Here is a 55,790-nt window from a genome sequence, read left to right on the forward strand (position 1 = left end):
GCGCGGCGCGCGGGGTGGCCACGGCGCGCTGGTTTGCAGCGAGTGTAGAAAGCGACGGAACCGTTTTCAAGCATAAAAAACGCCCGCCATCGTCCGACGGCGGGCGTTTTGCGGTTTTCGCCACATTGCGGCATCGCACGATGCCGCCGCGGACATCAACCCATCTTCGAGAATGCGCTGCACCAGCCCTTCGCTGACACCTGCTTGCCGGGGAATGCGCCGCACGGGCCGGAAGCCGAGCCCTTCTTGCCCTGGTACAGCATGCAGGCCGCGCAATCCTGGCCCGCTGCGTATTTCGGATACTTCGTCTTGTCGACCTTCGTGGCATCGGCCTTGTAGCCGAGCGCCACTGCGGTCGGATCCGTTTCCGACAGCATCGGCGCATCGGCCAGTGCTTCGCGCGACAGCGCCAGCGCGGACACGACGCCAACGCTCGAAATCAGGAAACTCCGACGGGATGTTTTCATGGGGGACTCGCTCCAACGTTATCGGTTTGAAAGCTGTTCTGGCGACAGCCGTTCAACAGAATAACCGCCAAGCGAATAAATGTGCGCGCCGAAATGCCGGAGATAAGGGATTTCACACGGGGATTTCACGCATCCGGCCCGCGCGGGTGCGGGCCGGATCCGTCATGCATGCGACGTCATGTCGCCCACGCGCTGCGCGAGCGCGAGCGACGCGGTGAGCCCTGGCGACTCGATGCCGAACAGGTTCACGAGCCCGCGCACGCCGTGCTGCGCGGCGCCCTGCACGATGAAGTCGGCCGGCGGCTCGCCGGGCCCCACGAGCTTCGGGCGGATTCCCGCGTAAGCCGGCTGCAGCGCGTCGTCGGGCAATTCCGGCCAGTATGCGCGGATCGATGCGTAGAACGCCTGCGCGCGCGCCGGATCGACTTCGTAGCGCAGCGCATCGACCCATTCGACGTCCGGGCCGAAGCGTGCCTGCCCGGCCATGTCGAGCGTCAGGTGCACGCCGAGCCCCGCCCGGTCGGGCATCGGGTACACGAGGTGCGAGAACGGCGCGCGCCCGGACAGGCTGAAGTAGTTGCCGCGCGCGAGATACAGCGGCGGCACCCAGCGCGGGTCGAGGCCGCGGATACGGCGCGCGAGCGCCTGCGCGCCGAGGCCCGCGCTGTTGATCACGCACGTCGCCTCGATTTCGGTCGGCGCGTCGCCGCCGGTGCGCACGACGAAGCAGCCGCCGCGCAACACCTCGATCGACTCGACCGGGGATTTCAGCGCGCACACGGCGCCGTTGCGCTCCGCGTCGCCGAGCAGCGCAAGCATCAGCTGGTGGCTGTCGACGATGCCGGTGGCCGGCGAGAACAGCGCCTCCACGCATTCGAGCGCGGGCTCGAGCGTCTGCGCCTCGGTACGCGTGAGCGGCATCAGGTCGAACACACCGTTTTCCGCCGCGCGCGTGGCGATCGCCTTCAGTTGCTTCACCTGCGCGGCGCTCGTCGCGACCAGCAGCTTGCCCACGCGCCGGTGCGGCACGTGATGCGTATCGCAGAACTGGTACAGCAGGTCGCGGCCGTGCACGCACGACATCGCCTTCAGCGAGCCGCGCGGGTAGTAGAGCCCCGCGTGGATCACCTCACTGTTGCGCGAACTCGTGCCCGTGCCGATCGCATCGGCCGCCTCGAGCACGATCGTCTCGCGCCCGCGCGCAGCCAGTTCCCGCGCAATCGCCAGACCGACGACGCCGGCGCCTATCACCACACAATCCATCTGCTCCATAGCGTTTCGCGTCGCTCACGCGTCGAGGGGAGGGAAATGAATTGTACGTCCCGGTTCGCCCGCTTGCCGAATGCATCTGCATCCGCGCGTGCGCGCGCGTCGCGATGCCCGTCGCGACGCGCGCGCCGCCGGCTCAGAAGCCGATCGGCCGGCGCTTCGCCGCGCCCTCGTCGGCGCGGATGTCGCCGGGCGCGATCACGTCGCGGCCATCGAGCCGCGCGGCGCCGAATGCATGCAGCAGTGCGCGACGCATCGTGCGCGGCGGCGTCGCGGCCAGCACGTCGAGCGCGTCGTCGTCGAGCGCGTCGGGGAAGCGCCGCCCCCACGCGTGCGACGTGCGGATCTCGTCGTAAATGGTCTGCGCGATCCGACGCGCGCCGGCCGCGTCCGGCGGCGCGATCTCGTACACGTTCATCCGGTTCAGCAGCGGCTCCGGAATCGCCTGCGCGTCGTTCGCAGTCGCGACCCAGATCACGTTGCCCGCATCGATCGGCACTTCGGCGAATTCGTCGACGAACGCGCGCGCAGTGTCGTGCTCGAGCAACGCATACAGCGCGCCGAGCGGATCGTATTGCGCATCGCTGCCGGCCTTGTCGATCTCGTCGACCGCGATCACCGGGTTCGCATAGCTGCCGTTGACGAGCGCTTCGAACACCTTGCCCGGCTTCGCGTTCTTCCATTGCGACGACGCGCCCGACAGGATCCAGCCGGCCGTCAGCGAACTCATCGGAACGTAGTGATACGCGGTGCCGAGCAGCTGCGCGAGCGCCTTCGCGAAATGCGTCTTGCCGATGCCGGGCGGCCCGAGCAGCAGGATCGGCATCAGTTCGAGCCGATCGTCCGTCTCGAGGCACAGCGCGACCTGCTTGCGCACGTCGCCGAGCGGCTCGGTGAAATTGGGCAGCGCGTCGCCGAGCTCGTCGAACGACGGCATGCGGTTCGGCTTTACGCAAAAGCGCAGATTGCCGGTCTTGAGCATTCGCTCGTAGGTGGCGCGCAGTGCGTCGCTCGCGCTCTCGTTCAGGTCGTTCAGCGCCGCCTCGACCTGCTCGAGGTCGTACACCATGCTGAAGGACGCCACCGCCAGTTCCTGTTTCACCATCGCCGTCGTCATACCAACCTCGCTGCCGCTGCCGTCACACCACCATCAGACCCTTACGATTTCAGTGTAGCGATCCCGCAACCGCGTGCAAGCAAGCAGCCGAGCGAGTCTGCTGCTAACAGCGCGCGTGCGCTGCAGCGTCGCGCGGCGCGGCGTATCATCGATAGTTCACCGGCCGCCGCGCCGGCCTCGCCGACGGCGCCCGCGCGGCGCGTCGCGCTTCGTTCCGAAGGTATGCCGATGCCCGCCCCCGCCGCTTCCCCGCGCGTCGACACCGACGCGCTCCCCACGGTCGACGCCGTCGACACCGTCGACACCGCGCTCAAGTCGCGTCGCGCGATTCGCGCGTTCCTGCCGACACCCGTGCCGCGCGACACGCTCGAGGCGATCCTCGAAGCCGCGAGCCGCGCGCCGTCCGGCACCAACATCCAGCCGTGGCACGTGTACGTCGCGACCGGCGCGACCCGCGACGCACTCGCCGCGGCGCTGACGGCCGCCTACGACGATCCGGCGCGCGACGAAAAATACGTCGCGGAGTACGACTACTATCCGCGCGAATGGGTGTCGCCGTATATCGACCGGCGCCGCAAGGTCGGCTGGGACCTGTACGGGCTGTTGAACATCGGCCGCGACGAGAAGGCGCGCATGCACGCACAGCACGCGCGCAATTTCCGCTTCTTCGATGCGCCGGTCGCGTTGTTCTTCACGCTCGACCGCGTGATGACGCACGGTGCGTGGCTCGACTGCGGCATGTTCGTGCAGGGCGTGATGACGGCCGCGCGCGCACGCGGCCTCGATACCTGCCCGCAGGCCGCGTTCGTGCCGTTTCACCGGGTCGTTGCCGAGCACCTCGACATACCGGCCAACCAACAGCTCGTCTGCGGGATGTCGCTCGGCCATGCGGATCCGGACGCGATCGAGAATCGCCTCGTCACCGAGCGCGCGAGCGTCGCCGAGTTCGCGCGCTTTTTCGCTTGAAAACGTGTGACGCGCACCTACCTTTCGATCAGGACCGAATCGTGCGGCGAACCTGCGGCGCCCCGTCCTGTCACACCATCGTCCAAATCGATCGGGCGTAAGATGTGCGTCCGTTACCCGCTACCCCGCGTTTCCGGAGAAGTTTCATGCTGAAACACGGCCTGGCCGTCCTGCTCGCGAGCGTCGCGCTCGCCGCTCACGCACAAAGCCCCGCACCGGCCAGCGTCGCGTGGGAGATCCAGGTGCTACGCGACGGTCAGACGATCGACACGTTCCAGCAGCGCACCACCGTGGGTCAGACCCGCACCGATACCCATCGCTATCCGTCCGCCGTGCCCGTCGGCTGCGGCAATGCCGCGCGCGTCGTGCCGACCGAGCGCTCGCGTTCGGTGACGGTCGCGCCGCTCACCGTCGACGCCACCGCGAACACCGTGTCGCTCGCGCTCGACGTGCAGGAAACCCTCGACGACGAAAACGCGACGCGCAGCGATCCGTGCGTGCCCGCGTCGCCGCGACAGATCGTCGCGAGCCACCCCGGGCTGTCGGTCGGCAGCGAGGCGTGGACCGACTGGACGCTCGTCGAGCAGCATCCGCATCTCGTCTACCGTGTGCGTGCGCACGTCGCGAAGGACTGAACGCCATGTCCGCCGACGCCCTGTCCTTGCCGTTCGCCGAGCCGCACGCCGCGCCCGACGAAATCACCGCGGTCAGCTGGAACCTGCACAAAGGCCGCTCGCCGCTCGGCTTCACCGCGTGGAACGCGATGCGCAACTGGATGCAGTCGACGCACGCCGACGTGTATTTTCTGCAGGAAGCGATGGCGCGCCGCATGCCGCGCCCGCTGCTCGCACCCGGCTTCGGCGCACCGATGGACGACGCGGTCGACGACGTGTGGCATTGCCAGGCCACCGAGATCGCGCAGGCGCTCGACTGGCAGATCGCGCTCGGGCCGAACGTGTTCAAGCCGTCATGGCGGCACGGCAACGCGATCCTGTCGCCGCACCCGCTCGACCTCGGCGGCCGCTGGGACATCTCCGCGCACCGCTTCGAGCGGCGCGGGCTGCTGGTCGCGCGCGCGACGCTCGCCGGCGCGCGCCCGGTCACGCTGCTGTGCGCGCACCTCGCGCTCACGCGCGCGGCGCGGCTGCGCCAGATGCACTGGATCGCACACTGGATCGTGCGCAACGCGGGCGACGACCCACTCGTGCTCGCCGGCGACTTCAACGACTGGCGCAACGATTCGGTCGCGCTGTTCGGCGAGATCGGGCTGTCCGAGGTCGCGACGCTGCTCGGCCAGTCGGGCCGCACGTTCCCCGCGTTCTCGCCGGCGCTCGCGCTCGACAAGATGTTCGTGCGCGGGCTGACGCCGCTCGAATGGCAGGCGCCATCCGGCGAAACCGCCTGGCTGTCGGACCACCTGCCGTATATTGCGCGATTGCGCCTCGATCCACCGTGATCCGGTAACGCCGCAAGCGCGGCCGCGCGGTGCACGCTACAGTAGCGCTTTGCCCGCCCCGCCGCCGCGCCGCCATGTCCTACCTCCCGATCCTGCTGCAAATCGCCGTGGTCTACCTCGTCGCGGCGATCACGCCCGGCCCGAATTTCTTCATGATTTCGCAACTGTCGCTCGCGGGGCGGCGCAGTCTCGGCGCCGCGTCGGCGCTCGGCGTCGGAACCGCATCGGTCGCGTGGGCAACGCTCGCGATGCTCGGCCTCGCGGCCGTGTTGCACCAGGTCGAATGGCTGTACGAGACGATCCGGATCGGCGGCGCCGTCTATCTCGTGTATTTCGGCGTGAAGCTGCTGCGCTCGGGCGTGCGCCGCGACCCGGCGCCGGCCGACGCGCCGGACGCGCGCGTGCCGCCTGCCGCACCGCACCTGCGCGACTACCTGCGCGCCTATCGCAGCGGCCTGCTCACGTGCCTGACCAACCCGAAATCGTGCGCGTTCTGGACCAGCGTGTTCGCGGCGATGCTGCCCGCGCACGTGCCGCTGTGGTTCAACGGCGCGGTGCTGGTGACGATCGGTGTGCTGTCGGCCGGCTGGTATTCGAGCGTCGCCTGTCTGTTCGCGAGCCCGCGCGCGCAGCGCGGCTACCGGCGCGTGCGGCGCCCGCTCGACGCGCTGTGCGGGGCTGCGCTCGTCGGCCTCGGCACGAAGCTCGCAGCCGATCGCTGAAAGCCGGTTGAAATAATTCGTTGCGCCAAATCCGCGCAGCCGCGCGGGTCAAGCCCGCATCTGCCCCAAGCAGGGTAAAATAACCAGTTCCTCAATCGTCTGTCATCGAGAAGGCGCGTGTCCGACGCGCCGGCCGGCCGATCCTCGATCGGGCCGACGCACTCGGTTTTTTGCCCGTTTTTGGGCCCGTTACACGCGTTCGCTACGCGCGTCCGTTTTCAAAGCCATGAGCAAATACGACACCGCCACCGTCCAATCCGTCCACCACTGGACCGACACGCTTTTCAGCTTCACCTGCACTCGTGAGCCGAGCCTGCGCTTCAACAACGGCGAATTCACGATGGTCGGCCTCGAGGTCGACGGCAAGCCGCTTGCGCGCGCCTACTCGATCGTCAGCCCGAACTACGAAGAGCACCTCGAATTCTTCAGCATCAAGGTCCAGAACGGCCCGCTGACGTCGCGCCTGCAGCACCTGAAGGTGGGCGACCCGGTGCTGATCGGCAAGAAGCCGACCGGCACGCTCGTCGCCGACAACCTGCTGCCCGGCAAGACGCTGTGGATGCTGTCGACCGGCACGGGCCTCGCTCCGTTCATGTCGATCATCCGCGACCCGGACATCTACGAACGCTTCGACAAGGTCATCCTGACGCACACCTGCCGCCTGAAGGGCGAGCTGGCGTACATGGACTACATCAAGCACGACCTGCCGGGCCACGAGTACCTTGGCGACATCATCAAGGAAAAGCTCGTCTACTACCCGACGGTCACGCGCGAAGCGTTCGACAACGAGGGCCGGATCACCGACCTGATCGCGACGGGCAAGCTGTTCACGGATCTCGACGTGCCGCCGTTCTCGCCGGAAAACGACCGCGTGATGCTGTGCGGCAGCACCGCGATGCTGAAGGACACGACCGACCTGCTGAAGCAGGCCGGACTCGTCGAAGGCAAGAACAGCGCACCGGGTCACTACGTGATCGAGCGCGCATTCGTGGACTGATCGATCCCCGAATTTGTGCCGCATCAAGAACCGGAGCAAAAGCTCCGGTTTTTTTTCGTCCCTACTTGGCGAATTCGTTACAAACTGGGACCATCCCATCTCAAATAGTTACATTTGGATACGGGCTGTTCGCATACTTTCATGTCGGTGTTTTTCCTACAACAGCTTCATTCCGATTATTCACATTTACCCTTAAATGTCCGCCCGACATGACCTTTTCAGAATTTTTGAGATATGATTCGGCCCGCGTGGTTGCCGTTCGGACGGTCATTGAAGGGTCGGATGCAAACGTTACAGAATGTAACTTTTGTTACCTCTGGATGGGGCGATTCTCTGGCGGCGGCCGTCATCGAAACGGCAGCCAATTCACCCAGCCAGCTGGTGTCTGAACCGCTTTCTGACAGCAGGGAGAGTCATGGATACGTCGCTCAACGCGCCAGCGGGCGCTCACGCCCCGTTCCCGTCGCGGCAGCTGGTGCACAGCTGCGCCGCTACGCCGGCCATGGCCGAAGCCCTGCCCACACGCGAAGCATCCGCAGCCCGGATCGCGGTGCTGTCGGAGCAACTGCTGGCCGCCGACGAAGCGGCCCGCCGCCATCTGGCCGGCGAGTTGCATGACGGGCTCGGCGCCGAACTCACCGCCGCACGCTTCGCGCTCGCAAACGTTCAAACGTGGCTACCGGCCGATGCGCCGGACGGCTGCCTGCGCGCGCTCGAGCTCGCCCAGCAGGCGCTCGAGGCCGCGACCGACGCAAATCGCCGGCTGATCGACGAACGCGACACGCCGGCGCTCGATGGAGGGCTGGTCGGTGCGTTGTCGGCATGGGCCGACAGCCACGCGGCGCGCACCGGCCTGCGCACGAGCTTCGTGTGCGCGGCCGACGCACGACTCACGCAACTCGGTGGCGCCAGCGCGCTCGCGATCTTCCGCGTCGCGCAGGAAGCGCTGGCGAACGTCGCGAAGCACGCGCGCGCCGCGTCCGTCGACGTGCAGATCGACACGGACGGCACGCATCTGTCGCTGATCGTCACCGACGATGGGACCGGTTTCGCGCGCAGCCGGCGCAGCGGCTACGGCCTCGCCGGCATGCGCGCCCGCTGCGAAGCGTTCGGCGGCAGCTTCGACACCAGCGCGCCGGAATCGCGCCGCGGCACGCGCGTCACCGCGCGCTTCGCGTGGGACTCGCTGTTCGCCGTACGCGCCGCGACGCGCCGTGCGTCGCGCTCGTGAGGTCCTGATGAGCCTGAACATCCTGCTCGTGGACGATCATGCAATCGTCCGGCAAGGGATCCGCCACCTGCTGATCGACCGCGGCATCGCGCGCGAAGTGACCGAAGCCGAGACCGGCGGCGATGCGGTGGCCGCCGTCGACCGCCAGAGCTTCGACGTGATCCTGCTCGACATCTCGCTGCCGGATACGAACGGCATCGAGGTGCTCAAGCGCATCAAGCGCAAGCTGCCGGGCACGCCGGTGCTGATGTTCTCGATGTACCGCGAGGACCAGTACGCGGTGCGCGCGCTGAAGGCCGGCGCGGCCGGCTACCTGTCGAAGACGGTGAATGCCGCGCAGATGATCGGCGCGATCCAGCAAGTCGCGGCCGGCCGCAAGTACGTGAGCCCGGCGATGGCCGAGGCGCTCGCCGAATACGTGTCGTTCGAGAACGAGCCATTGCCGCACGAGAAGCTGTCCGACCGCGAATACCAGACGCTCTGCATGCTCGCGTCGGGCAAGCGCCTCACCGACATCGCGAACACGCTGTCGCTGTCGGTGAAGACAGTCAGCGTGTACCGCTCGCGGCTGCTCGAGAAGATGCGGCTGTCGAACAACGCGGAACTCACGTTCTACGTGATGAGCAACCGGCTCGTCGACATGGCGCCCGCGTCGGGCGCCTGAAGCACCGGGGTCGCCCGATTCACCGGCCCGGTGCGCGGCGCGGCGTCCGTCGGGCGTCGTGGATTGCGCGCAAGCGCTTGTTTTATCGGACGATTCCGCAGTGCAGCGCTGCGCCGCAGCGAGGTTTCCACGCCAAATCGGCTAAAATTACGGGTTTTCACTCGGTCAGCGTCCCCGCGCTCGCGCGCGCTGGCGATTCATCGCAATGTCACTCTTCCGCAAGAAAAACGTCGATCGCATGATCGCCGGCGCGCATGGCGCCGGGCTCAAGAAAGCGCTCGGCGCGATCGACCTCACCTTCCTCGGCATCGGCGCGATCATCGGCACCGGTATCTTCGTGCTGACCGGCACGGGCGCCGTGCAGGCCGGCCCGGCGCTGATGCTGTCATTCGTGATCGCCGCGATCGCGTGCGGCCTCGCCGCGCTGTCGTACGCCGAATTCGCGTCGACGATTCCCGTCGCGGGCTCGATCTACACGTATTCGTACGCGACACTCGGCGAGCTCGTCGCGTGGATCATCGGCTGGGACCTGATGCTCGAATACGGCCTCGCGTCATCGGCCGTGTCGGTCGGCTGGTCGGGCTACCTGCAGTCGCTGCTGCAGGGCTTCGGGCTCACGCTGCCGACCGTGCTGACGGCCGCGCCTGGCGCAATTCCGGGCGTCGCCACGTGGTTCAACCTGCCTGCGTTCCTCGTGATGCTGGTGATCACAACGCTGCTGTCGATCGGCATCCGCGAGTCGACCCGCATCAACAACATCATGGTGTTCATCAAGGTGACGGTGGTGCTGCTCGTGATCGCCGTCGGCCTGTTCCACGTGACGCCCGCGAACTGGAAGCCGTTCATGCCGCACGGCTGGAACGGCGTGTTCGGCGCGGCGGCCGTGATGTTCTTCGCGTTCATCGGCTTCGACGCGGTGTCGTCGGCGGCCGAGGAAGTGAAGAATCCGAAGCGCGACCTGCCGATCGGCATCATCGCGTCGCTCGCGGTGTGCGCAGTGCTGTACGTGACGGTGGCGGCGATCGCGACCGGTATCGTGCCGTCGGCCCAGTACGCGAACGTGTCGCACCCGATCTCGTATGCGCTGCAGATCGCCGGCGAGAAGTGGGTCGCGGGCTTCATCGACCTCGGCGCGGTGCTCGGCATGCTGACCGTGATCCTCGTGATGAGCTACGGCCAGACGCGGATCATCTTCGCGATGTCGCGCGACGGGCTGCTGCCGGCGACGCTGTCGCGCGTGCATCCGCGCTACGCGACGCCGTTCCTGACGACCTGGCTCGTCGGCCTGTTCTTCGGGCTAATCGCCGCGCTCGTGCCGCTCAACGTGCTCGCCGAGCTGATCAACATCGGCACGCTCGCCGCGTTCTCGATGGTGTCGATCGCGGTGCTGGTGCTGCGCCGCACGCACCCGGACCTGCCGCGCGCGTTCCGTTGCCCCGGCGTGCCGGTGGTGCCGATCCTCGCGGTCGGCTCGTGCCTGTTCCTGATGCTGAACCTGCAGCCCGTCACGTGGGCCGCGTTCGGCATCTGGCTCGTGATCGGCCTCGTGGTCTACTTCCTGTATTCGCGGCACCACTCGAAGCTCGCCCGCGGCCACGCGGACTGAAACACGACGGCGACGCGCCATGCGTCGCCCCGCTGAAACGGCGCACTCGCCTCGCGGGTGCGCCGTTTGCTTTTTTTGCGGGCGCGGCAGGCAGTCCGAACAAGCCCTCCGCACCGGCCGTCCGCACCGGCCGTCCCGATTCCCGCCACCGATCGGCCACGCGCCGGCACGCAGCAAGCAAGGCGGCGGCAGGCGGTTCATAATGCGCCCAATCAATGAGGTAACGACGATGGAAAGTGTGGATCTCGACGTGTTGAAGTCGAGCGCGCGCTGGCTCGACGAAGGGCGTCGCGTGCTGCTCGTGACGGTCGTGAAGACGTGGGGCTCGTCGCCGCGCCCCGAGGGCGCGATGCTCGCGGTGCGCGAGGACGGGCTCGTGGTCGGCTCCGTGTCCGGCGGGTGTATCGAGGATGACCTGATCGCTCGCGTGCATGCGAGCGGCATCGCGGCCGACGCGCGCCCGGAAGCCGTCAAGTACGGCGTGACGGCCGAGGAAGCGCATCGCTTCGGCCTGCCTTGCGGCGGAACGATCCAGCTCGTGCTGGAACCGCTCACGCGCGACAGCGGGATCGCCGCACTGTGCGCGGAAGTGGAAGCCGGCCGGCTCGTCACGCGCACGATGACGCTCGCGACCGGCCGCGCATCGCTGTCGCCCGCGCAGGCAACCGACGGGCTCGCGTTCGACGGCGAGCGGCTCGTCACGATCCACGGGCCGCGCTACCGGATGCTCGTGATCGGCGCGGGACAGTTGTCGCGCTATCTGTGCCAGATAGCGGTCGGGCTCGACTACCAGGTGACGGTCTGCGACCCGCGCGAGGAATACACGGATGCATGGGATGTACCGGGCACGCGCGTCGTGCACACGATGCCCGACGACACCGTGCTCGACATGAAGCTCGACGCGCGTTCTGCCGTGATCGCGCTCACGCACGACCCGAAGCTCGACGATCTCGCGCTGATGGAGGCGCTGAAGACGCCCGCGTTCTACGTGGGCGCGCTCGGCTCCCGGCGCAACAACGCGGCACGGCGCGAGCGGCTGCTCGAATTCGACCTGAACGACGCGGAACTCGCGCGGCTGCATGGGCCTGCCGGCATCTACATCGGCAGCCGGACGCCGCCGGAAATCGCGATCTCGATCCTCGCCGAGGTCACGGCCGCGAAGAACAACGTGTCGCTGCCGACGATCCTGCAGGTCGAAGGCGCGAAGGCCGCCCGCGAGATCGCGGCCAACAACGGCGCGACCTGCGGCTTCTGAGGTCGACCGGCGCCGGCGCATGACCGCACGGCCGGATCCGCATCACGCGCCAGCCGCAGGCCGGCGCGATCCGGCGCTTGCGTCAGGCGAGGCCCGCGGCGACCGCCGCGGCGACCGAGCCGGCCACCAGCACGACGCCGACCGTGCGGCGCTTGTTCAGCTCCGTCCACAGCAGCACGCCCGTCAGCGACAACAGGATCAGCGAGCCCGCGATCGTGTCCATCAGCAGCACCCAGCCGAGACTCATGCCCACACCGCGATGCAGGTTGTTCAGTGTCGTCAGGAACGTGTTGCCGGTGCGCTTCACCGACACGTAGCCGTTGCCGACCCAGTATTCGGCCTGCAGGTTTTGGTGCGGCCCGAACAGGCCCATCTGCCAGTGCTCGGGCTGCATCACGCGCTTGTCACCCCAGGCCACCGGCTGCGCGGGCTCCTTGCGCACGCGGCCCGGCCGGCCGTCGAAGTGCAACTCGTGCTGCAACCACTTCGTCATCGCGGCCGGCGACTTCGGCACCGGGTCCGGCAACGCGATCTGCAGCTGTTCGACCTGCGGCTCGCCCGTCGGGATCTTCAGCGGCGGCGCGCGATGGTTGAGCAGCACGCCCGTCACGCCGAACAGCAGCCCGAGCACCGCGCCCCATAGCCCGACCCAGCCGTGCACCTTGCGCAGCCATTTGATGAAGGTCGCGCGGCGCGAACGCTGGCGGCGCGCCGCCAGCTCAGCGTCGGTCAGGGGACGTGCGGCCGGATGCAGCACGGTGACGCCCGCAGGGGGCATGCCCGCCTGCGGCGGGGCGATCGTTTCGGGCGCGTTCACGCGAGAGTTTCCATTCGTTCAAAGCAACGGGCGGCGCACGAAGAAACGTGCGCCGCCCGGGCAGCATGAAAATGAGAATGGATATCATTACACAAACAGCGGGGCGGCTCAATCCTTCCGCGTGTCGCGGGCGCGCACGAAAATCCGGCGATGAACGACAAAGTACGCAGATTGCGCACTGATCGAACCAAGTAAACAAAAGATGGCAGCGAAATAACTACGAAAGGCCGAGACAGGATTTCGCAAGAAACCGTGGCGTGCCACGCGCTCAGCGACGCAGCGGCGGCAGCGGAAAGCGCGGCGCGGCGTCGCCCGGCACGGGTTCGGCCTCGGTGCGCTCGAGCGCGTACAGCCACGCGAGCAGGTCAGCGACGGCCTGGTAGAGCTGCGGCGGAATCCGGTCGTCGAGGTCGACCTGCATCAGCAGCGACACCATCTCCGGCGCAGTGTGCACATAGAGCCCCGCATCGCGTGCGCGAGCGACGATCATCTCGGCGAGCAGGCCGTACCCCTTCGCGACGACGCGCGGCGCGGCGTCGCCGCCTTTCGGATCGTAGACGAGCGCGGCCGCGCGCTTGCGGGACATCATGCTCATCGCGGCGCCTCATCGTCGGCGCCCTGCGTGCCGCCGGCCGCGCTACGCGGGTACGCGGCGGCCGCCGCTTGTGCAACCAGCGGGTCGAAGGCGTCCTGTGCGTCGTCGACCGCGCGGATCGACAGTCCGCCGAGCCGCAGCCCCGATCCCTCGAACCGCTGCCGCAGCGCGGCCTCGTTCCGTGCGAGAAGGTCGGCGCCGGCCGAATTCGCGCGCAGCCGCGCGACGAGCTGGGCGCCGTTCAACACCAGTTCCGCATCGACCGTGCCGAGCGACGGCAGCGTCAGCGTCAGCCGCGTGCGCCACGCGATGCCGTCACCCGCGTCGTCGCCGCCGCGCGACGCATGGCCGCCGGGGTCGTCGGGCTCGATCGTCCAGTCGAGCCGCGCGCCGGGCCATGCCTCGCCCGCCCAGCGGAACTGGTCGGTCGCGAGCGCATCGAGCTGTTGCCGGACGATCGGCACGGCGGCCGGATGGACCGCAGGCGATGTCTGCGCGTGCGGATCGGACGACGCGGCGGCCAGTTCGGCGCGCGCGGCAGTCGAGCGCGTGTCGGGGGGGGCGCCGAGCGGATCGGCCATGCCCGCCGCGCCCGACGCTGCGCCTTGCCGGACGGCCATCGCAGCATTCTGCGCGAACGCATGCGCAAGCGCGCCGCCCGGCGCGGGCGTACCCGGCGGCGCGGCGGTTCGCGCCGCCGCCGGCAACGGCAACCGCTGCGCGAGCAGTTCGTCGAGCACGTCGGGCGCATCGTGCTGCGCGGCATCCGGGGCGGCCGGCACCGGCATGGTCACGAGGCGTGCCTGCGGTTCGCGCATCAGCGCGGCGAGCGGGCGCTGGCCGGCCAGCCACTGCGCGAGATGGGATTCGTAGAACAGGCCGCTTTCGCTCACGGCCTGCGCGAGCGCCGCGCGCAGCGCGGCGACGGGCGGCAGGCTCGCCGCATCGCGCGCGGCAGCCGCGGACGACGTAGCGGACGCCCCGGCGGAAGAAGATGCGGAGGAAGGCGTGGAAGACGCCGGTTCAGCCGCCTGCGGCCCGTCCGGCAGCGCGGCCGGTGCGCTCAGCAGCACGGCAGGATCGGCCAGCAGCGGCGCACGCCCGGCGATCACCGGCGTCGCGACGCCGCCCGAGCGCGAGATCGCGTCGAGCACGAGCGCGACATCGGACAGCGCGGTCTGCGCGGAGGCCGGCGGCGCGGCCGGCGGGCTGCCCGCCGAAGTCGGGGACGAAGCGCCGGCGCCCGGCGTGCCGACCTGTACGGTCGAGCCGCCGCCCGCGGGCGCCGTCATGGTGCCGGTCAGCAGGCTGTCGAGGCGGCTCGCCAGCAGGGCGGCCGCAACGGAGTCGATACCGGTCATGATCGGAGCCTGCTCACCTCAGCCACCTCGTTGCGAATCCGGGTACACGGCCACCACCGCCCCCGGCAAACGGGCACTACCCGCGCGCGCGGTAGAGATCCGCCAATACCTTGGTCGAGCGCCGCGCCTCGAACAGCGCGGACAGCCGCGCGACTTCCGGGCTCGCGAGATCGCGGATCGCGGCGTCGTCGGCGAGGATGCGGCGGATCAGGTCAAGCTTGCGGCCGAGGTCCGATTCGTCGAGCGCCACGCCCGGATCGGCCTCCTTCAACCCGTCGACGAGCCGCAGGAATTCGACCTGCAACTCCGGCAGCGCGGCCCAGTTGGCCATGCGCGCGGCGCACAGCATCCGGCCCGACACGGCCGCGAGCGCCTCGTAGCGAGCGAAGTATTCGGCCTTGAGATTCATCGCGCCGCGTCCGCCGCCTGTTGCGCAGCGATCCGCGCGACTTCCGGCGCGATGCCCGTCCACGCTTCCTCGAGCGTCGCCAGCAACCCGTCGACCTCGACCAGCATCGCGTCGCTCGCCTGCGCGTTGGCCTGGAGCAGGCGCCGGCCGATATACCCATAAAGCGCATCGAGGCGCCCGGCGATCTCGCCGCCCACGTCGCGGTTCAGCGAAGCCTGCAGGCCGCTCTCGACGATGCCGATCGCCTTGCCGATCGCTTCGCCGCGCGCCGACGCGTTGCCCTGCTGCAAGTGCATGCGCGCGAGCGCGATCGCCTGCCGCGCGCCCTGGTACAGCATCGCGATCAGCCGGTGCGGGGAGGCGCCCATCACCCCCGTCTCGACGCCGACACGCGCGTACGCACTGGCTCCAGCGTGTCCTGGGGAAAACATGCGCTTCTCCTTGTGATGCGTTGGCTATGCGGTAGCCGCCGCCCTGCATTGCACGACGCCACCTTGTTCCGGAGTTATCGGAAGGGAATTGAAAAGCTTTAGGCACACGGGCAGCCGGCCCGGCCGGCAAGCCGCCCCCGGGATGCCCGTCGCCAGATGCCTGTCGCCGGTTGCCCGTCGCCGGTTGCCCGTCGCCGGATGCCCGTCGCCGGATGCCCGTCGCGTCACACCGACATCTGCATGATGTCGTTGTAAGCGCTCACCAGCTTGTTGCGGACCTGGAGCCCGAACTGGAAGCCGATATTGGCCTTCTGCATGTCGACCATCACGTCGTTCAGCGACACGTTCGCCGCGCCAACCTCGAATGCCTGCGCCTCGCCGAGCGCGTGCTGCTGGTCGCCGCTGATCTTGTCGAGCGACGCCTTCATCGCGCTCGCGAACGTGCCGGCCGTCGCGGCGCCCGAGCCGGCGAGCGCCGCCGCCGGGCTCGCGACCCCGCCGGACGCCTGCGCAGCCATCGCCTGCATCTGTTGCAACACCGAACCGATTCCGCTGACGTTGGCAGCCATGCTGTCCCCAGACATAAGAGTAGAGACCCGGACGTACCGGGCGTTTCCGCCGGCGCCGCACGACGCGCACCATGCCGGATCGCGAAAAAGGATAGCAGCGTGCCGCGCGCCAAAGCCGCGAAAGTACGGGGGAAACCCCGCTCTTTTCGGTCGATCGGAGTGCCGCCCGGATCCCGATAATCGCATCGTGTCATTGTCCGTCCGCTCGTCCGAGCGGCTCAGTCGTCCCGCTCCGGAGAAACTCCACGCATGGATTCGCAGGCCAACTCGCTGATCAACCCCGACGCCCGCACGGGCCTCGCCAGCCCGGTGCCAGGCGCCACCGCGGCCGCCGCGTTGCCGGGCGCGGGCGCAGACTTCGGGTTCGGCGGCTTCGCGGAACGGATTCCCGGCATCTCGCGCATGAAGGGCAACCCGAAGCTGCCGTTCGTGATCGCCGTCGCGTTCGCGATCGCCGCGATCACCGCGCTCGTGCTGTGGAGCCGCGCGCCCGACTACCGCGTGCTGTACAGCAACCTGTCGGACCGCGACGGCGGCGCGATCATCACCGCGCTCCAGCAGGCAAACGTTCCCTACAAGTTCGCCGATGCCGGCGGCGCGATCCTCGTGCCGTCGAGCCAGGTGCACGAGACGCGCCTGAAGCTCGCCGCGATGGGCCTGCCCAAGGGCGGCTCGGTCGGCTTCGAGCTGATGGACAACCAGAAATTCGGCATCAGCCAGTTCGCCGAGCAGGTGAACTACCAGCGCGCGCTCGAAGGCGAGCTGCAACGCACGATCGAATCGATCAACGCGGTGCGCGGCGCGCGCGTGCATCTCGCGATCCCGAAGCCGTCGGTGTTCGTGCGCGACAAGGAAGCGCCGAGCGCGTCGGTGTTCGTCGACCTCTACCCGGGCCGCGTGCTCGACGAGGGCCAGGTGCAGGCGATCACGCGGATGGTGTCGTCCGGCGTGCCCGACATGCCCGCGAAGAACGTGACGATCGTCGACCAGGACGGCAACCTGCTGACGCAGTCCGCCTCGGCGTCCGGCCTCGACGCGAGCCAGCTCAAGTACGTGCAACAGGTCGAGCACAACACGCAGAAGCGCATCGACGCGATCCTCGCGCCGATCTTCGGCACCGGCAACGCGCGCTCGCAGGTCAGCGCGGACGTCGATTTCTCGAAGCTCGAGCAGACCTCGGAAAGCTACGGCCCGAACGGCACGCCGCAGCAGACCGCGATCCGCAGCCAGCAGACCAGCAGCGCGACCGAGCTCGCGCAGGGCGGCGCCTCGGGCGTGCCGGGCGCGCTGTCGAACACGCCGCCGCAGCCGGCCTCCGCGCCGATCGTCGCGGGCAACGGCCAGACCGGGCCGCAGTCGACGCCCGTCAGCGACCGCAAGGACCAGACGACCAACTACGAGCTCGACAAGACGATCCGCCATGTCGAACAACCGATGGGCAGCGTGAAGCGGCTGTCGGTCGCCGTCGTCGTCAACTACCAGCCGGTCGCCGACGCGAAGGGCCACGTGACGATGCAGCCGCTGCCGCCCGCGAAGCTCGCGCAGATCGAGCAGCTCGTGAAGGATGCGATGGGCTACGACGAGAAGCGCGGCGACTCGGTGAACGTCGTGAACAGCGCGTTCTCGACCGTGAACGACCCGTACGCCGACCTGCCGTGGTGGCGCCAGCCGGACATGATCGAGATGGCGAAGGAAGCCGCGAAATGGCTCGGCGTCGCGGCGGCCGCGGCGGCGCTCTACTTCATGTTCGTGCGCCCGGCGATGCGTCGCGCGTTCCCGCCGCCCCAGCCCGCCGCACCGGCGCTCGCGGCGCCGAGCGATCCGGTCGCGCTCGACGGCCTGCCCTCGCCGGACAAGGCCGGCGAGCCCGATCCGCTGCTGCTCGGCTTCGAGAACGAGAAGCATCGCTACGAACGCAACCTCGACTACGCGCGCACGATCGCCCGCCAGGATCCGAAGATCGTCGCCACCGTCGTGAAGAACTGGGTGTCCGATGAACGCTGAAGGCCTGACCAAGAGCGCGCTGCTGCTGATGTCGATCGGCGAGGAAGAGGCCGCTGAAGTATTCAAGTTCCTCGCGCCGCGCGAGGTGCAGAAGATCGGCGCCGCGATGGCCGCGCTGAAGAACGTCACGCGCGAGCAGGTCGACGACGTGCTGCAGGACTTCGTCAAGGAAGCCGAGGAGCACACCGCGCTGTCGCTGGATTCGAGCGAGTACATCCGCTCGGTGCTGACGAAGGCGCTCGGCGAGGACAAGGCCGGCGTGCTGATCGACCGCATCCTGCAGGGCAGCGACACGAGCGGCATCGAGGGCCTGAAGTGGATGGACTCGGGCGCGGTCGCCGAGCTGATCAAGAACGAGCATCCGCAGATCATCGCGACGATCCTCGTGCACCTCGACCGCGACCAGGCCTCCGAGATCGCGTCGTGCTTCAGCGACCGGCTGCGCAACGACGTGATGCTGCGGATCGCGACGCTCGACGGCATCCAGCCGGCCGCGCTGCGCGAGCTCGACGACGTGCTGACCGGCCTGCTGTCCGGCAGCGACAACCTGAAGCGCAGCCCGATGGGCGGCATCCGCACCGCGGCAGAGATCCTGAACTTCATGACGAGCAATCATGAAGAGGGCGTGCTCGAAAGCGTGCGCCAGTACGATGCCGATCTCGCGCAGAAGATCGTCGACCAGATGTTCGTGTTCGAGAACCTGCTCGACCTCGAGGATCGCGCGATCCAGATGGTGCTGAAGGAAGTCGAGTCGGAAACGCTGATCATCGCGCTGAAGGGCGCGCCGCCCGCGCTGCGCCAGAAGTTCCTCGCGAACATGTCGCAACGCGCGGCCGAACTGCTCGCCGAGGATCTCGACGCGCGCGGCCCGGTACGCGTGTCCGAAGTCGAGACGCAGCAGCGCCGCATCCTGCAGATCGTCCGCAATCTCGCCGAGAGCGGCCAGGTCGTGATCGGCGGCAAGGCGGAAGACGCCTATGTCTGATTCCCCGCCCGACCGCGCCGGCACCCTCACCGCGTACCAGCGGTGGGAAATGGCGTCGTTCGATCCTCCGCCGCCCCCGCCGCCGCCCGACCACGCGGCAGCGACCGCCGCCGCGCTCGCAAAGGACCTGCAGCGCGTGCGCGACGCAGCGCATGCCGAGGGCCATGCGGCCGGTCACGTCGAAGGCCAGGCGCGCGGCTACCAGGCCGGCTTCGACCAGGGCCGCGAACAGGGCTTCAAGGCCGGCCAGGCCGAAGCGCGCGAACAGGCCGCGCAGCTCGCGGCGCTCGCCGCATCGTTCCGCGAAGCCGTGTCGAGCGCCGAGCACGAGCTCGCGGCCGACCTCGCGCAGCTCGCGCTCGACATCGCGCAGCAGGTCGTGCGCCAGCACGTGAAACACGATCCCGCCGCGCTCGTCGCGGCCGCGCGCGACGTGCTCGGTGCCGAGCCGGCGTTGTCCGGCGCGCCGCATCTCGCGGTCAATCCGGCCGACCTGCCCGTCGTCGAAGCCTATCTGCAGGACGAGCTCGATACGCTCGGCTGGAACGTACGCACCGACGCGACGATCGAGCGCGGCGGCTGCCGCGCGCACGCAGCGACGGGCGAGGTCGACGCGACGCTGCCCACCCGCTGGCAGCGCGTCGCCGCCGCGATCGGCAAGGTGGGCGCATGGTGACGCCCACGCCCGAATCGATCCTGCACGACGGGATGACGCCGCTCGAGCGCGAACTCGCGCTCGCGTCGTTCGGCCCCGACACCGCGCCTGACAGCGCACACGGCGCCACCCCGCACGCGGCGAGCGCTTCCGGCGCTGCGCCGCGCGCGCCGCACAACCCGCATCTCGCACACTGGCGCACGCACCTGAACGGGCTGGCAGCGCGCAGCCAGCGCGCGCTGCCGCTGCGGCCGTGCGGGCGCCTCACGCGCGCGGCGGGCCTCGTGCTCGAGGCGATCGGGCTGCGCCTGTCGGTCGGCGCCGAATGCACGATCGAATTGCCGCCCGGCAGCACGCTGCCGCACGCGGAAGCGGAAGTCGTCGGCTTCTCCGGCGATCGCCTGTTCCTGATGCCGACCACCGACGTCGCAGGCGTCTTGCCCGGCGCGCGCGTGTGGCCGCTGGAAAGCGCGCCCGTGGCCGATCCGCTCGCCGGCGCGAAGCGGCTGCCGGTCGGCTGGGAAATGCTCGGACGCGTCGTCGATGCGTCGGGCCGCCCGCTCGACGGCCTGGGCCCGCTCGCGTCGAAGGTCGACGCGCCGCTGTCGGCGCCGTCGATCAACCCGCTCGATCGCGAACCGATCCACCACGTGCTCGACGTCGGCGTGCGCGCGATCAACGCGCTGCTCACCGTCGGCCGCGGGCAGCGGATGGGCCTGTTCGCCGGCTCCGGCGTCGGCAAGTCGGTGCTGCTCGGCACGATGGCGCGCTACACCAGCGCGGAAGTGATCGTGATCGGGCTGATCGGCGAACGCGGCCGCGAAGTGAAGGAATTCATCGAGCAGATCCTCGGCGAGGACGGACTCGCGCGCTCGGTCGTCGTCGCGGCGCCGGCCGACGTGTCGCCGCTGCTGCGGATGCAGGGCGCGGCCTACGCGACCTCGCTCGCCGAGTATTTCCGCGACCAGGGCAAGCACGTGCTGCTGCTGATGGATTCGCTGACGCGCTACGCGATGGCGCAGCGCGAGATCGCGCTCGCGATCGGCGAGCCGCCCGCGACCAAGGGCTATCCGCCATCGGTGTTCGCCAAGCTGCCCGCGCTCGTCGAGCGCACCGGCAACGGACCCGAGGGCGGCGGTTCGATCACCGCGTTCTACACGGTGCTGACCGAAGGCGACGACCAGCAGGACCCGATCGCCGATTCGGCGCGCGCGATCCTCGACGGCCACATCGTGCTGTCACGCGCGCTCGCCGAGGCCGGCCACTATCCGGCGATCGACATCGAGGCATCGATCAGCCGCGCGATGACCGCGCTGATCGACGAAACGCATCTCGACCGCGTGCGGCACTTCAAGCAGATGCTGTCGCGCTACCAGCGCAATCGCGACCTGATCGCGGTCGGCGCCTACGCGCCCGGCCGCGACGCCCAACTCGACCGCGCGATCGCGCTCTATCCGCGCATCGAAGCGTTCCTGCAACAGGGCTTTCGCGAATGCGCGCCGTTCGCGTCGAGTCTGGACGCGCTCGATGCGCTGTTCGACGTACACGGAGGCTGATCCCGATGGCACACGGCTTTCCCCTTCAACTGCTGCTCGACCGCGCGCAGGAAGACCTCGACACGGCCGCGAAGCAGCTCGGCACCGCGCAGCGCGACCGCAGCGCGGCCGCCGACCAGCTCGACGCACTGCTGCGCTATCGCGACGAATACCACGCGCGCTTCGCGCAGTCCGCGCAGCACGGGATGCCCGCCGGCAACTTGCGCAATTTCCAGGCGTTCATCGATACGCTCGACGCGGCAATCGTGCAGCAGCGCAACGTGCTGGCCGCAGCCGAAGTGCGCATCGACGAGGCACGCCCGAACTGGCAACAGAAGAAGCGCACCGTCGGCTCATACGAAATCCTGCAGGCGCGCGGCGTCGCGCAGGAAGCGCAGCGCGCCGCGAAGCGCGAGCAGCGCGATGCCGACGAGCACGCCGCGAAGATCCTGCGCATGCGGGCCGACGCGGCCCGATCGGCGTAACCGCCCACCGCTTTCGAACGAGAGAATCGTCATGCCTCCCCTGCCCCTGCTCGGCGCACTGCTCGACACCGCCGGCGCCGCACTCAAGGCCGTCCGCGACGCCGGTTCGTCCAGCGCCGCCACCCCGTCCGCCGGCAACGATGCCGCACCCGGCGCGGCGGCCGTGCCGTTCGCGCAGACGCTGAAGCAAAGCATCGTCACGCGGCATGACGCGGCGAACGCCGGCAAGCCCGACGTCACATCGAAGCAGGCGGCGTCGACGCCGGCCGCCGGCACGAAGCCGTCCGGCACCGACGACGACAAGTCGACCGACGACGCAAACGCCACCACCGCCAATCCCGATGCCGCCGCGCTCGCCGCGGCAGCCGCCGTGCAGGCACAACTGCAGGCGCGCATGAACGATGCGGCACCGGCCAGCGCCGATGCCGCCACCGCGCAAACGACGGCCTTATCCGGCCAGCCGAATGCCACGGCCGCGCTGACCGGTCATGCAGGCAAGGACGCGGCCGCCGAGCCGGCCGTGCCGGCGTCGGGCCGCGACGCGCTGCCGACGGCGCTTGCGAAGCTGACCGGCGGCTCCGGGGCGATCGCGATGCCCGCGACGGGCGCGGCAGCACCGGCGGCGACGCTTTCCGCATCGGCCAACACCGCACCGCTGACGCCGAAAGTCCCGACCTTCGATCACACGCTCGCCGACGCGAAAGGCGCACTCGCCGCGCAGCAGACGCCCCCGCAGGCCGCCGCGCAGACGCTGCAGCCCGGCGCACCCGGTCAGCCCGCCGCGCAGCATGCATTCGCGGCGACCGAAGAAGCCGCCAGCCCCACCGCCGACACGTCGGTCGCGGCCGCCACAACGGCTGCGGCTGCGGCAGCCGCACAAGCGAACCAGCAGGCAGCGCCCGTCGCGAACGCTATCGCAACAGCCAACGCGCATGTGCTGGCGCCGCATGTCGGCACCGCCGACTGGACCGACGCATTGAGCCAGAAGGTCGTGTTCCTGTCGAACGCGCACCAGCAGAGCGCCGAGCTGACGCTGAACCCGCCGGACCTCGGCCCGCTGCAGGTCGTGCTGCGCGTCGCCGACAACCACGCGCACGCGCTGTTCGTGTCGCAGCACCCGCAGGTGCGCGACGCGGTGGAAGCCGCACTGCCGAAGCTGCGCGAAGCGATGGAAGCGGGCGGGCTCGGCCTGGGCAGCGCGACCGTCAGCGACGGCGGCTTCGCCTCGCAGCAGCAGAACCCGCAGCAGCGCTTCGCCGGCGGCCAGCAATCGCTGCGCGCACGCGCCGGATCGTCAACCGTCGATGCACCGGTCGACGCTGCGCAATCCGCAGCGGCCGGCGCGATCGTGAGCCGCGCGGGCCTCGTCGATACGTTCGCCTGAGCATCGCGTGCGTCGCGTGCCGATGCGCGCCGCTCAGCGGCCGTGCACCGCCGCGGCCGCCTCGCCGCGCGGCACGCCACCCCGGCGGGCCGCGACGATGAAGTCCGCCGCGCGTTCGCCGATCATCACCGACGGCGCATTCGTGTTCCCGCCGATCAGCGTCGGCATCACCGACGCGTCCACCACGCGCAATCCTTCGACGCCCCGCACGCGCAGTTGCGGATCCACGACCGCGCGCGCATCCGAACCCATCCGGCAGGTGCCGACCGGGTGATAGATCGTGTCGGCGTGCGCGACGATCGTCGCGCGCAGCTCGGCTTCGCTCTGGTCCGCCCGCGTGTACAGCTCGCGCCCGCCCTGCGATGCGAGCGGCGCCTGCGACAGGATCCGGCGCATCGCCTGCGCGCCGCGCACGAGCAGGTCGAGGTCGCGCGTGTCGCTGAAGAAGCGCGGATCGATCAGCGGCGCATCGCGCGCGTCGCCGCTCGCGAGCGCAACCGTGCCGCGGCTGAACGGCCGCAGCGCGCAGACGTGCAGCGAATAACCGAAGCCCCAGTGCATCTTGCGGTTGTGGTCGTCGACGAGCGCCGTGCAGAAATGCAGCTGCAGGTCCGGACGATCGAGCGATGGATCGCTCTTGATGAAGCCGCCGGCCTCCGCGACGTTGCTCGTCATCATCCCCGTGCGGCTCGAGAAGTAGCGTGCGAGCGCCGGCGTCATCTTCGCGATCCCGCGCAGGCAGATGCCGACCAGCTCCGACGAATTCACGCGCGTGTTGATGATGAAGTCGATGTGGTCGATCAGGTTGGTGCCGACGTCCGGCGCATCCTGCACGACCGCGATCCCGTGCCGGCGCAGCTGCTCCGCCGGACCGATCCCCGAGCACATCAGCAGCTGCGGCGAATTGAACGCGCCCGCCGACAGGATCACTTCCGCGCGCGCGCCGAGCGTCTCGACGCGTCCGTTGCGCGACACCGCGACGCCGACCGCGCGCTTGCCGTCGAAGCCCACGCGCAGCACCGTCGCATCGGTGATCACGTGCAGGTTCGGCCGGTTTCGGCCGTAGATGTACGCGCGCGCGACGCTGCAGCGCGAGCCGTCGCGGTGCGTGACCTGATAGAAGCCGACGCCTTCCTGCGTCGCGCCGTTGAAATCGTCGTTGAGCGGGTAGCCGGCCGCATGCGCGGCCTGGATGAATCGTTCGGAGAACGGATTACGAAAGCGCAGGTCGGACACTGTCAACGGGCCGTCCGCGCCGTGCCATGCGTCGGCACCGCGCGCGTTGCCTTCCGCGCGGCGGAAATACGGCAGCACGTCCTGCCAGCCCCAGCCCGTCGCGCCGAGTTGTGCCCACTCGTCGTAGTCGCCCGGGTGGCCGCGCGTGTAGATCATCGCGTTGATCGCGCTCGAGCCACCCATTCCGCGTCCGCGCGGCTGGTAGCCGCGGCGGCCGCCGAGGCCCGGTTGCGGCACCGTCTCGTAACCGTAGTTCGTTCCGAGCTTGAACGGCACGAGCGCCGCGATCCCCACCGGCATGTTGACCAGCAGGTTGCGCTCCGTGTGCGAGCCGGCCTCGATCAGCGCGATCGTCGCGTCGGGGCATGCATCGGCGAGGCGGCTGGCGAGGCTCGACCCGCCCGACCCTCCGCCAACGATGATGTAGTCGTATTGCATGTCACGTCTCCTTCGTGTCATGAACGGCGCCCGGCGCGGCCCGGCTCCCGCTTGTAATGTTCGGGCATTGTAGGAACGACCTTCGCGCGCGCGGCACGCGGATTCAAGAGCGATTCCTCTAAACGCCCGCGTGAACTAAATTTAAGATGTATCGATTGAATCGCCGCGATGCACCGGCCGCGAGAAGCCGCGCCGTCGCGAAACTGGGGAGACGACGATGCAGCGCCACGTTCCGCAGGCCGTGCGCCGACCGGGTTGTCCGGACGCGCCGCGCAGGGCCCGCATTTCATTTCAAACGGCAGCCCGTGGGGTGATCTGCGACACCACACGCGCAGCCACGCGAGATCGAACGACAACGCGCGTCGCCGACCGTTTGGACGGCGTTTCGCATCAACGGCACGAGAGGCCTGAGCGCGAGTGGCTGCATGCAGCGCGCCGCCCCGCTGCCGTGCAGCGGCCCACGCGCGACGCGCGGCACCGCACGCCGGCCAGGAATCGCCTCGGGCCGCACTTGCTGACCGTGCGATCCCGCTTCCGGATGCGGCAAGCGTCGCGCGCATACGACGCTTGCCGCACGCCGCACCCTGTTTTCGACCGCGCATCGCATCCGGCCCCGCGCCGCGCGACGCGCGCCATCCTGAACCGCCCCGCCACGCTCGCCGAGCGCTCACGTGCGGCCTGACTGCTGGCCGACGCGCCACGCCCCACTGGAGGAGACGACATGAAGAACGACCTGCCCGAACTGGCCCCGCAAGCGCTGCCGTCGGTCGATGCGCTGACGTCGCTGCTGCGCGACCAGCGCGCGGCCTACCTGCGCGCGCCGTACCCGGAATGGGACACCCGCGCGCAGCACCTGCGCGCGCTGCGCACGATGCTGATCGATCACGCGGATGCGCTCGCCGACGCGATCAGCGCCGACTTCGGCCACCGCGCGAAGCAGGAGGTCCTGCTGTCGGAAATCTGGATGGCGAAGGAAGAGATCGACGATGCGCTCAAGCACGGCAAGCGCTGGATGAAGCCGAGCCGCAAGCCGATGAACAAGTGGCTGCGGCCCGCGCGCGCGAAGGTCATTCCGCAGCCGCTCGGCGTGGTCGGCATCGTCGTGCCGTGGAACTATCCGGTACTGCTCGCGGCCGGCCCGCTGATCTGCGCGCTCGCGGCCGGCAACCGCGCGATCATCAAGATGTCCGAACTGACGCCGCGCACATCGGCACTGTTCGAGCAGCTGATCGCGAAGACCTTCTCGCGCGACCACGTCGCGGTCGTGAACGGCGATGCGGAAGTCGGCGCCGCGTTCAGTGCGCTACCGTTCGATCACCTGCTGTTCACCGGCTCGACGCACGTCGGCCGCCACGTGATGCGCGCGGCGGCCGACAACCTCACGCCCGTCACGCTCGAGCTCGGCGGCAAGTCGCCGGCGATCGTCGGCCCGAATGCACGCTTCGATGCGGCCGTCGACGCGATCGTCGCCGGCAAGACGCTGAATGCGGGCCAGACCTGCATCGCCCCCGATTACGTCCTGCTGCCGCGCGGGATGGAAGCCGCGTTCATCGAGCGAGCGCGGGCGCGGTTCGCGAAGATGTATCCCGACCTGTCGGCGAACGGCGACTACACGACGATCGTGTCGCCGCGTCACTACGCGCGCCTGCAGCAACTTGCGAGCGACGCGCAGGCGGCCGGCGCGCAACTGCATCCGCTGTCCGACGCGCAGTCCGATCCCGCGGCGCGCCGCTTCGTGCCGTGCGCGGTCACGCACGTGCCGGCTGCGTCGCAGCTGATGCAGGAGGAAATCTTCGGGCCGCTGCTGCCGCTCGTGCCGTACGAGCGGCTCGACGAGGCCATCGCCTATGTGAACGCGCGCCCGCGACCGCTCGCGCTGTACCTGTTCGACGAAGACGGCGGCACGATCGACCGCGTGATGCGCGAAACGATCTCGGGCGGCGTGACGGTCAATGACGCGCTGATGCACATCGCGTGCGGCAGTTTGCCGTTCGGCGGGGTCGGCGCGAGCGGGATGGGCGCGTATCACGGCTACGACGGCTTCGTGACGTTCTCGAAGATGAAGCCCGTGCTCACGCAGGCACGGCTGAACGCGCGCAACCTGCTTGCGCCGCCGTACGGCAAGCGCTTCGCCGCGCTGATCAAGCTGATGCTGAAGTTATGAGCGACGCGGGCCGCGTGCCGCGCGCGGCGGCCCGCCCCGGGATACCGCGCGGCGACACCGCCGCGCGCGCCGTCACACGGGCCAGAGCGGCCCTTCCTGCATCGCGCCGATCTGCTCGCGCAGTTCGAGCACGCGTGCTTCCCAGTAGCGATGGGTGTTAAACCACGGGAACGCCGCCGGGAAGGCGGGGTCGTCCCAGCGGCGTGCGAGCCACGCCGCGTAGTGAATCAACCGCAGCGTGCGCAGCGCTTCGACCAGATGCAGTTCGCGCGGCTCGAATTCGCAGAAATCCTCGTAACCGGCGAGCAGGTCCGCGAGTGCGCGCGACGCGCCTTCGCGATCGCCCGGCAGCAGCAGCCACAGATCCTGGACGGCAGGCGCCACCCGGCTGTCGTCGAAGTCGACGAAATGCGGGCCCGCATCGGTCCACAGCACGTTGCTCGGATGACAGTCACCATGCGTGCGCAGCAGGCGGATCTCGCCTGCTCGCTCGAACGCGGCCTCGACGCCCTCGAGCGCGAGCGTGACCGCCGTCTCGTACGCGGGCCGTACATCGTCGGGGATGAAATCGTGCGCGAGCAGGTAGTCGCGCGGCTCGTAGCCGAAGGTGCGGATGTCGAGCACGGGACGCGCGACATACGGCTGCGTCGCGCCGACCGCGTGAATCCGGCCGATGAAGCGGCCGAGCCATTCGAGCGTGTCGCTGCGGTCGAGATCGGGCGCGCGGCCGCCGCGCCGCTCGAAGATCGAGAAGCGGAAGCCGTCGAACGCGTGCAGCGTGCGGCCGTCGAACACGCGCGCGGGCACCGCCGGAATCTCGCGCGCGGCGAGTTCGGCGACGAACGCGTGTTCTTCCAGGATCGCGTCGTCCGACCAGCGCGCGGGCCGGTAGAACTTCGCGACGACCGGCGGGCCGTCTTCGATGCCGACCTGGTAGACGCGGTTTTCGTAGCTGTTGAGGGCGAGCAGGCGCCCGTCGGTGCGCAGCCCGTCCGGCATCAGCACGCTGTCGAGCGCGTCGAGCACGCACTCGGGCGTGAGGCCGGCGAACGGCGGGCCGGCGGGAGCTGCGGGGGCGGAAGTGTCGTCTTTCATGCCCCGCATTGTGCCGTCAGCCGCGCCGAAACACGAGCGTCCGCTACGGCACGCGCGCTCAGTGGATCGCGGCGCCGGCCGGCAGCACGGATTCGCCGGTATCGATCAGGTCCTCGAGAAAGAACGGCTCGGTGTTGAGTTCCTTCGACTCGCCCGGCACGCCCGCGTACCAGGTCACCATGGCCATGTCGCCCAGAACGCGCTGGACGATGCCGCGCGCGCCCTTCGGCACCGCGATATGGGTAGTGCAGACAATCGACCCGACATGCATGATGGTTCCCCACTCTTGAAACTTGAAACCCGGCTCGCTGGCGAGCCGGCAAATGCACGATCCGCGCCGCCCTCGTCGGGGTGTTGCGCGTAATCCCATTGTTCACGGTTTATCGAAGCGCGAAAAGAAGAAGAAGCAGGCGAAGTGCCGCGAATTCGTCGAATGTCTCCAATCAACCACTGCATCGCGCGTGCGCTTGCACGGGCGGATACCCCCATCATACCCTGTCGAATGTGACCGCCCGCCGAATCCGGCCACACGCGCGGCGCGCACGCGAATTGCACAACGGGCGTATCGTCTGCCCTTTGCCCGGTCGTCAGGAGACTTCGCGTGACCGCACCGAACGGAACCACGCCCGTGGCCGCGCGCCGCGACACCTCACCCCCCTATCTCGAACGCGGCTCGCGCAGTTACTGGCGCGCGAGCGTCGCGCTGCTGTTCGCGGGCTACGCGACCTTCTCGCTGCTCTACTATGTGCAGCCGCTGCTGCCGGAATTCTCGACCACGTTCGGCGTGAGCCCCGCGCAGAGCAGTCTCGCGCTGTCGTTCTCGACGGGCGCGCTCGCCATCGCCGTGTTCGTCGCGGGCTTCGTATCCGAAGGCCTGAGCCGTCACCGGCTGATGACCGCGTCGCTGATGCTGTCGTCGGTGCTCACCCTCGTCGCCGCGTTCGCGCCGCACTGGCATCAGATGCTCGTGCTGCGTGCACTGACCGGGCTCGCGCTCGGCGGCGTGCCCGCCGTCGGCATGGCGTATCTCGCCGAGGAGGTGCACCCGGACGGGCTCGGGCTCGCGATGGGTCTCTACGTCGGCGGCAACGCGATCGGCGGGATGGCCGGGCGCGTGATCGCGGGCGTGCTCGCCGACCTGTTCACATGGCGCATCGCGATCGCCGCGATCGGCGTGCTCGGCCTCGCAGCGACGCTCGCGTTTCGCGCGCTGCTGCCGCCGTCGCGCCATTTCACGCCGCGCCGCGGGCTCGGTTTCGCCCAGCATCGCGCGGCGCTCGCCCGGCATCTCGCCGGCCGCCGTGAACTGCCGGTGCTGTTCGCGATGGCCTTCATCCTGATGGGCGGCTTCGTCACGCTGTACAACTATGTCGGCTACCGGCTGCTCGCGCCGCCGTATTCGATGAACCAGGCGACGATCGGCGCGATCTTCGTCGTCTATCTCGTCGGCGTCGTCGCGTCGCCGTGGTCGGGGCGCATGGCCGATTCGCTCGGCCGCGGCCGGGTGCTGATCGCAAGCGTCGTCATCATGCTGGCGGGCGTCGCGTTGACGCTGCTGCAGCCCGTCGCCGCGATCGCGTGCGGCATCGCGTGCGTGACGTTCGGCTTCTTCGCCGGGCATTCGACCGCGAGCGGCTGGGTCGGCCGCCTCGCGACGCAAGGCAAGGGCCAGGCCGCCGCGCTCTACCTGCTGTCCTACTATCTCGGCTCGAGCATCGTCGGCTCGCTCGGCGGACGCTTCTGGAGCGCATCCGGCTGGGCCGGCGTCGCGGCGCTGGTCGCCACGTTGCTCACCGCCGGGCTCGCGGCCGCCGCATGGCTGCGCAGGCGCGAACGCAGCGGCGCCGCATGACGTGCGGGCGCGCGGCGCCGGCTTCCCGCCGACAGTTGTTGCGCTGGATGGCCGCCTTGCGTTACCTTTGACGTTCATTCGCGTTCAAACGCATTTCGACACGATGCATCCGCTCACGTCCGCTCTCGCAAAATCCCGGCCGCAGTTCGACTCGCGGCCGCAGGCGTGCGCGCATCCGTCGGTCCTCCCTCCTCCTGTCGCACCGCCGCTCGTCGGCGCCGCGCCGCCCCCGCCGGCGGCACGCGTCGGCTGACCAGCCGGCTTTCGTTTTCCGTTTTCCATTCGCCCGTTTGCGGCCGTTCGTGCGTCATCACGCACGGCGTGTTGCTGCGCGCGCGACATGGAACGTTTCGATCCGTTCGACAGGTGGATTCACATGGTTTCGTTCAAACGCGCGCTCGCCGCGCATGGCGTGACGTCGCTCTTCGTGCTGCTGTGGAGCAGCGGCGCGATCTTCGCTGAACTCGGTCTGCGTCACGCATCCGCGTTCGTCTTTCTCACCGCACGCTTCGCGCTCGCGTCGTTCGTGCTGCTCGTGCTGGCCATGATGCGCGGACGCTGGCTGCCGCCGCGCGGCGAGCGGCGCATCGCCGCGCTGACCGGCCTGCTGATGATGGGCGGCTATTCGATCTTCTATCTGCTCGCGCTCGAGCGCGGGATCGCACCGGGCGTGCTCGCGACGATCCTCGGCGTGCAGCCGATCCTCACGCTCGCGATCGTCGAGCGGCGCTGGCAGCCGATGCGCGTCGCCGGGCTCGGGCTGTCGCTGGCCGGTCTCGCGCTCGTCGTATGCCGCGGCGTGGGCGGTGCCGGCCTGCCGATCATCGGCGTCGCGTGCGCGCTCACGGCGCTCGTCGCGCTGACTGTCGGCTCGCTGCTGCAAAAGCGCGTGCGTGCGGCACCCGCCGACGTGCTGACGCTGCAGAACGCGATCGGCCTCGCGCTGTGCATGGCGATCCTGCCGTTCCGGCCGATCTCGCTCGATGCGAGCTGGGCGTTCGTCGTGCCGCTGCTGTGGCTCGGCATCGTGATCTCGGTGATCGCGCAGTTGCTGTTCTACCGGTTGATGCAGCGCGGCGATCTCGTCAACGTGACGAGCCTGTTCTATCTCGTGCCCGTCGTCACCACGCTGATGGATGCGGTATGGCTCGGCAACCGGCCCGAGCCGCTCGCGCTCGCCGGCATGGGGGCGATCGTCGCGGGGCTCGCGCTCGTGTTCCGCACGCCGGCCGTTCGCGCGCAACCCGATCGCGCGTAAGCGGATGGTCCGCCGCGCCCGCGGGTGCGGCGGACCATATCGAACACGTACGACGTTTCCGCACAAAACGAAAGGAACGGGAAAGACTTGCGCAAGGCATTCGTCTAATTCGCGGGAAAAATGCGGAATCCTCGGGTTTTTCCGCAGACTTTTAATGGTTCGGATAGCGAAAAGCGCCGCGAGGTTGCCTATACTCGAACTGTCCGCCCCGCTCGCAATCGGGTCGGCCCAACATTAGAAATGCCCGGCATGGGGCTGGAAGACGCGCCTGCGCCTGTTCCGGCCGACTACGGAGACACGCATGACGACCTATTTCACGATCGGCGACTTCATCCTGTTGATTCCGATGGCGCTGGCCGGAGCGCTATTTCTCGGCGCGGTGCCGTGCGCAACCGAATTCCGCCACAACCTGCTGCGCGTGCTCGGCGTCATCCTCGGCGTCGGCGTTGCGGTATTGCTCGTCGAAGGCCTGCCAGCGCTGCTGTAGCGACACGTTGGCGCGCGCCGCCAGTCACATCGCTGCATTGCAGCGACGTGACGGCTTGTGTGCGTGCGCTGCGATACGGCATGCGATAGTTCGCATCCCGTATCGACTGCCTTTGCTGCCGGTCAGATCGCTTGGTCGGTGGACGGCTTTTCCCACAGATTGATGCCGCCTTCGGTCGCGTAGCGATCGATCTCCGCAAGTTCGTCGGCCGAGAATTCGAGGTTCTTCAGCGCGCCGACGTTTTCACGCACCTGCTCCGCACGGCTCGCGCCGATCAGCGCGGACGTCACGCGGCCATTGCGCAGCACCCACGCGAGCGCCATTTGCGCGAGGCTCTGCCCGCGCCGTTCGGCGATGCCGTTGAGCTTGCGCACCTGCTCGAGGTTGTCCGCGCTCAGATGATCCTGCTTCAGCGAGCCGCCGCCCGGCTTGTTCACCCGCGCATCGGCCGGCACGCCGTTCAGGTATTTCGACGTGAGCAGCCCCTGCGCGAGCGGCGTGAACGCGATGCTGCCCGTGCCGATCTCGTCGAGCGTACCGAGCAGGTCGGGCTCGATCCAGCGGTTCAGCATGTTGTACGAAGGCTGGTGGATCAGCAGCGGCACCTGGTATCGCGCGAGCAGCTCGGCCATCTCGCGCGTCTTCGCGGCCGAATACGACGAGATGCCGATGTACAGCGCCTTGCCCTGCTGCACCGCCGACGCGAGCGCACCAGCCGTCTCCTCGAGCGGCGTGTGCGCGTCGAAGCGGTGCGAATAGAAGATGTCGACGTAGTCGAGCCCCATCCGCTGCAGGCTCTGGTCGAGGCTCGCGAGCACGTACTTGCGCGAGCCGCCGCCGCTGCCGTACGGGCCCGGCCACATGTCCCAGCCGGCCTTCGTCGAGATCAGCAGTTCATCGCGGTACGGCCGGAAATCCTCCTTCAGCAGCCGCCCGAAGTTGGTTTCGGCGCTGCCGTACGGCGGCCCGTAGTTGTTCGCGAGGTCGAAGTGATTGATGCCGAGGTCGAACGCGGTGCGCAGGATGTCGCGCTGCGTCGCGATCGGCGTCGAGTCGCCGAAGTTGTGCCACAGGCCGAGCGACAAGGCGGGCAATTTGAGCCCGGATTTGCCGCAGGTGCGGTATTGCATGTCGGCATAACGTTCGGGAGCTGCTTCGTAGGCCATGGGTCTGTTCCGTCAGGACGTCGGGGAAGGGACGCGCGCCGCACGCGAACAGCGCGCGCCGGCGGCGAAGGAAACCTATGACGGCTATGGTAGCGAACGGGGCGCAAGCGCGCACGGCGATGGACGCGGCCGCGCACGTCGCCTACACTGCGGCGTCTCGAATCACCGTTACAGCGAGGTTGGTATGTCCCGGGTCATCTCGGTTGCGCTGCTCGTCGTCGGCGTCGTGCTGCTGTATTTCGGCGGACAGTCGTTTCATTCGATCAACGACAACGTGTCGCGCTTCTTCACCGGCTCGCCCGCCACGAAGACGATCCTGCTGATCGCGGGCGGCGCCGTCGCATTGCTGATCGGCCTGACCGGCCTCGCGATGCCGGCCAACAAGCGCTGATCGCGCAGCCGCGCGACCGGCAACGGCCCGCATCGCGCGAGCGGGCCGCGCAAAACGCAACGGGCGGCCAGGCCGCCCGTCTTTTCATGCGCCCATGCGGCCGCCGCGCCCCATCGGGCAATCGGCGCGGCGTCGTCGCCGGCCCGCAGCGCGGCTAGAACTGCACTTCCGGCTTCGTCGCCGAACGCGTGCCCGGCACCGGCCGGTTGCTCAGCCCGTGATACGTGTACACGAGCGAGAACTTCACCTGGTCGGAACGGTTCTGCCCCGCCGAATGCAGCGTGTTGCAGTGGAAGAACACGACGTCGCCCGCCTGGAGCGGCGGGCAGGTTGCCGCGTCGATCATCTTGCGGTTTTCCGGCAGGTCGCTGCGGAAGAACTTCGCGTCGTCGAACGCTTCCGGCCCGAATTCGGCCGTATGCGAACCCGGCACCAGCCAGAGCGCGCCGTTTTCGTTCGTTTCCGGCCCGAGCGCGAGCCACACCGACACCATGTCCGCGCGCTCGAACGACCAGTAACGGAAATCACGATGCCAGCCCGTGAGGCTGCCGTACGCGGGGTGCTTCGTCATCATGCAGTTGTGATGCGCGCGCGACAGCACCGGCTGCTCGCCGAAGTACTCGCGCATCCACACGCCGATTTCCGGCGCGATCGCGCGTTCGGCGAACGCCGGATCACGCGTGTATGCGTCGAGCAATCGCCGCACCGTATGCCCGCCCGGCGCATGCTTCGACTCGGGCGCGCCCGGGTAGCGCAGGTCCGCCTCGAACTCGATCGGCTCCGCCGCTTCCTGCAACTGGCGCTCCGCGATCTGCTTGAGCGCCGCGCACTGCGCTTCGCCGACGAGGCCGCGCGCGACGACGAAGCCGCGTTCGCGCAATTCCGCGACTTGCGCGCGGATCGATTCCGACTGCAATGGAGACGACATGGGATGCCAGACGTTTATTGTGTGAATGTGACGATTGTAAATCGGCGCCGGATGCCGCGAACAGCACCATTGTCGTGCGCAGGGGCATGCCAATTGCCGATTTGATCTGGCTCAAGGGAACTGTGCGGCGCGGCGCGAGCCTCAACGACAGGCGGTATGCGGAAACACGCTTGCGGCACAAGGGTTTATCGCGACTTTTGCGCGTCACGAAAGCCCTGTAGCCTGTCGCGGCCTGTCAATTCTGGCGGGCGCGGCGCGCAACGACTTTCGGTAAGATGCGTTGCGCCATCCGAGGCCGTTCATACCAGTGCGCTCTTCAAGGGCGCCACCCATACAAGCGAAGCATCGTTCACATGCCATTCCGTCTGACTTCCCGTCTCAGCCGCGCTGCGAAGCGCGTCGTGCCGTCCGCTCCTGCCCGCCCGCTGCGCCATCACCGCGCCCGCACGCAGGCGCTCGCCGAGCACACGCACGCGCACAGCCGGCTGGACGGCATCCGCGCGTGGTTCCACGCGTTCTTCTCGATGATGAGCGCGCAGGCGTTCGCACGCCGCGCCGGCCTGCGCTCGCTGCTGCAGAAGCCGTCGTCGCTGCGCGCGCTCGCGCTGCGCCGCGCGCTGGGCCCGCAGCGCCGCGTCAACCGCCCGCGCCGCCTGGCGGCGAGCAACGGCTGGTTCGGGTTCGGCGCACGCTGAAGCCGCGCCGGCGGGCAAGGCCCGCCTCGATCGCCGTCATCTCTACGGCGCTCGACTCGCATAAAAAAACCCCGGCATGCCGGGGTTTTTCGTTTCGGGCGAACGGCGCTTACGCGACGCGTGCCGTCGGCTCCACGCCGGCCGCTTCGGCCAGTGCGAGTGCCTTGTCGGTCGCTTCCCACGAGAATTCCGGCTCTTCGCGGCCGAAGTGGCCGTAAGCTGCCGTCTTCTCGTAGATCGGGCGCAGCAGGTCGAGCATCTTGATGATGCCCTTCGGACGCAGGTCGAAATGCTCGCGCACGAGCTTCGTGATCACCGCATCCGACACGCGGCCCGTGCCGAACGTGTTGACCATCACCGAGGTCGGCTCGGCAACGCCGATCGCGTACGACACCTGGATCAGCGCGCGCGATGCGAGGCCTGCCGCGACGATGTTCTTCGCGACGTAACGGCCGGCATACGCTGCCGAACGGTCGACCTTCGACGGATCCTTGCCCGAGAACGCGCCGCCGCCGTGCGGTGCGGCACCGCCGTAGGTATCGACGATGATCTTGCGGCCCGTCAGGCCGCAGTCGCCCTGCGGACCGCCGATCACGAACCGGCCGGTCGGGTTCACCAGGAACTTGATGTCGCCCTTGATCAGGTCGGCCGGCAGCGTCGGCTTGATGATTTCCTCGATCACGGCTTCGCGCAGCGCCGGCAGTTCGATGTCCGGTGCGTGCTGGGTGGACAGCACGACGGTGTCGATCGAATCCGGGCGGCCATCGACGTAGCGGATCGTCACCTGCGACTTCGCGTCCGGGCGCAGCCACGGCAGGCGGCCGTCACGGCGCAGGCTGGCCTGGCGCTCGACGAGGCGGTGCGACAGGTGGATCGGCAGCGGCATCAGTTCGGGCGTTTCGTCGCACGCGTAACCGAACATCAGGCCCTGGTCGCCCGCGCCTTGATCGAGGTTGTCGTCATGTGCGCGATCGACACCCTGCGCGATGTCCGGCGACTGCTTGTCGTACGCGACGAGCACCGCGCAACCCTTGTAGTCGATGCCGTACTCGGTGTTGTCGTAGCCGATGCGCTTGATGGTGTCGCGCGCGATCTGGATGTAATCGATGTTGGCCGTCGTGGTGATTTCACCGGCCAGAACGACGAGACCCGTGTTGCACAGCGTTTCGGCTGCGACGCGGGAATATTTGTCCTGCTCGAGGATGGCGTCGAGAATCGCGTCCGAGATTTGGTCCGCGACCTTGTCCGGATGGCCTTCGGAGACGGATTCGGACGTGAAGAGATAATCGTTTGCCACTTTTTCAGGCTCCTGTGTGGTTACGGTGGGTTTCACGTAGCCAGCTTCGTTAGGCCTGAAGCGGCGACGCTTTAGCGGATTACCAGGACCGGGCAGCGCGCTTCGCGCCAGCCGGCTTCGCCCCGCAAGTTGTCAGTTAACTCGGCGAAGCCCGTATTATAGCGGCTTTCGTGAATTGTCACAGAGCGCCGCCCGTGCTGCATCATCCGCTGTCCTACCCCCCTGTTCGCAACGTGCCGGCCAGCCGGCCCCACGGAGATTCCGCATGCTAGGCCGCCTCGGCACGCACCTCGCCATCGGCTTGCTGAAGCTGCTCGCCCTGCTGCCGTACGGACTGACCGCACGGCTCGGCGACGGCCTCGGCTGGCTGCTGTACCAGATTCCCAGCCGGCGAAAGCGCATCGTACATATCAATCTGAAACTCTGCTTCCCCGACTGGAGCGACGAACGGCGCGAGGAAGTGGCGGGCCTGCATTTCCGCCACGCGATCCGCAGCTATGTCGAGCGCAGCTACCAGTGGTTCGCGTCGGAACAGGCCTACCGCAAGCTGTTTACGGTTGAAAGCGAGGTCGACCTCAGCGATCCGGACATGCCGCCGACGCTCTTGCTCGGCTTCCATTTCGTCGGCATCGAGGCAGGCTCCATGGCGCTCAATCTCGCACTCGACCGTCCGTGCGGCTCGCTCTACACGCCGATGAAGAGCCCGGAAATCGATGCCGCGGCCAAAGCCGGCCGCAGCCGCTTCGGCGCGGAACTCGCGAGCCGGGCCGACAGCGCGCGAATCGTGCTGCGCTGGCTGCGCGACCGCAAGCCCGTGATGCTCGGCGCCGACATGGACTACGGGCTGCGCAATTCGACGTTCGTACCCTTCTTCGGCGTGCCCGCGTGCACGCTGACGGCCGTCGGCCGGTTCGCAAAGACCGGCCACGCGCAGGTTCTGCCCTTTATCGGCGAGGTGCTGCCGAACTACAAGGGCTACCGGCTGAAGGTGTTCAAGCCGTGGGCCAACTACCCGACCGGCGACGACGATCTCGACGCGCGGCGGATGAACGAATTCCTCGAGGAACAGATTCCGCTGATACCCGAGCAGTATTATTGGGTCCACAAGCGCTTCAAGACGCGCCCGCCGGGCGAGCCGAGCCTCTATTGAGTCGAACCCGCGGGCGCGCCGTTACACGCGCGCCTGCACCCTCGCCACCTTCGGCGCGCCTTTCGCACGCGCCTGCCGGAGATCGCAGGCCGACTGCTGCGCGAGCCACAGATCCGCCTTCCCGCCGTTTTCCTCGCCCAGCCAGGCTTCGAGACGCAGTGCCATTTCAGGCGAGATGCCAGCATGGCCGTGCAGGATGCGCGACAGCGCCGCCCACGTGACGCCGGATTCACCTGTCGCGACAACGCTCGCCACACCGCACCACCTCAATCTGCCCACGCTCTGCCCGCGCAACCGGTCAGCCGATCGGCCGACACCGTCCCGCTCCGCCGTTCAAACGACGCCCGGCGCCCCGCCCGCGCAGGACGCCCCTGTCGGCTGCATGTATCATTTGCGGTTGAGATCAGCACGACGAACGAGGCCGCCCGGGATAGCGGCACCCCGCGTCCGTCGCGCCGACCGCCTTGTTCGTCATGGAATTCCGGACCCAGTGAAACTCTCGTTCACCAAGATGCACGGCGCGGGCAACGACTTTGTCGTGCTCGACGGCTATTCGCGCGCGTTGCCGCCGCTCACCGAAGCGCAGGTACGCGCGCTCGCCAACCGACACTTCGGCATCGGCGCCGACCAGCTGCTGCTGGTCGAGAAACCGACCGTCGACGGTGCGGATTTCAAGTACCGGATCTTCAATTGCGACGGCGGCGAAGTCGAACACTGCGGCAACGGCGCGCGCTGCTTCGTGAAGTTCGTCAGCGACCGCGGCCTGACCGGCAAGCGCAGCGTGCGCGTGCAGGTGATGAAGGGCCTGATCACGCTGACGATGCAGGACAACGGTGAAGTCGTCGTCGACATGGGCGCACCCGTGTTCGCGCCGGCGCAGGTGCCGTTCGACGCGGCGGGGCTCGACGGCCAGACGGAAGGCAACGACACGCTGTGGCCGCTCGACGTCGGCGGGCACACACGCTGGATCTCGACGGTGTCGATGGGCAACCCGCACGCGGTGCAGATCGTCGACGACGCCGAAGCGTATCCGGTGCTCGAAGAAGGCCCGCTGATCGAGCGCCACGCACGCTTTCCGCAGCGCGTGAACGCCGGCTTCATGCAGATCGTGTCGCGCAACGAGGTGAAGCTGCGCGTGTACGAGCGCGGCGCGGGCGAGACGCTCGCGTGCGGCACCGGCGCGTGCGCGGCGGTGGCGGCCGGCATCCGGCGCGGCCTGCTCGATACGCCCGTGACCGTGCACACGCACGGCGGGACGCTGACGATCGGCTGGGACGGCGCGCGCGACGAAGCGGCCGCGCTGATGATGGCCGGTCCCGCCGCGACCGTCTTCGAAGGCGAGATCGACCTGCACGTCTGACCCTTCAACGTCCTGATAACTGAACGCTCCAGCCCCATGAACGATCGCGAAGTCGCCGACTACCTGCTCGCCAATCCCGAATTCTTCGCGCAACACGCGGAGCTGCTCGCGACGATCCGTCTCGCGAACCCGCACGGCAAGGCCGCGATCTCGCTGCAGGAGCGGCAGATGGAGATGCTGCGCGACAAGAACAAGCATCTCGAGCGCCGGCTCGCCGAGCTCGTGCGCTACGGGCACGAGAACGACAGCCTGTCCGCGAAGTTCAGCCGCTGGACCGCACGCGTGATCGCGGAACGCGACCCGTACGCGCTGCCGCGCACGATCGCCGACGGCATCGCCGACGTGTTCGACGTGCCGCAAACGGCACTGCGCGTGTGGGATGTCGCCGACACCTACGCGCAGGCCGAATTCGCGCGCCAGGTCGGCGAGGAAGTGCGGCTCTTCACGAACGGGCTGTCGACGCCGTACTGCGGCGCGAATACCGGTTTCGAAGCGGCCCAATGGCTCGCGCCCGCGCTCGCCGCACCGGCCGCGAATGCTGCGGAAAGCGCCGAAGCCGCGCCGGCCGGCGACGGCTCACCCACGTCGGTCGCGCTGCTCGCGCTGCGCGCGCCGCTCGCCGGCACCGATGCGCCCGCGTTCGGCCTGCTCGTGCTCGGCTCGCCCGATCCGCGCCGCTTCCACGACGGCATGGCCACCGATTTCCTCGCGCAGATCGCGACGCTCGCGAGCGCCGCGCTCACGCGCCTGCTGCCGCACTGATGTCGCGCCCGCGATGACCGACGATCCGATCGCCGCCTACCTGTCGAACCTGAAGCACGTCAGGCTGCTGTCGGAACACACGCTGCGCGCGTACACGCACGAACTCGACGAACTGAAGAAGCTCGCGGCCGGCCGGCCGCTCGCCGCGCTGACGGCCGCCGACATGCGCGGCGCGGTCGTGCGCGCGCATGCGGGCGGGCTGTCCGCGCGCTCGATCTCGCACCGGCTGTCCGCCTGGCGCGCGTTCTACCGCTGGCTCGCGCAGCGCATCGAGATGCCCGCGAATCCCGTCGCCGGGGTTCGTGCGCCGAAACGCGAGAAACCACTGCCCAAAGCGCTGTCGGTCGACGACGCGGTCGCACTGATGGATACGCCGCTGCCCAACACGACCGAAGGCATCCGCGATCACGCGATCCTCGAGCTGTTCTATTCGTCAGGGCTGCGCCTCGCGGAACTGGTCGGGCTCGACGTCATGTACACGCAAGGCGACGGCTACCGCTCGGCCGGCTGGCTCGATCTCGCCGAAGCCGAAGTCACCGTGCTCGGCAAGGGCAACAAGGAACGCAAGGTGCCGGTCGGCCGCAAGGCGATCGACGCGCTGAACGCGTGGCTCGCGGTGCGCGGCGAATTCGTGAAGCACGATCCGCACCCGCTGTTCGTATCGGTGCGCGGCAATCGCATGGCACCAGGCGTCGTGCGCGACCGCGTGAAGCGTGCGGCCCTCACCGCGGGCATCCCCGCCAACGTCCACCCGCACGTGCTGCGCCACTCGTTCGCGACGCACGTGCTGCAGTCGAGCGGCGACCTGCGCGCCGTACAGGAACTGCTGGGCCACGCGAGCGTCGCCGCGACGCAGGTCTATACGTCGCTCGATTTCCAGCATCTCGCGAAGATTTACGACAGCGCGCATCCGCGCGCGAAGAAGCGCGACTGACGCGCATCCCGTGTTACCCGCCGCGCGCGGCAACCGGCCACGGCCGGCGCCGGGCGCGGCCCATTTCGATCCGATCATGCAAACCGTCACACTCAAACCGTCCAAGGAAAAATCGCTGCTGCGCCGGCATCCGTGGGTCTACGCCAATGCGATCGACCGCGTCGACGGCAAGCCCGCGCCCGGCGCGACCGTGATCGTGCGTGCGCACGACGGCCGCTTCCTTGCGCGCGGCGCGTACAGCCCGCAATCGCAGATCCGCGTGCGCGCATGGAGCTTCGACGAGAACGAGCCGATCGATCACGCGTTCTTCAAGCGCCGCGTGCAGCGCGCGGTCGCGCACCGCACGACGATGGTGTCGGGCACCGGCGCGGTACGGCTCGTGTTCGGCGAGGCCGACGGCTTGCCGGGGCTGATCGTCGACTACTACATCGCGGACACCGCCGAGCCCGGCACCGCGCCGCGCGGCCAGCTCGTGTGCCAGTTCATGGCCGCCGGCGTCGAAGCGTGGAAGGACGCGATCGTCGCGGCACTCAGCAGCGCGACCGGCTGCCCGAACGTGTACGAACGCTCGGACGTATCGATCCGCGACAAGGAAGGCCTCGAGCAGACGACCGGCGTGCTCGCCGGCGACGCGCCGCCCGCGACGCTGATCGCGAACGAAAACGGCGTGCGTTATCACGTCGACGTGCCGAACGGCCACAAGACGGGCTTCTACGTCGACCAGCGCGACAACCGCGCGCTCGTCGCGCAATACGCGGCCGGCCGCGACGTGCTCAACTGCTTCTGCTATACGGGCGGCTTCTCGCTCGCGGCGCTCAAGGGCGGCGCGACGCGCGTCGTGTCGATCGACTCGTCGGGCGATGCGCTCGCGCTCGCGCAACAGAACGTCGTGGCCAACGGCTTCGACACCGAGCGCGCGACCTGGCTCGACGCGGACGCGTTCAAGACGCTGCGTCGCCTCGTCGACGAAGGCGAGCGCTTCGACCTTATCGTGCTCGATCCGCCGAAGTTCGCGCCAACCCGCGACAGCGTCGACCGCGCGGCCCGCGCGTACAAGGACATCAACCTCAGCGGCTTCAAGCTGCTGCGTCCGGGCGGCCTGCTGTTTACGTACTCGTGCTCGGGCGCGATCGACATGGACCTGTTCCAGAAGATCGTCGCGGGCGCGGCCGCCGACGCAAAGGTCGACGCACGCATCCTGAAGCGGCTCGGCGCGGGCGTCGATCACCCGCTGCTCGCTGCGTTCCCGGAAGGCGAATATCTGAAGGGCCTGCTGTTGCAAATCGTCTGATCGCCCCGATCTAGACGCACACCCGCGTCCGCCGGCCCTTCCGCGCTGGCGGACCCGCGCTCGAGCCTGTCGTCCGGACGACGGGCGAGGGCTTGACAGGTATGTTTCAATGGATGGTTGTGCGCCCCGGCTCGCGAGTCGAAGGCGCGACGCACCCATCCTGGTTTTGACCCCGATTCACGAACCACAGGCGACCGACATGGCCACTCCCGTCACCATCCTTACCGGCTTTCTCGGCAGCGGCAAGACGACGCTGCTCAAGCGCATCCTGAACGAACAGCACGGCATGAAGATCGCCGTGATCGAGAACGAATTCGGCGAAGAGAACATCGACAACGAGATCCTCGTGCAGGATTCGAACGAGCAGATCATCCAGATGAGCAACGGCTGCATCTGCTGCACGATCCGCGGCGACCTCGCCCGCGCGCTCGGCGATCTGGCCGCGAAGAAGCGCGAAGGCAAGCTCGACTTCGACCGCATCGTGATCGAGACGACCGGCCTCGCGAACCCGGGCCCCGTCGCGCAGACCTTCTTCATCGACAGCGAGATCGCCGACGATTTCCTGCTCGACGCCGTCATCACGCTGGTCGACGCAAAGCATGCGAACGCGCAGCTCGACGAACACGAAGTGGTGCAGCGCCAGGTCGGCTTCGCCGATCGCCTGTTCATCACGAAGTCGGACCTCGTCGACGACCAGGCCGTCGCGGCGCTCAAGCACCGCCTGATGCACATGAACCCGAAGGCGACGATCAAGGTCGTGAACTTCGGCGAAGCCGACATCAAGGAAATCTTCGACCTGCGCGGCTTCAACCTGAACGCGAAGCTCGAGATCGACCCGGACTTCCTCGCCGAGGACGATCACGCGCACCAGCACCACGATCACGACCATGACCACGATCACGCGCATTGCGACCACGATCACGGTCAATGCGCGCACGATCACGACCACGGCCATCACCACCACGCGCACCACGACGACAAGATCAAGTCGTTCGTGTACCGCAACGACCGCCCGTTCGACCCGAACAAGCTGGAAGACTTCCTCGGCGGCATCCTGCAGATCTACGGCGAACGGATGCTGCGCTACAAGGGCGTGCTGTACATGAAGGGCGTCGATCGCAAGGTCGTGTTCCAGGGCGTGCACCAGATGATGGGCAGCGACCTTGCCGCGAAGTGGCTGCCGGTCGAGAAGAAGACCAACAAGATGGTGTTCATCGGTGTCGACCTCCCGCAGGACCTGATCACCGACGGCCTCGACGCCTGCCTCGCCTGAGCGTCCAGGCAGGCGCCGTGCGCCGCCCGGGCGGCCGCCTTCGCGGGCGGCCGCGGCCGTCGCCGCGGTGCCTTTTCCGGGCAGGGTTTCGTCGTCATCGCTTTTTCGCGATTTGCGCGTTATATTTTCTAGATATTGGCGCAGCCGACGGGGATCGACCCGATACGGCGCCCGCTTGCGATTCAGTTACAATACGTGCCCGCTGGAGTACGGTAATAACAGGCCCGGTTCTTGCTGAACCAATATCCGGGCATCGCAACCGCGCCGGATCGCTCATCCGCCACCCGGCCGCGGCCGATGCGATCTGCCGCGCAGCACCGGTTCGCCGCGCGCGCAAATCCGCGCCAGGCCTATCCTGGTATTTGAGAACCGGTTTTCCAGAGGCTTTCGGCCCCGCGGCGGCAAATCGCAAATGATTGCAAGCGCGGTTGCGGGTAATCCCAAAGTGCAGGCAATATCTCTTGATTTGCCGCACATTGAAGAAGCAAGCAGATGACGAAGAAACTCTTGACCGAAGCCGAAATCCTGAAGATGAGCGACAAGGATTACATGAATGAGGATCAGCTCGCCTTCTTCAAAAATCGGCTCGAACAGTTGCAGGCGGACATCCTCAAGAATGCAGGCCAGACGACCGAGAACCTGCGCGAGACGGTGATCGTGCCCGACCCCGCCGATCGCGCGACGATCGAGGAAGAGCACGCGCTCGAGCTGCGTACGCGCGATCGCGAACGCAAGCTCCTCAAGAAGGTTCAGCAATCGCTCGCCCGCATCGATTCCGGCGATTACGGCTGGTGCGAGGAAACCGGCGAACCGATCGGCATCCCGCGCCTGCTCGCGCGCCCGACGGCCACGCTGTCGCTCGAGGCGCAAGAGCGCCGCGAGCTGCGCCAGAAACTGTTCGGCGACTGATCGAGCGGCGTTCCGCTCCGACACGCTGCTTCCCGAAAGCGCGCGGCCTGCCGCGCGCTTTTTGTTTTTCCGGCACCGGCTCCCGGTTGGCCGATTTGCTCCCCCCTCTTGATATCCCGGCGCCCGCCCTAAAATGAATCGGACGCGCGCCGGGCCGCTCCCCGGCGCACTGCGATTCATGCGGCGGCGCCCCGCGCCGCCCGACTCTTCCCCGTTTTTCTCAAGGAACGCAGATGGAGCAATTTCACGGCACGACCATCGTTTCGGTCCGGCGCGGCGACAAGGTCGCACTCGGCGGCGACGGCCAGGTAACACTCGGCAACATCGTCATGAAGGGTGGCGCGCGGAAAGTGCGGCGGATCTACAACAACCAGGTACTGGTCGGATTCGCGGGCGGCACCGCCGATGCGTTCTCGCTGCTCGATCGCTTCGAGGCGAAGCTCGAGAAGCACCAGGGCAACCTGACCCGCGCGGCCGTCGAGCTCGCGAAGGACTGGCGCACCGACCGGATGCTGCGCCGCCTCGAGGCGATGCTGATCACGGCCGATGCGACCACCACGCTCGTGATCACCGGCAACGGCGACGTGCTCGATCCTGAAGGCGGCATCTGCGCGATCGGCTCGGGCGGTGCGTACGCGCAGGCCGCGGCCCGCGCGCTCGCCGAGAACACCGAGCTGTCGCCGCGCGAGATCGTCGAGAAGTCGCTCGAGATCGCCGGCGACATGTGCATCTACACGAACCACAACCGCATCATCGAAACGATCGAGTAAGGACCGCACCATGAGCACCATGACCCCTGCCGAGATCGTCTCGGAACTCGACAAGCACATCATCGGCCAGGACAAGGCGAAGAAGGCCGTCGCGGTCGCGCTGCGCAACCGCTGGCGCCGCCAGCAGGTCGCCGACCCGCTGCGCCAGGAAATCACGCCGAAGAACATCCTGATGATCGGGCCGACGGGCGTCGGCAAGACCGAAATCGCGCGCCGCCTCGCGAAGCTCGCCGACGCGCCGTTCATCAAGATCGAAGCGACCAAGTTCACCGAAGTCGGCTACGTCGGCCGCGACGTCGACAGCATCGTGCGCGACCTGATCGAGATCTCGGTCAAGCAGACACGCGAAACCGAGATGCGCAAGGTGCGCAGCAAGGCGACCGACCAGGCGGAAGACCGCATCCTCGACATCCTGCTGCCGCAGCCGCGCGCGGTCGGCTTCGGCGGCAATGCCGAACACGCGAACGACGACAACAACGCGACGCGCCAGACCTTCCGCAAGCGCCTGCGCGAAGGCCAGCTCGACGACAAGGAAGTCGAGCTCGATATCGAGCAGCCGTCGGCCGGCATGGACATCATGGCGCCGCCCGGAATGGAAGAGATGACCGAGCAGATCCGCTCGATGTTCTCGAACCTCGGCAGCGGCAAGAAGCAGCGCCGCAAGGTAAAGATCAAGGAAGCGCTGAAGCTGCTGACCGACGAGGAAGCGGCGAAGATGCTCAACGACGAGGAAGTGAAGGCGAAGGCCGTGCAGAACGTCGAGCAGAACGGCATCGTGTTCCTCGACGAGATCGACAAGATCACGTCGCGCAACAACGAAGGCAGCGGCGGCGAAGTGTCGCGCCAGGGCGTGCAGCGCGACCTGCTGCCGCTCGTCGAAGGCACGACGATCAACACCAAGTACGGGATGGTGAAGACCGATCACATCCTGTTCATCGCGAGCGGCGCGTTCCACCTCGCGAAGCCGAGCGACCTGATTCCGGAACTGCAGGGCCGCTTCCCGATCCGCGTCGAGCTCGACTCGCTGTCGGTGAAGGACTTCGAGGCGATCCTGGTCGCGACCGACGCGAGCCTCGTCAAGCAGTACCAGGCGCTGCTCGCGACCGAAGACGTGCAGCTCGAGTTCGCCGACGACGGCATCCGCCGCCTGGCCGAGATCGCGTATTCGGTCAACGAGAAGACCGAGAACATCGGTGCGCGCCGGCTGTACACGGTAATCGAGAAGCTGCTCGAGGAAGTGTCGTTCTCGGCCGGCAACCACGCCGGCGAGCGCGTGACGATCGACGCGAAGTATGTCGACCGTGCGCTCGGCGAAGTGTCGCAGGACGAGGACCTGTCGCGCTACGTGCTGTAACGCGCGCGGCGTCGGACAGACGAACGGGCGACCTCATCGGGGTCGCCCGTTTTTTCATGGCTGCGCGATGCCGCGCAGCGATCTGCGATTCGGAATGCGTCAGGTGGCCAGCGGGCCGAAGCGTCCCTAGAATCGGAACGCCCCTGACTCCGAACCGTCACCGCCATCCGATGATCATCTATCCGTCCATCGCCGGCCAATTCGTACCTGCCTTGCGCGCGCTGACGCGTGCCGACATTCGCTCGCTCATGCAGCGTATCAGGCGGGATTCGCTGCCCCGCTACAACGTCGCGTTTGCGCTCGCCTGGCTGGGCGCGCTGGCCGGTACGGCGCTCGCCGGCGTGACGGTCTATCTCGGCATCCACTTCGTCGCGCGCTGCGCATCGGCAAACCCGTGGCCCGTCGCCACCGCCATCGTGGTCGGCGGGCTCGCGCCGCTGCTCGGCAACATTTTCTACTCGGCGCTGATCGCGCTCATGCTGAAACGCGAGATCGTCGCACGCGTGCCGCTGGCCCCGGGCCCGCGCGGATAACGCGCCCGGCTTACTGGCGCACCGGCTTCTTCGCGAGCTTGCGCTGCAGCGTGCGGCGGTGCATGTTCAGCGCGCGCGCGGTCGCCGAGATGTTGTTGTTGTTCTCCGCCAGCACGCGCTGGATGTGCTCCCATTCGAGCCGGTCGACCGACAGCACGACCGGATTCTCGAGCGCCTCGTCTGCCTGCACTTCGCTGGCATTGGTCTGCAGCGCGGCCAGGATGGACTCGATGTTCGCGGGCTTCGCGAGATAGTTGTCGGCGCCGTCCTTCACGGCCTGCACGGCCGTCGCGATGCTCGCGTAGCCGGTCAGCACGAGAATCCGCGCGTCGGGCTGCAAGTCGCACAGCGGCGCGATCAGGCTCAGGCCCGAATCTTCGCCGAGATGCAGGTCGACGGTGATGAACTGGAACTTGCCGCCGGCCGCGAGCCGCAGCGCCGTCTCCTTGTCGTGCGCCTGCTGGACCGCATAGCCGCGGCGCTCGAGGCCGCGCGCGAGCGTACCCGCGAACACCTCGTTATCGTCGATCACCAGGAAATTGTTCTCGCTCATGTGGTTTCTCCGTCTACGTGTTGGTTGAGGCCGCCGGCACCGCGATGCGCGCCACCGGCAGGCGCAGCACGGCACGCGTGCCGCGGCCGGGGCCGCCGGCCGGGCGGCTGTCCTGCGTGAGCACCGCGCGTTCGCTTGCTCGCTGGCCCGACGCAGCAGTGGCATGGCCATTCGCACCGCCACCGGCGCGCCCGTTGCCGCCGGCCGCGCGCGGCATGACGTCGGACAGCTCGATCTCGCCGCCGAGCCGCACGGCCGCGCTGAACGCGAGGTACAGGCCGACCCCGTGCCCGCCCTGCGTGCTGTCGACCGGCATCGCGCCGAGCGATTCGCGCAACGCGGCCGGAATCCCGGGGCCGTCGTCGCTTACCTCGAATTCGATCTGGTCGGCCGCCCGCTCGTTGTACGCGAGCTTCGCGGCCAGTGTCACGCGGTGCGGGCTCGCCCGCGCGGCGTTGTCGAGCAGGATCGTCAGGATCTGGCCGGCGGCGACCGTGTCGTCGAGCGCGACGCCCGACGGTCGTGCGCCGAGCAGCTCGAACTGCACGTGCGGATGCCGCAGGCGCCAGTGCTCGACGAAGGTGTCGAGCCAGTCGTCCACCGGCTGACGGCTCGCCGGCGCGCTCGCCCGGCTGCGCAGGCGCGCCAGCGCCGACGTGCAAAGCGTCATCTGCTCCTCGAGCACCTTCAGGTCGGCCTCGTAGCGCGCGAGCCCCGGATCGGCGCGTGCCGCGTCGCGCAGCTCCTCCGCGAGCATCGCGATCGTCGACAGCGGCGTGCCCATCTCGTGCGCGACGGTGGCGGCCTGCACGCCGAGCGCGACCGCCCGCTCGTCGCGCAGCAGGTGCGCCTGCGCTTCGCCGAGCGCTGCATCGCGCTGGCGCAGCGCGTTCGACATGCGCGCCACGAACCACGCGATCAGCCCGACGCTGACCATGAAGTTCGCCCACATCCCGGTGCGGTAGTAGTCGAACAGGTTCGCCGGGTTATCCATGTTGAGCGGCACCGAATCGAAGCCGAGCGCCGCGTAGCACGCGACCGCGAACGCCGCGAGCCAGATCATCAGGTGCCACGGCAGCACGGCCGCCGCGATCGCGAGCGACGGCAGGTACAGCGACACGAACGGGTTGGTCGTGCCGCCCGACAGGAACAGGAGCGCCGACAGCGCACCGAGGTCGACCCACAACTGGCCGAGCAGCTCGAAATTGGTCTCGGGCCGCGCGCGCAGCACGCGCACCCAGGTCAGCGCGTTGAAAACGATTTCGAGCGCGATGACCATCAGCATCGCCGGCAATGGCAGATGCACGCCGAAATAGGTCTGCACGACGCCGATCGTCACGAGCTGGCCGATGATCGCGAGATTGCGCAGCCAGAACAGGTGACTGAGGTTGACGCGCCCGGTGGTGGTGATTCGTTGCATCCGAGCAGTTTACCCGTTTAGCGCCCGGCGCCTCTACCGGGGCCGGATCGGAATCGACGAACGGCCCGGCGGGCAAGCCGGCATTTCGTCCGATGCACGGGCCTGCGCCGTCAGCCGGGCGCACCGGCCATGCGCTGCGCGATCTCGTCGGCGAGGCATTCCGGGCACCGGCAGCGCGCGCCGGCTGCCGGCTGCGCGGCGCCGGGCAGGGCCGGCATCGACGCGCACCAGCAGTCGAACGGCTGCGTACGGGCGCCGCAGTCGAAGCTCCGCCCGCAGCACGGACAGCGTGCGCGGCGCGGGGTCGAACGTGCGTCGGCGGCGGAATCGGTCATGGTGGAATCGCGGAAGCGGGCATGAAGTCGCCCCACGCGACAAGCATAGCGCGGCGCACGGATTTTGCACGTCGGCCGTCCGGCCGATGCGTGCCGAAAACACGGCCGCACGCGCGCGCCGCCCACCCCGCCCGGGCCGCCGCCGCGGGGCCCGGCGCCATGGCCGGCGGGCCGCCGCGCGCGGCCCCCGGTCCGCGCCACCGCCTTCCGGCCAGCCCAAAAACCCGATGCTGCGCTGCGCCACTCCTGTACAATTCGCCCTGTTTCAACCGTTCCCAGCCAGAGCCGCCGCCATGTCCGAGCCCATCGACCTCTCGCAGATCGCCCCCACGCTGAAAGCAGAAATCCTCGCCGAAGCGCTGCCGTACATCCGCCGCTACCACGGCAAGACCGTGGTGATCAAATACGGCGGCAACGCGATGACGGAAGAGCGGCTCAAGCAGGGCTTCGCGCGCGACGTGATCCTGCTGAAACTGGTCGGCATCAATCCGGTGATCGTCCACGGCGGTGGCCCGCAGATCGATCACGCGCTGAAGAAGATCGGCAAGGCCGGCACCTTCATCCAGGGCATGCGCGTGACCGACGAAGAAACGATGGAAGTCGTCGAGTGGGTGCTGGGCGGCGAAGTGCAGCAGGACATCGTGATGCTGATCAACCACTTCGGCGGCCACGCGGTGGGCCTGACGGGCAAGGACGGCGGCCTGATCCACGCACGCAAGCTGCTGATGCCGGACCGCGACAACCCGGGCCAGTACATCGACATCGGCCAGGTCGGCGAAGTCGAAGCGATCAACCCGGCGGTCGTGAAGGCGCTGCAGGACGACGCATTCATCCCGGTGATCTCGCCGATCGGCTTCGGCGAAGACGGCCTCTCGTACAACATCAACGCGGATCTGGTCGCGGGCAAGCTCGCCACGGTGCTGAACGCCGAGAAGCTGCTGATGATGACCAACATCCCCGGTGTGATGGACAAGGACGGCAACCTGCTGACCGACCTGTCCGCGCGCGAGATCGACGCGCTGTTCGAGGACGGCACGATCTCGGGCGGCATGCTGCCGAAGATCTCGTCGGCCCTCGACGCGGCGAAGAGCGGCGTGAAGTCGGTGCACATCGTCGACGGCCGGATCGAGCACTCGGTGCTGCTGGAAATCCTGACCGAGCAGCCGTTCGGCACGATGATCCGCTCGCATTGAGCGCGCGCCGCCAGCCAGCCAGCCCCGGCCTGCCGGCGTCGTTGCGACGCCGGCGCATCTCCCGCAGCCGGCCGCGCGCCGGCGCCCCCGTCTGGCTGTTCGATCTCGACAACACGCTTCACCACGCATCGCACGCGATCTTTCCGGAGATCAACCGCGCGATGACGCAGTACATCATCGACGCGCTCCACGTCGAGCGCGCCGAAGCCGACCGGCTGCGCACCGGCTACACGCAGCGCTACGGCGCCGCGCTCCTCGGCCTCACGCGCCATCACCCGATCGACCCGAACGACTTCCTGCGGGTCGTCCACACGTTTTCCGACCTGCCCGCGATGCTGCGCGCCGAGCGCGGTCTCGCGCGCATCATTGCCGCGCTGCCGGGCCGCAAGTTCGTGCTGACCAATGCGCCCGAGAACTATGCGCGCGCGGTGCTGCGCGAGCTGCGCATCGAGCGGCTGTTCGAGCGCGTGATCGCGATCGAGCACATGCGTGACCGGCGCGCGTGGCGCGCGAAGCCGGATCACACGATGCTGCGCCGGACGCTGCGCGCCGCGCACGCGCGGCTCGCCGACGCCATCCTCGTCGAGGATACCCGCAGCCACCTGAAGCGCTACAAGCGCCTCGGCATCGGCACGGTGTGGATCACCGGGCACCTGCCGGGCCATCTGCCGAACATCGGCCGGCCGCACTATGTCGACCAGCGCATTCGTTCGTTAAAATCGCTGCGACTGGGCACACGATCGGGGCGACAGAAATGCAGCCGACTTACCCGCAGGACCAAGCCGTAACGGAAGACCATGCCACGCCGTCCCGCCCGCGCCCGAAGCCGGGCGAGCGGCGCGTGATGATCCTGCAGACGCTCGCCGCGATGCTCGAGGCGCCGAAGCCGGAAAAAATCACGACGGCCGCGCTCGCGGCCCGGCTCGACGTGTCGGAAGCCGCGCTGTACCGGCACTTCGCCAGCAAGGCGAAGATGTACGAAGGGCTGATCGAGTTCATCGAGCAGGCGCTGTTCGGCCTCGTCAACCAGATCGTCGCGAAGGAGCCGAACGGCGTGCTGCAGGCGCGCACGATCGCGCTGACGATGCTCAATTTCGCTGCGAAGAACCCCGGGATGACGCGCGTGCTGACCGGCGAGGCGCTGGTCGGCGAGGACGATCGGCTCACCGAGCGCGTGAACCAGCTGCTCGACCGGATCGAGGCGACCGTCAAGCAATGCCTGCGGGTCGCGCGGACGGAGGCGCAGGCGCCCGATGGCGCGGCGCCGTTCGTGCTGCCGGCCGATTACGATCCCGCCGCGCGCGCGAGCCTGCTCGTCAGCTATGTGATCGGCAGGTGGCATCGGTTCGCGAAGGGCGGGTTCCAGAAGCCGCCGGGCGAGCAGGCCGATACGCATTTGCGGTTGATCCTGCAGTGAACGGCTGCGCGTAACGCGCGTATCAGGCGCGCTCGCGATACGGCCCAGGGCAATCGCACGAAATGTGTCAATCGTTAAAGAAGGCTTCCGTTTGCTTGAAAGCCTGTCCGAAGCAGGATGTAGTGACGATTTTCGCCCTGAGAGAAACCCGTCGACAGTCCGTCTTGCAGCAGGAAGTGAAGCATTCGGAGGTTTGACGGATCCGTGTAGCCGCCCGTCCCCGCATGATTTGCGGGAGATCCCGTTTGTCTCGCTGTGCGCGATTCTGTCGGGGGCCGACAGTTGGGTCGCGATTCAGATCCGGGGCGAGTCGAAGCTCGACTGGTTGCGCCGGTACGTACCGCTGGAGCGCGGGATTCCATCGAACGATACGTTCGGTCGGGTATTCGCGGCACTCGATCCGCTGCAATTCGAAACCTGTTTCGTTCGCTGGATGCGCGGACTCTGTCCGGCGCTGACCAATGAAGTGCGATTACCCTGCGATACGACCTCCGCTGCATCGCAATTCGAACTCGTCCAATTTCACTCGCCTCCTGATCAGGTTAATTTTTACCTCTTCAAACAACGGCGGGAGTCATCAGGTGAAGCGCGAGTTCCAGCATTTGCAGCCGTCCTCCGGCAGACGGCGCGACACGGACGTGCCGCGCCATTCGGTACCGTCCCCGGCGCGCACAACGCAGCTCGCACATGCCGCGCTGCTTGCCGGCGCGATCATGCCGTGGCCGTCGTCGGCGCAGGTCACCGATGGCGGCGCGCAACGCGCGGACGGCGTCACGCTCGAGGTAGCACCCGGCGACTATTCGACGACCGACTACGGCGAGCCGGTGTTTTCCGCTGTCGACGGCGGCGTCTTGACCACCACCGGCAAGACGCGCCTGCTCTCGTCCAGCGCCCATTCGCCCGGCGCGGCGGCCTCCGGCACCGGCTCGCGCCTCGAACTGCGCGACACCGAGATCCGCACCCGCGGCTTCCTCGGCAAAGGCATCGACGTCCGTCTGGGCGGCAGCGCGCTCGCCGAGAACATCTCCATCGATACCGACGGCACTAGCGCGCATGGCGTCTATGTCGACGTCAGCGGCAGTCGCGTCGATCTGGCCGACAGCGCGGTCGTGACACGTGGGAGCGAAGCCCACGGCATCGCCGTGAACTATGCGCCCGGCGCGATCGCGAATGTCGCCGACACGCTGGTCCGCACCGCTGGCGATTTCGCGTACGGCGTGTTCCTCAGCTATGACGACATCCTCGCCACGCTCACGCGCACCGACATCCGGACGATCGGCAGCCACGCATCGGCACTGTTCATGCCAGGGGCATCCACGGCCACGTTCAGCGACGCGCACCTCGAAACCGAAGGCTATGCAGCAGTCGGCGTCGATGCTCGCAAAGGCGCGGTCGAACTCGTGCGCTCGCGCGTGCTCACGCATGGCAACAGCGCACACGGGCTGTATGCGTCAAGAGAGGAATACGCAACCGAGACACCCGTCGTGCGAACGACTGACACGCACGTGACCACGACAGGCGACCGCTCGATCGGCGCGGTCGCGCGGCTCGGCGGCCGCGTCACGATGACGGGCGGCAGCACCGCGACGAGCGGTCAGCGCGCCTACGGGATACTGTCGAGCGGCGCGAGTTCGATCGCATCGATCGAGAACAGCGTCGTCGCGACGAGCGGTCAGTACGCCACCGCGCTCTACGCGGGACCGGGCGGCACGATCGACGCGCGGCGCACGGACATCCTGGCCACCGGCGACCGCGCGGCGGCCGCGGGCGTCTACGGCGGCACGCTGGCGATCGACGGAGGCGCGCTCTTCAGCGAACGGCACACCGCGCTCGAAGCGTCCGACGCGCGCATCTCGCTGCGCGACGGCGCGCGCATCGCAAGCGGCACCGGCACGCTGCTGTCCGTCGATGCACGGTCAGGCGCTCCGGTACGGCTGACGCTCGACACCGGTGCGCAAGCGGCCGGCGACATCGTGAACCGGCCGCCCGACGATGGCGATCCGCCGTCGCCCGCGGTGACCGACGTCGCACTGTCCGGTGCGGCACTGTGGACCGGCGCGACGGGCGCGGTGCGCACGCTGTCGCTCGACACGGACAGCCGATGGACGGTCACCGCGAATTCGACGGTCGGATCCGTCGCGCTGAACGGCTCGACGATCGCGTTCACCGCCCCCGCCGCCGACACGCCACGCACGCTCGTCGTCAAAGGCGACTATGCGGCCAGTGACGGCAAGCTGCTCATCCACACGACGCTGCGCGACGATGCATCGCCCACCGACAAGCTCGTGATCGACGGCGGACATGCGTCGGGCAATACGGGCATTGTCGTGAAGCGCAACGGCGGCGAAGGCGCCCAGACGACTACCGGCATCTCGATCGTCGAAACGCGCAACGGCGGCACGACGGAAACAACGGCGTTCGCGCTCGATGCGTCGTCGGACGGCTACCGGCAAGGCTTTGGCACGCTGTCCGCGGGCGGCTACGATTACATGCTCAAGCGCGGCGGACAGGGTGGCACGGAACAAGACTGGTATCTCGTGTCCGCGGCGAAACCCGTGCCGCCCCCCGAGCCGCTTCCCGTGCCGCCGATCCCCCCGCAGCCCGGCGGCGGCAGCGAAGGCGACGAATCGCCCATCGAAAAGGAAACGGTACCGCCGCTCCGCACCGTCGCGCCGGAACCGGACGCCTATCTGGCGAACGCCGACGCGGCGGCCATGATGGCGATTCACACACTGCGACAGCGCGAAGACGGTTCGCTACGCGCCGCAGGTGCGGCCCCGAGTCCGCTCGATGGCGCAGCCTGGCTGCGCGTCGAAGGCAAGTTCACGTCGATGTCCGGCGGTACACGCAGTGTGTCGGGCAACGGCCGCCTGATCCATGCGGGTGCGGATCTGCTCCGTTTCGACGACGGCCGCGGCGGCCACTTCCGCGTCGGCGCGATGGGCATGTATGGCAGTGACACGAGCTGGTCGACACGCCCGCTGTGGAATGCGATCGAAGGCCGCGTCACGAACGCCACCGCGCGCGGCAGCGTGGCCGGCTACAACGTCGGCGTGTACGGCACGTGGTACGGCAGCCGCGACACGCTGTCGAGCCCGTATGTCGACGCGTGGATCATGTACGGCGCCTACGCGAACAGCGTCGGCGGCAGCCTCGCGGGCGATTCGTACCGGTCGCGCACCGTCACGGGCTCGCTCGAGGCCGGCTATTCATTCCGGCTCCACGAGCGGGGCGACACGCGCTTCTACGTCGAACCCGAGGCGCAGCTTGTCGTATCCGACTATCGCGCGGACGCGCACGGCACCGCCGGCGGCCGTCTCGACGGCCAGGGCGCCACCAACGTGCTCACCCGCCTGGGCGTACGCGTGCACGGCGTCACCACAATGTCGCACGGACGCGAACTTCGACCGTTCATCGAAGCGAACTGGTGGCACGGCCCCGGCTCGCGCTCGCTGACGCTCGACCACAACGCCTTCTCGTTCAGCGTGCCGCGCGACCGGGCTGCCGTCCGGATCGGTGCGACCGGCCAGGTGAGCCGGCAATTCTCGGTGTCCGCCAGCCTGGGCGTGGAGGGCAACCTGTCCGACTACTCGGTGGTCAAGGGGCAGCTCGCGGCGAAATACCGCTGGTGACGTGGCCGGTGGCGCGCGCCCGCAGAAATCCGCCTCGGGAGGATTTCCGCTATACTCTTCCGACCTGCCGCCTCCTTGGCGGCAGGTCGGAAGCGCGCCGATTTGCTGACTCGATTGCGGGCGCGCGAACCGGCCGGGGCTTGATGCGTCGATGCATCGTTCCCCGGCGGTTCACTATAAATGCGGCTAAAGAGGTCGTCAGCCGCGCATCTCCGACTCCGCGCATCGCCGACACCATTTAGCCGCCCAGTCATAAGGCGGAACGAATGGAATCGATCGGCATCGTCGCTCCACAGACCATGCACTTCGCCGAACCGCTGCGCTTGCAAAGCGGCAGCGTGATCGGCAACTATCAGCTCGTCGTCGAGACGTATGGCGAGCTCAACGCCGCGCGTTCGAACGCGGTGCTCGTCTGCCACGCGCTCAACGCGTCGCACCACGTCGCCGGCGTCTACGCGGACGATCCGCGCAGCACCGGCTGGTGGGACAACATGGTCGGCCCGGGCAAGCCGCTCGACACCAACCGCTTCTTCGTGATCGGCGTGAACAACCTCGGCTCGTGCTTCGGCTCGACCGGCCCGATGAGCATCGATCCGTCGACCGGCAAGCCGTACGGCGCGCGCTTCCCGGTCGTCACCGTCGAAGACTGGGTGCACGCGCAGGCGCGCGTCGCCGACGCGTTCGGCATCGAGCGCTTCGCCGCCGTGATGGGCGGCAGCCTCGGCGGGATGCAGGCGCTCGCATGGAGCCTGATGTATCCGGAGCGCGTCGCGCACTGCATCGACATCGCGTCGACGCCGAAGCTGTCCGCGCAGAACATCGCGTTCAACGAGGTCGCGCGATCGGCGATCCTGTCCGATCCCGACTTCCACGGCGGCGATTACTACGCGCACGGCGTGAAGCCGAAGCGCGGCCTG

The 55,790-nt window shown here is 68.3% G+C and carries 55 protein-coding genes and 1 pseudogene (1 of these 56 only partly in view); 37 read left to right on the forward strand and 19 right to left on the reverse strand.

Annotated features, from left to right (window positions below; translation table 11 throughout):
- Positions 1 to 155: 155 nt before the first annotated feature.
- From PI86_RS01200 to PI86_RS01210, 3 genes are all read right to left on the reverse strand, one after another.
- A complete protein-coding gene (locus PI86_RS01200) occupies positions 156 to 467 on the reverse strand; it encodes a high-potential iron-sulfur protein (protein ID WP_014895772.1) in 312 nt (103 codons plus the stop codon).
- Positions 468 to 629: 162 nt separating this feature from the next.
- Complete coding sequence (locus tag PI86_RS01205; protein ID WP_039317858.1) at positions 630 to 1,739, reverse strand: NAD(P)/FAD-dependent oxidoreductase; 1,110 nt, start codon at positions 1,737 to 1,739, stop codon at positions 630 to 632.
- A gap of 133 nt (positions 1,740 to 1,872) precedes the next feature.
- Positions 1,873 to 2,853 (reverse strand): AAA family ATPase, encoded by a 981-nt coding sequence (locus PI86_RS01210; RefSeq protein WP_039317861.1) that lies wholly within the window; start codon positions 2,851 to 2,853, stop codon positions 1,873 to 1,875.
- Between the two features lie 228 nt (positions 2,854 to 3,081).
- Here PI86_RS01210 and PI86_RS01215 point away from each other — a divergent pair, with 228 nt between their 5' ends.
- The 9 genes from PI86_RS01215 to PI86_RS01255 all read left to right on the forward strand — a co-directional run bounded on the left by PI86_RS01215 (position 3,082) and on the right by PI86_RS01255 (position 11,750).
- Positions 3,082 to 3,819, forward strand: a complete 738-nt coding sequence (locus PI86_RS01215; RefSeq protein ID WP_039318209.1) for a nitroreductase — start codon at positions 3,082 to 3,084, stop codon at positions 3,817 to 3,819.
- A gap of 146 nt (positions 3,820 to 3,965) precedes the next feature.
- Positions 3,966 to 4,454 (forward strand): hypothetical protein, encoded by a 489-nt coding sequence (locus PI86_RS01220; RefSeq protein ID WP_039317864.1) that lies wholly within the window; start codon positions 3,966 to 3,968, stop codon positions 4,452 to 4,454.
- Between the two features lie 5 nt (positions 4,455 to 4,459).
- Positions 4,460 to 5,275, forward strand: a complete 816-nt coding sequence (locus PI86_RS01225) for an endonuclease/exonuclease/phosphatase family protein (protein ID WP_039317867.1) — start codon at positions 4,460 to 4,462, stop codon at positions 5,273 to 5,275.
- A gap of 74 nt (positions 5,276 to 5,349) precedes the next feature.
- Positions 5,350 to 5,997, forward strand: a complete 648-nt coding sequence (locus PI86_RS01230; RefSeq protein ID WP_039317870.1) for a LysE family translocator — start codon at positions 5,350 to 5,352, stop codon at positions 5,995 to 5,997.
- 226 nt (positions 5,998 to 6,223) lie between these two features.
- Positions 6,224 to 6,994 carry a ferredoxin--NADP reductase gene (locus tag PI86_RS01235; RefSeq protein ID WP_014895765.1) on the forward strand — a complete coding sequence of 257 codons (771 nt, stop codon included), beginning with the start codon at positions 6,224 to 6,226 and terminating at the stop codon, positions 6,992 to 6,994.
- A gap of 415 nt (positions 6,995 to 7,409) precedes the next feature.
- Positions 7,410 to 8,225, forward strand: coding sequence for a quorum system sensor histidine kinase RqpS (rqpS, locus tag PI86_RS01240; RefSeq protein WP_039317872.1), 816 nt, complete (start codon positions 7,410 to 7,412; stop codon positions 8,223 to 8,225).
- 7 nt (positions 8,226 to 8,232) lie between these two features.
- Positions 8,233 to 8,889, forward strand: coding sequence for a response regulator transcription factor RqpR (gene rqpR / locus PI86_RS01245; protein ID WP_039317875.1), 657 nt, complete (start codon positions 8,233 to 8,235; stop codon positions 8,887 to 8,889).
- A 205-nt stretch (positions 8,890 to 9,094) separates the two neighbouring features.
- Complete coding sequence (locus PI86_RS01250; protein WP_014895762.1) at positions 9,095 to 10,495, forward strand: amino acid permease; 1,401 nt, start codon at positions 9,095 to 9,097, stop codon at positions 10,493 to 10,495.
- Between the two features lie 229 nt (positions 10,496 to 10,724).
- A complete protein-coding gene (locus PI86_RS01255) occupies positions 10,725 to 11,750 on the forward strand; it encodes an XdhC family protein (protein WP_014895761.1) in 1,026 nt (341 codons plus the stop codon).
- An 82-nt stretch (positions 11,751 to 11,832) separates the two neighbouring features.
- Here PI86_RS01255 and PI86_RS01260 read toward each other — a convergent pair whose 3' ends face one another.
- The 6 genes from PI86_RS01260 to fliE form a co-directional block, all read right to left on the reverse strand.
- Positions 11,833 to 12,567 (reverse strand): PepSY-associated TM helix domain-containing protein, encoded by a 735-nt coding sequence (locus PI86_RS01260; protein ID WP_039317880.1) that lies wholly within the window; start codon positions 12,565 to 12,567, stop codon positions 11,833 to 11,835.
- A gap of 268 nt (positions 12,568 to 12,835) precedes the next feature.
- The gene (locus PI86_RS01265) at positions 12,836 to 13,162 is read right to left on the reverse strand and encodes an EscU/YscU/HrcU family type III secretion system export apparatus switch protein (protein WP_014895759.1); all 327 of its coding nucleotides are present in this window, start codon (positions 13,160 to 13,162) and stop codon (positions 12,836 to 12,838) included.
- Positions 13,159 to 14,523, reverse strand: coding sequence for a flagellar hook-length control protein FliK (gene fliK, locus PI86_RS01270; RefSeq protein WP_039317882.1), 1,365 nt, complete (start codon positions 14,521 to 14,523; stop codon positions 13,159 to 13,161). Before fliK ends, PI86_RS01265 begins: the two co-directional genes overlap by 4 nt.
- Positions 14,524 to 14,599: 76 nt before the next feature.
- The gene (locus tag PI86_RS01275; protein WP_039317886.1) at positions 14,600 to 14,932 is read right to left on the reverse strand and encodes a flagellar protein FliT; all 333 of its coding nucleotides are present in this window, start codon (positions 14,930 to 14,932) and stop codon (positions 14,600 to 14,602) included.
- Positions 14,929 to 15,363: a flagellar export chaperone FliS gene (gene fliS, locus PI86_RS01280; protein ID WP_039317889.1), complete on the reverse strand. Its 435-nt coding sequence runs from the start codon at positions 15,361 to 15,363 to the stop codon at positions 14,929 to 14,931. Before fliS ends, PI86_RS01275 begins: the two co-directional genes overlap by 4 nt.
- A 224-nt stretch (positions 15,364 to 15,587) precedes the next feature.
- Entirely contained in the window at positions 15,588 to 15,932 is a 345-nt protein-coding gene (gene fliE / locus PI86_RS01285; RefSeq protein WP_014895755.1) for a flagellar hook-basal body complex protein FliE, read from the reverse strand.
- A 249-nt stretch (positions 15,933 to 16,181) separates the two neighbouring features.
- Between fliE and fliF the strand changes: the two genes are divergently transcribed.
- From fliF to PI86_RS01315, 6 genes are read left to right on the forward strand one after another with little or no spacing between them, the layout of a single operon-like run.
- Entirely contained in the window at positions 16,182 to 17,936 is a 1,755-nt protein-coding gene (gene fliF / locus PI86_RS01290; protein ID WP_039317892.1) for a flagellar basal-body MS-ring/collar protein FliF, read from the forward strand.
- Complete coding sequence (gene fliG / locus PI86_RS01295; RefSeq protein WP_014895753.1) at positions 17,926 to 18,921, forward strand: flagellar motor switch protein FliG; 996 nt, start codon at positions 17,926 to 17,928, stop codon at positions 18,919 to 18,921. The genes fliF and fliG overlap by 11 nt, the downstream gene beginning before the upstream one ends.
- Positions 18,914 to 19,597, forward strand: a complete 684-nt coding sequence (gene fliH / locus PI86_RS01300; protein WP_039317895.1) for a flagellar assembly protein FliH — start codon at positions 18,914 to 18,916, stop codon at positions 19,595 to 19,597. The genes fliG and fliH overlap by 8 nt, the downstream gene beginning before the upstream one ends.
- Positions 19,591 to 21,132 carry a flagellar protein export ATPase FliI gene (fliI, locus tag PI86_RS01305; RefSeq protein WP_039317899.1) on the forward strand — a complete coding sequence of 514 codons (1,542 nt, stop codon included), beginning with the start codon at positions 19,591 to 19,593 and terminating at the stop codon, positions 21,130 to 21,132. Before fliH ends, fliI begins: the two co-directional genes overlap by 7 nt.
- 5 nt (positions 21,133 to 21,137) lie before the next feature.
- The gene (gene fliJ, locus PI86_RS01310; protein ID WP_014895750.1) at positions 21,138 to 21,596 is read left to right on the forward strand and encodes a flagellar export protein FliJ; all 459 of its coding nucleotides are present in this window, start codon (positions 21,138 to 21,140) and stop codon (positions 21,594 to 21,596) included.
- Positions 21,597 to 21,627: 31 nt separating this feature from the next.
- The gene (locus PI86_RS01315; protein ID WP_039317902.1) at positions 21,628 to 22,980 is read left to right on the forward strand and encodes a flagellar hook-length control protein FliK; all 1,353 of its coding nucleotides are present in this window, start codon (positions 21,628 to 21,630) and stop codon (positions 22,978 to 22,980) included.
- Positions 22,981 to 23,013: 33 nt separating this feature from the next.
- Here PI86_RS01315 and PI86_RS01320 read toward each other — a convergent pair whose 3' ends face one another.
- Entirely contained in the window at positions 23,014 to 24,654 is a 1,641-nt protein-coding gene (locus PI86_RS01320; protein ID WP_039317905.1) for a GMC family oxidoreductase, read from the reverse strand.
- Positions 24,655 to 25,375: 721 nt separating this feature from the next.
- On the opposite strand from PI86_RS01320, the gene PI86_RS01325 reads away from it, so the two are divergent.
- Positions 25,376 to 26,818 carry a coniferyl aldehyde dehydrogenase gene (locus PI86_RS01325; RefSeq protein WP_039317908.1) on the forward strand — a complete coding sequence of 481 codons (1,443 nt, stop codon included), beginning with the start codon at positions 25,376 to 25,378 and terminating at the stop codon, positions 26,816 to 26,818.
- A 72-nt stretch (positions 26,819 to 26,890) separates the two neighbouring features.
- Here the strand turns inward: PI86_RS01325 and PI86_RS01330 are convergent, their stop codons facing one another.
- Positions 26,891 to 27,922, reverse strand: a complete 1,032-nt coding sequence (locus PI86_RS01330; protein ID WP_039317911.1) for a serine/threonine protein kinase — start codon at positions 27,920 to 27,922, stop codon at positions 26,891 to 26,893.
- A gap of 49 nt (positions 27,923 to 27,971) precedes the next feature.
- Positions 27,972 to 28,184, reverse strand: a complete 213-nt coding sequence (locus tag PI86_RS01335; protein ID WP_011886311.1) for a hypothetical protein — start codon at positions 28,182 to 28,184, stop codon at positions 27,972 to 27,974.
- Positions 28,185 to 28,514: 330 nt separating this feature from the next.
- Here PI86_RS01335 and PI86_RS01340 point away from each other — a divergent pair, with 330 nt between their 5' ends.
- From PI86_RS01340 to PI86_RS01355, 3 genes are all read left to right on the forward strand, one after another.
- Positions 28,515 to 29,765, forward strand: a complete 1,251-nt coding sequence (locus tag PI86_RS01340; RefSeq protein WP_039317917.1) for an MFS transporter — start codon at positions 28,515 to 28,517, stop codon at positions 29,763 to 29,765.
- A gap of 376 nt (positions 29,766 to 30,141) precedes the next feature.
- Positions 30,142 to 31,023: a DMT family transporter gene (locus PI86_RS01350; RefSeq protein WP_039318213.1), complete on the forward strand. Its 882-nt coding sequence runs from the start codon at positions 30,142 to 30,144 to the stop codon at positions 31,021 to 31,023.
- 301 nt (positions 31,024 to 31,324) lie between these two features.
- On the forward strand, positions 31,325 to 31,510 hold the full coding sequence (locus PI86_RS01355) for a hypothetical protein (protein ID WP_014895742.1): 186 nt from the start codon (positions 31,325 to 31,327) through the stop codon (positions 31,508 to 31,510).
- A gap of 122 nt (positions 31,511 to 31,632) precedes the next feature.
- Here PI86_RS01355 and mgrA read toward each other — a convergent pair whose 3' ends face one another.
- On the reverse strand, positions 31,633 to 32,676 hold the full coding sequence (mgrA, locus tag PI86_RS01360) for an L-glyceraldehyde 3-phosphate reductase (protein ID WP_039317920.1): 1,044 nt from the start codon (positions 32,674 to 32,676) through the stop codon (positions 31,633 to 31,635).
- 184 nt (positions 32,677 to 32,860) lie between these two features.
- Here mgrA and PI86_RS01365 point away from each other — a divergent pair, with 184 nt between their 5' ends.
- Positions 32,861 to 33,067 (forward strand): DUF3185 family protein, encoded by a 207-nt coding sequence (locus PI86_RS01365; protein WP_039318214.1) that lies wholly within the window; start codon positions 32,861 to 32,863, stop codon positions 33,065 to 33,067.
- Positions 33,068 to 33,221: 154 nt separating this feature from the next.
- Here the strand turns inward: PI86_RS01365 and PI86_RS01370 are convergent, their stop codons facing one another.
- Positions 33,222 to 33,995 (reverse strand): phytanoyl-CoA dioxygenase family protein, encoded by a 774-nt coding sequence (locus tag PI86_RS01370; protein WP_039317923.1) that lies wholly within the window; start codon positions 33,993 to 33,995, stop codon positions 33,222 to 33,224.
- A 353-nt stretch (positions 33,996 to 34,348) separates the two neighbouring features.
- On the opposite strand from PI86_RS01370, the gene PI86_RS01375 reads away from it, so the two are divergent.
- Positions 34,349 to 34,690 carry a hypothetical protein gene (locus PI86_RS01375; RefSeq protein WP_014895738.1) on the forward strand — a complete coding sequence of 114 codons (342 nt, stop codon included), beginning with the start codon at positions 34,349 to 34,351 and terminating at the stop codon, positions 34,688 to 34,690.
- 109 nt (positions 34,691 to 34,799) lie between these two features.
- On the opposite strand, the gene metK is transcribed toward PI86_RS01375, so the two are convergent.
- The gene (metK, locus tag PI86_RS01380; RefSeq protein ID WP_039317926.1) at positions 34,800 to 35,987 is read right to left on the reverse strand and encodes a methionine adenosyltransferase; all 1,188 of its coding nucleotides are present in this window, start codon (positions 35,985 to 35,987) and stop codon (positions 34,800 to 34,802) included.
- A 265-nt stretch (positions 35,988 to 36,252) separates the two neighbouring features.
- Here metK and PI86_RS01385 point away from each other — a divergent pair, with 265 nt between their 5' ends.
- The gene (locus tag PI86_RS01385; RefSeq protein ID WP_039317929.1) at positions 36,253 to 37,137 is read left to right on the forward strand and encodes a lipid A biosynthesis lauroyl acyltransferase; all 885 of its coding nucleotides are present in this window, start codon (positions 36,253 to 36,255) and stop codon (positions 37,135 to 37,137) included.
- Between the two features lie 21 nt (positions 37,138 to 37,158).
- On the opposite strand, the gene PI86_RS01390 is transcribed toward PI86_RS01385, so the two are convergent.
- Entirely contained in the window at positions 37,159 to 37,392 is a 234-nt protein-coding gene (locus tag PI86_RS01390) for a helix-turn-helix transcriptional regulator (RefSeq protein WP_235362666.1), read from the reverse strand.
- 235 nt (positions 37,393 to 37,627) lie between these two features.
- Here PI86_RS01390 and dapF point away from each other — a divergent pair, with 235 nt between their 5' ends.
- From dapF to PI86_RS01435, 9 genes are all read left to right on the forward strand, one after another.
- Complete coding sequence (gene dapF, locus PI86_RS01395; protein WP_039317935.1) at positions 37,628 to 38,497, forward strand: diaminopimelate epimerase; 870 nt, start codon at positions 37,628 to 37,630, stop codon at positions 38,495 to 38,497.
- Between the two features lie 36 nt (positions 38,498 to 38,533).
- Positions 38,534 to 39,259, forward strand: a complete 726-nt coding sequence (locus PI86_RS01400; protein WP_039317938.1) for a DUF484 family protein — start codon at positions 38,534 to 38,536, stop codon at positions 39,257 to 39,259.
- Positions 39,260 to 39,272: 13 nt separating this feature from the next.
- Entirely contained in the window at positions 39,273 to 40,193 is a 921-nt protein-coding gene (xerC, locus tag PI86_RS01405; protein WP_039317940.1) for a tyrosine recombinase XerC, read from the forward strand.
- 76 nt (positions 40,194 to 40,269) lie between these two features.
- A complete protein-coding gene (locus PI86_RS01410) occupies positions 40,270 to 41,484 on the forward strand; it encodes a class I SAM-dependent rRNA methyltransferase (RefSeq protein WP_039317943.1) in 1,215 nt (404 codons plus the stop codon).
- A 199-nt stretch (positions 41,485 to 41,683) separates the two neighbouring features.
- A complete protein-coding gene (locus PI86_RS01415) occupies positions 41,684 to 42,757 on the forward strand; it encodes a CobW family GTP-binding protein (RefSeq protein ID WP_014895730.1) in 1,074 nt (357 codons plus the stop codon).
- Positions 42,758 to 43,249: 492 nt separating this feature from the next.
- The gene (dksA, locus tag PI86_RS01420) at positions 43,250 to 43,666 is read left to right on the forward strand and encodes an RNA polymerase-binding protein DksA (RefSeq protein WP_006477498.1); all 417 of its coding nucleotides are present in this window, start codon (positions 43,250 to 43,252) and stop codon (positions 43,664 to 43,666) included.
- A 233-nt stretch (positions 43,667 to 43,899) separates the two neighbouring features.
- Positions 43,900 to 44,436, forward strand: coding sequence for an ATP-dependent protease subunit HslV (hslV, locus tag PI86_RS01425; RefSeq protein ID WP_006760749.1), 537 nt, complete (start codon positions 43,900 to 43,902; stop codon positions 44,434 to 44,436).
- A 10-nt stretch (positions 44,437 to 44,446) separates the two neighbouring features.
- A complete protein-coding gene (hslU, locus tag PI86_RS01430; protein WP_014895729.1) occupies positions 44,447 to 45,790 on the forward strand; it encodes an ATP-dependent protease ATPase subunit HslU in 1,344 nt (447 codons plus the stop codon).
- 170 nt (positions 45,791 to 45,960) lie between these two features.
- Positions 45,961 to 46,323, forward strand: a complete 363-nt coding sequence (locus PI86_RS01435; protein ID WP_039317956.1) for a hypothetical protein — start codon at positions 45,961 to 45,963, stop codon at positions 46,321 to 46,323.
- A gap of 10 nt (positions 46,324 to 46,333) precedes the next feature.
- Here PI86_RS01435 and PI86_RS01440 read toward each other — a convergent pair whose 3' ends face one another.
- The 3 genes from PI86_RS01440 to PI86_RS01450 form a co-directional block, all read right to left on the reverse strand.
- Positions 46,334 to 46,876 (reverse strand): response regulator transcription factor, encoded by a 543-nt coding sequence (locus PI86_RS01440; protein ID WP_014895727.1) that lies wholly within the window; start codon positions 46,874 to 46,876, stop codon positions 46,334 to 46,336.
- Positions 46,877 to 46,889: 13 nt separating this feature from the next.
- The gene (locus tag PI86_RS01445) at positions 46,890 to 48,296 is read right to left on the reverse strand and encodes an ATP-binding protein (RefSeq protein WP_039317959.1); all 1,407 of its coding nucleotides are present in this window, start codon (positions 48,294 to 48,296) and stop codon (positions 46,890 to 46,892) included.
- A 110-nt stretch (positions 48,297 to 48,406) separates the two neighbouring features.
- Positions 48,407 to 48,631, reverse strand: coding sequence for a cysteine-rich CWC family protein (locus PI86_RS01450; RefSeq protein WP_039317961.1), 225 nt, complete (start codon positions 48,629 to 48,631; stop codon positions 48,407 to 48,409).
- Between the two features lie 293 nt (positions 48,632 to 48,924).
- Between PI86_RS01450 and argB the strand changes: the two genes are divergently transcribed.
- The 6 genes and pseudogenes from argB to metX form a co-directional block, all read left to right on the forward strand.
- The gene (gene argB / locus PI86_RS01455) at positions 48,925 to 49,824 is read left to right on the forward strand and encodes an acetylglutamate kinase (RefSeq protein WP_006490510.1); all 900 of its coding nucleotides are present in this window, start codon (positions 48,925 to 48,927) and stop codon (positions 49,822 to 49,824) included.
- The gene (locus tag PI86_RS01460; RefSeq protein WP_039317973.1) at positions 49,821 to 50,612 is read left to right on the forward strand and encodes a pyrimidine 5'-nucleotidase; all 792 of its coding nucleotides are present in this window, start codon (positions 49,821 to 49,823) and stop codon (positions 50,610 to 50,612) included. The genes argB and PI86_RS01460 overlap by 4 nt, the downstream gene beginning before the upstream one ends.
- Entirely contained in the window at positions 50,579 to 51,241 is a 663-nt protein-coding gene (gene slmA, locus PI86_RS01465) for a nucleoid occlusion factor SlmA (protein ID WP_039317976.1), read from the forward strand. Before PI86_RS01460 ends, slmA begins: the two co-directional genes overlap by 34 nt.
- 64 nt (positions 51,242 to 51,305) lie before the next feature.
- A pseudogene (locus tag PI86_RS17575) lies at positions 51,306 to 51,695 on the forward strand (ISAs1 family transposase); the annotation flags it as partial.
- 127 nt (positions 51,696 to 51,822) lie between these two features.
- The gene (locus PI86_RS01470) at positions 51,823 to 54,873 is read left to right on the forward strand and encodes an autotransporter family protein (RefSeq protein WP_235362667.1); all 3,051 of its coding nucleotides are present in this window, start codon (positions 51,823 to 51,825) and stop codon (positions 54,871 to 54,873) included.
- Positions 54,874 to 55,139: 266 nt separating this feature from the next.
- Positions 55,140 to 55,790: the 5' portion of a homoserine O-succinyltransferase MetX gene (metX, locus tag PI86_RS01475; protein WP_014895714.1), read on the forward strand. The gene runs 495 nt beyond the window's last position; the window shows 651 of its 1,146 coding nt (coding positions 1-651); it begins with the start codon at positions 55,140 to 55,142; the stop codon falls past the right edge of the window.

It is taken from the genome of Burkholderia sp. A9, from assembly GCF_000801975.1.

Bases quoted from the DNA above. Each gene is read 5' to 3' on its own strand.
- PI86_RS01200 (WP_014895772.1), bottom strand. From the start codon at position 467: ATGAAAACATCCCGTCGGAGTTTCCTGATTTCGAGCGTTGGCGTCGTG.
- PI86_RS01205 (WP_039317858.1), bottom strand. From the start codon at position 1,739: ATGGAGCAGATGGATTGTGTGGTGATAGGCGCCGGCGTCGTCGGTCTG.
- PI86_RS01210 (WP_039317861.1), bottom strand. From the start codon at position 2,853: ATGACGACGGCGATGGTGAAACAGGAACTGGCGGTGGCGTCCTTCAGC.
- PI86_RS01215 (WP_039318209.1), top strand. From the start codon at position 3,082: ATGCCCGCCCCCGCCGCTTCCCCGCGCGTCGACACCGACGCGCTCCCC.
- PI86_RS01220 (WP_039317864.1), top strand. From the start codon at position 3,966: ATGCTGAAACACGGCCTGGCCGTCCTGCTCGCGAGCGTCGCGCTCGCC.
- PI86_RS01225 (WP_039317867.1), top strand. From the start codon at position 4,460: ATGTCCGCCGACGCCCTGTCCTTGCCGTTCGCCGAGCCGCACGCCGCG.
- PI86_RS01230 (WP_039317870.1), top strand. From the start codon at position 5,350: ATGTCCTACCTCCCGATCCTGCTGCAAATCGCCGTGGTCTACCTCGTC.
- PI86_RS01235 (WP_014895765.1), top strand. From the start codon at position 6,224: ATGAGCAAATACGACACCGCCACCGTCCAATCCGTCCACCACTGGACC.
- rqpS (WP_039317872.1), top strand. From the start codon at position 7,410: ATGGATACGTCGCTCAACGCGCCAGCGGGCGCTCACGCCCCGTTCCCG.
- rqpR (WP_039317875.1), top strand. From the start codon at position 8,233: ATGAGCCTGAACATCCTGCTCGTGGACGATCATGCAATCGTCCGGCAA.
- PI86_RS01250 (WP_014895762.1), top strand. From the start codon at position 9,095: ATGTCACTCTTCCGCAAGAAAAACGTCGATCGCATGATCGCCGGCGCG.
- PI86_RS01255 (WP_014895761.1), top strand. From the start codon at position 10,725: ATGGAAAGTGTGGATCTCGACGTGTTGAAGTCGAGCGCGCGCTGGCTC.
- PI86_RS01265 (WP_014895759.1), bottom strand. From the start codon at position 13,162: ATGAGCATGATGTCCCGCAAGCGCGCGGCCGCGCTCGTCTACGATCCG.
- fliK (WP_039317882.1), bottom strand. From the start codon at position 14,523: ATGACCGGTATCGACTCCGTTGCGGCCGCCCTGCTGGCGAGCCGCCTC.
- PI86_RS01275 (WP_039317886.1), bottom strand. From the start codon at position 14,932: ATGAATCTCAAGGCCGAATACTTCGCTCGCTACGAGGCGCTCGCGGCC.
- fliS (WP_039317889.1), bottom strand. From the start codon at position 15,363: ATGTTTTCCCCAGGACACGCTGGAGCCAGTGCGTACGCGCGTGTCGGC.
- fliE (WP_014895755.1), bottom strand. From the start codon at position 15,932: ATGGCTGCCAACGTCAGCGGAATCGGTTCGGTGTTGCAACAGATGCAG.
- fliF (WP_039317892.1), top strand. From the start codon at position 16,182: ATGGATTCGCAGGCCAACTCGCTGATCAACCCCGACGCCCGCACGGGC.
- fliG (WP_014895753.1), top strand. From the start codon at position 17,926: ATGAACGCTGAAGGCCTGACCAAGAGCGCGCTGCTGCTGATGTCGATC.
- fliH (WP_039317895.1), top strand. From the start codon at position 18,914: ATGTCTGATTCCCCGCCCGACCGCGCCGGCACCCTCACCGCGTACCAG.
- fliI (WP_039317899.1), top strand. From the start codon at position 19,591: ATGGTGACGCCCACGCCCGAATCGATCCTGCACGACGGGATGACGCCG.
- fliJ (WP_014895750.1), top strand. From the start codon at position 21,138: ATGGCACACGGCTTTCCCCTTCAACTGCTGCTCGACCGCGCGCAGGAA.
- PI86_RS01315 (WP_039317902.1), top strand. From the start codon at position 21,628: ATGCCTCCCCTGCCCCTGCTCGGCGCACTGCTCGACACCGCCGGCGCC.
- PI86_RS01320 (WP_039317905.1), bottom strand. From the start codon at position 24,654: ATGCAATACGACTACATCATCGTTGGCGGAGGGTCGGGCGGGTCGAGC.
- PI86_RS01325 (WP_039317908.1), top strand. From the start codon at position 25,376: ATGAAGAACGACCTGCCCGAACTGGCCCCGCAAGCGCTGCCGTCGGTC.
- PI86_RS01330 (WP_039317911.1), bottom strand. From the start codon at position 27,922: ATGCGGGGCATGAAAGACGACACTTCCGCCCCCGCAGCTCCCGCCGGC.
- PI86_RS01335 (WP_011886311.1), bottom strand. From the start codon at position 28,184: ATGCATGTCGGGTCGATTGTCTGCACTACCCATATCGCGGTGCCGAAG.
- PI86_RS01350 (WP_039318213.1), top strand. From the start codon at position 30,142: ATGGTTTCGTTCAAACGCGCGCTCGCCGCGCATGGCGTGACGTCGCTC.
- PI86_RS01355 (WP_014895742.1), top strand. From the start codon at position 31,325: ATGACGACCTATTTCACGATCGGCGACTTCATCCTGTTGATTCCGATG.
- mgrA (WP_039317920.1), bottom strand. From the start codon at position 32,676: ATGGCCTACGAAGCAGCTCCCGAACGTTATGCCGACATGCAATACCGC.
- PI86_RS01365 (WP_039318214.1), top strand. From the start codon at position 32,861: ATGTCCCGGGTCATCTCGGTTGCGCTGCTCGTCGTCGGCGTCGTGCTG.
- PI86_RS01370 (WP_039317923.1), bottom strand. From the start codon at position 33,995: ATGTCGTCTCCATTGCAGTCGGAATCGATCCGCGCGCAAGTCGCGGAA.
- PI86_RS01375 (WP_014895738.1), top strand. From the start codon at position 34,349: ATGCCATTCCGTCTGACTTCCCGTCTCAGCCGCGCTGCGAAGCGCGTC.
- PI86_RS01385 (WP_039317929.1), top strand. From the start codon at position 36,253: ATGCTAGGCCGCCTCGGCACGCACCTCGCCATCGGCTTGCTGAAGCTG.
- PI86_RS01400 (WP_039317938.1), top strand. From the start codon at position 38,534: ATGAACGATCGCGAAGTCGCCGACTACCTGCTCGCCAATCCCGAATTC.
- xerC (WP_039317940.1), top strand. From the start codon at position 39,273: ATGACCGACGATCCGATCGCCGCCTACCTGTCGAACCTGAAGCACGTC.
- PI86_RS01410 (WP_039317943.1), top strand. From the start codon at position 40,270: ATGCAAACCGTCACACTCAAACCGTCCAAGGAAAAATCGCTGCTGCGC.
- PI86_RS01415 (WP_014895730.1), top strand. From the start codon at position 41,684: ATGGCCACTCCCGTCACCATCCTTACCGGCTTTCTCGGCAGCGGCAAG.
- dksA (WP_006477498.1), top strand. From the start codon at position 43,250: ATGACGAAGAAACTCTTGACCGAAGCCGAAATCCTGAAGATGAGCGAC.
- hslV (WP_006760749.1), top strand. From the start codon at position 43,900: ATGGAGCAATTTCACGGCACGACCATCGTTTCGGTCCGGCGCGGCGAC.
- hslU (WP_014895729.1), top strand. From the start codon at position 44,447: ATGAGCACCATGACCCCTGCCGAGATCGTCTCGGAACTCGACAAGCAC.
- PI86_RS01435 (WP_039317956.1), top strand. From the start codon at position 45,961: ATGATCATCTATCCGTCCATCGCCGGCCAATTCGTACCTGCCTTGCGC.
- PI86_RS01440 (WP_014895727.1), bottom strand. From the start codon at position 46,876: ATGAGCGAGAACAATTTCCTGGTGATCGACGATAACGAGGTGTTCGCG.
- PI86_RS01445 (WP_039317959.1), bottom strand. From the start codon at position 48,296: ATGCAACGAATCACCACCACCGGGCGCGTCAACCTCAGTCACCTGTTC.
- PI86_RS01450 (WP_039317961.1), bottom strand. From the start codon at position 48,631: ATGACCGATTCCGCCGCCGACGCACGTTCGACCCCGCGCCGCGCACGC.
- argB (WP_006490510.1), top strand. From the start codon at position 48,925: ATGTCCGAGCCCATCGACCTCTCGCAGATCGCCCCCACGCTGAAAGCA.
- slmA (WP_039317976.1), top strand. From the start codon at position 50,579: ATGCAGCCGACTTACCCGCAGGACCAAGCCGTAACGGAAGACCATGCC.